The sequence below is a fragment of the Kribbella kalugense genome (assembly GCF_004365875.1).
GTDB lineage: Bacteria > Actinomycetota > Actinomycetes > Propionibacteriales > Kribbellaceae > Kribbella > Kribbella kalugense.
Window position 1 is genome coordinate 742,511 of sequence record NZ_SODF01000003.1, and the last position, 56,761, is coordinate 799,271.

Here is a 56,761-nt window from a genome sequence, read left to right on the forward strand (position 1 = left end):
TCGGCCCCTCATGGGGCAACCGGCTGGAACGAGATTCTCAAACTGATCGGGCCTCCCGTGACAGCCGGCTTCCCCTCCGACCGTCTCTGCCAGAGTAGGAGCCCGCCGCAAACGGCGCAGCCCGACACGCCCGGCCACGGGGTTAACAGGGCGTTACACCTTCAACCACCCGAGGGAGCACGATCACTCCGGCGAGTGATCCGGTACGGCGGTTCGCCCGGCGACGCTCGGTACATGAGGAAGAACTGGCCGTCGTGGACCGGGTACGCAACCGCGATCTGGTCCCTGCTGTACGGCGTACTGGGGCTCTACTGGACCCTCGGCGGCCCGGCGTACCCATTCGCGCACGTACCGAACGATCGCGCTACCGCGTCGATCCTGGAAGGTACGCCGGCGCACGTGGTCGCTCCGATCATGGCCATGCTCGGACTGGGCGGCGCCGTACTCGCCGTCGTGATGACCCGGATGCGGCCACGCGGCTGGGTCCTGCAGACGATCGCCGCCGTACTCGCGGTCTCCCTCGCACTGCTGATCCCTGACTACACGCTGATCGCGGTCGTCGCGCTGGCCCCGGCGATCCTGGTGTTCGCGTTCACCGGCGTACCGGGAGCGCAGGGTGGCGTCGGCGACATCCTGTATTGGCACCGGGTGAACCTGATCATCCTGTTCGTCGGCGGCCTGCTCTGGGCCGCAACAGCGATCGCGTACCACCGTCGCAGCCGGAGCGTCTGCGTGTCGTGCGGTCGGGGATCCTCAGAGCCGACTTCCCAGAGCCCGGCTGCCGCGCTGCGGTGGGGCAAGCGGGCGGTAGCCGTCGCGGTGGTGGCGAACCTTCCGTACGAGTTCACCCGAGTCGCCTGGTACTTCGGCTGGCCGGTCGGCATCAGCAAGGAGTTCCACCAGATGATGTCCGACACGCCCGGAATGCTCGAGATGGGCCTCGGTCTGGCCGTGCTGGGGATCGGTGGCGGCATCCTGACCCACGGCCTGGTGCACCGCTGGGGCGAGGTCTACCCGCGCTGGATCTGGTTCAAGGCCGGCAAACGCGTCCCACCGCTGCTGGCGATCATCCCGGCGTCGATCGTGGCCGTCGTACTCATCCCAGCCGGCCTCATGAACGGCCGCCTCCCCCTCCACGGCGACAACTGGGCCATCAACGCGCCTGGCTTCCTCTGGGTCGTCTGGGGAGCCGCCCTCGGCGCAGCGACGTACGCCTACTACCTACGCCGCCGTACGACGTGTGCCCGGTGCGGACGCGGGGTCACGTACCGAAGCGGCGCTCTCGCTGGGCGTAGCTCCGGATCGCGCGGAGGAAGTCGACGTGCCGGAAGTCCGGCCAAAGCGCTTCGCAGAAGTAGAACTCGCTGAGCGCGCTCTGCCAGAGCAGGAAGCCGCCGAGACGCTGCTCCCCCGACGTCCGGATGACCAGGTCCGGGTCGGGCTGGCCCTTGGTGTAGAGATGCCGGGCGATGTGCTCGACGTCGACCCGGTCGGCCAGTTCCTCGATCGAGATGCCTTGCGCGGCCTCCTCGAGGAGCAGCGAGCGGACGGCGTCGGCGAGCTCGCGGCGGCCGCCGTACCCGACGGCGACGTTGACCAGCATCCCGTCGACGTCGTGAGTGTCCGTCTCTGCAGCCTTCAGCGCCTCGGCCGTGCTCCCGGGCAGTAGGTCGAGCGCACCGACCGGGTGGATCCGCCAGCGGCCGATCGCGGTCAGCTCCTCGACGGTCTGCTCGATGATCCGCAGCAGCGGCTCGAGCTCCTCGGCCGGCCGGGTCAGGTTGTCGGTGGACAGCATCCAGACCGTGACGACCTTGACCCCGACGCCGTCGCACCAGTGCAGGAACTCGGTGATCTTGTTCGCGCCGGCCTCGTGGCCGCGCGAGACCGGGTCGCCGCCCTGCCGGGCCCAGCGCCGGTTGCCGTCGATGATGACGCCGATGTGCCGCGGGATCCGGTCCGGCGACAGCGATCGGGTCAGCCGTCGCTCGTACAGCGCATAGACCGCGTCGCGCAGCTTCTGCTTGCCAGGTGTCCGCATGGGCAGGTTGCTCTCCTCAAAGACTCTCGGTGACGAGGCTAGCCCAGAAACGCACGAGTGCGAGAGGCCTCGGAGTGCCTCACAGAAAGCTGCCAGAAAGGGCGAACTTTCCTCGCAGTTCGTGCATCGTAAACACGGGTGGTGGTGCGCCGACCGGGGGACGTCGCCTACATTTCATCCTTCTGGACCATATAAACCTACGGTTGCGTAGGTTACGGTTGCGTAGGTACGAACCGCCCGGCTACCCCTCGAAAGGACGGCGATGACCGCTACCAGCGCCCAGCCCCAGGAAGCCGGCCACGGCCTGTCCGGCCGACTCGGCCCGCTCAAGCCCAAGCTTCGCGGGTGGCTGCACGCCGGCACGTTCCCGTTCGCCACCGCCGCAGGCATCGTGCTGATCTGCCTGGCACCGCACGCCAACGCGCGCTGGGCGGCCGCGGTCTATACCGCCGGATCGATGCTGCTGTTCGGCATCTCCGCGCTGTACCACCGGTTCTACTGGGGACCGACCGGCGAGGCGATCCTGCGCCGGCTCGACCACAGCAACATCTTCCTGCTGATCGCCGGCACCTACACCCCACTGGGCATGGTGCTGCTGCACGGCAAGGACCGGGTGCTGATGCTCACCCTGGTCTGGGGCGGCGCGGTGGTCGGCATCTTGTTCCGGGTCTTCTGGCTGAGCGCACCGCGCTGGATCTACACCCCGATCTACCTGGCCCTCGGCTGGGTCGCCATCTTCTGGATGGGCGACATCTACCACGCCGGCGGCGCCGCCGTGGTCACCCTGATCGCAGTCGGCGGCGGACTGTACTCGATCGGCGCAGTCGTCTACGGCACCAAGCGTCCGAACCCGTCCCCCCGCTGGTTCGGCTTCCACGAAATCTTCCACGCCTTCACCGTGGCCGCCTTCATCTGCCACTACATAGCCGTAAGCATCGCAACCTACCGAGCCGGCTAACCCCCGCCGGACACGCCTCCGGCGCGGCTGTTTGTTGGCCGGCTTCGCCGGCGCACGGAGGGCCGCGGGGCGGGACGCACCCAGCCGACGGGCCGCGCCGACAAGGCGTCGCACCCAGGGCCGCTCACTCCTCCAGCAACTTTGTGCACCCACGGCGCATGCCAAGCACTCCGAAATACGCCACCGGTGCACAAGGTCCGCCACTCACTTTGCGGAGGAGCGTGGCGCCGCCCGCAATCGCGCGTGGCTCGGTCGAGGTGCCGGGCACGGCGGAGGCCGGCGTACGCGGGAAGTTCTAGCGGCTGTGGCTGAGTGCTGCCAGGAGGACAACGAGCGCGGCCCCGGTGCCTGCGAGAAATGCGGTGCGGGGAGGCGCCTTCAGTACTTCGTGATTGCCGTTGCTGCTCAACAGCGACCAGCGGGATCGAGCTGAGAGTGCTGAACCGAAGGACAGCACCGAGCCTGCCGAGAAGGCGGAGAGAGTCGATCCCACCGACGCGACCGACAGCGCAGAGCCGACCGATCCGATGCTGAGCACCGAGCCGGCCGATCCGATCGACAGGATCGATCCGCGGCTTGCGATCGAAAGAAACGAGTCTTCTGACCGCACCGACAATCCGCCCATGCTCGGCATTCTGACACGAGCCTGAGCCGACGCATATGTGCTGCACACCCGGACTGACATGGCGTCTTGTTGCGTCGTACGGCGGGGCGCCTCGAGGCCTCCAGATCGCGGCGACTTGGCCTATCGAGCGGCAACCCGCGGGGGTGCGATTGCGGCGCATCAGCCGTGGCCGCATCGTGGAGATATGGACTTCAGGGCAGCCGCGGTCGAGCTGTACGGGCTCACGCCCGAGCAGTTCACCGCTGCCCGGAACGACCTCGCGAAGGCAGCCACTGCCGCCGGCGACCCGCAGACCGCCGCCGGACTCAAAGCTCTCCGCAAACCGACACTCGCGGCATGGCTTGCCAACCTCCTCGTCCGCGTCGATCCTGACGGCGTCAACAGCCTCACCGAACTCGGCGAACAACTACGCCAGGCACACCTGTCCGCGGACGGACCTCGTCTGCGCCAACTGACACCGCGCCGCCACAGTCTCGTCGCGCAACTCGTCAAGACAGCGCGAGCACGTGCCCAGCGACTGCATCACCCGGTGAGTGCACAGATCGCCGAGAGGCTCACCGAAACCCTCGACGCAGCCCTGATCGACCCCGGTGCCGCACAACTCCTCCGTACCGGACAACTCACCAGCGCACTGCACCACGTCGGCTTCGGCGTCGTCGACGAAACTGGTCAACCAGCCCAACTCGCCCCCATCAAACCCAGAGTCGTCCGCAGCACCCGCACCAAGCCACCGGCCAAACGCCGACCTCCAGCCGCCGATCCCACGAAACGCCGCCGCGCAGAACTCGAGTCCCATGTCAAAGAGGCGGACGCGGCCTACACCCAAGCCGAAGCCCTACGAGTTCATGCCGAAGCAGAACTCGACGCCCACGAGCACCTTGAAGCCGACCTCAGAACCACCATCGAACGCCTCACCGAAGAACTCGAGCACGCCCAGGACCAGCTGCGCGAGGCCGGCCGCCACACCAGACACCTCCAACGCGAACGCGACCGAACAACCCGCCAAGCAGCCCTGGCCCAACGCCGCCGCGACACCGACCACCAACGCCTAAAAACCCTCGACGCCTAACCGAACCCGACCAGCAACAGTCGTTCCCGGCGTGCCAGGGCGGTTAGCTGCCTAGTTCTCGGAGGGTTTCTCGGAAGGTGGTGTAGCGGTCGGGGCCGAGGTGTTCGGACCAGAGGTGTTCGACGCGTTCGATTGCGGTGCGGCTGTGGACGACGGCTTCCTCGCCCTTCGCGGTACGGCGGACCAGGCGGACCCGGCGATCTTCGCGCAGTCGGTCGGACTCGACGTACCCGAGGCGCTGTAGGTAGTCGACGTGCTGGCCCAGACCTTGTTTCGTCATCAGTGCGACCTCAGCCAGGTCGGTGATCCGCGCGCCGCCGGGCGGGATCATCTCCAGCAGGCGGTAGTGCGAGACCCGCAGCCCGGGGAACTGTTCCTCCGAGTCGGCCAGGATCTCCTCCCGGAGCCGTCTCAAGGCAGCACCGAGCAGTCCGGCCATGTGCTCGGACCACGGTCCCGGCAGCTTGCTCGAAACGTCGTTGACGGAAGTCATAAAGCCACTTTACTATACCGATAGTAAGGTCGCTTTACTTCCTTGGGGGGAATCATGATCACTGCACTCGAACCGCTGGGGCGAGACGCCCTGACCGACGACGACTTCACCGCTCTGGTCCGGACGATCACCGGGGACCCGGCCGCCGTGCCCGAGGCAGTCCGGGTCGAGCCGGTCGACTATCCGATCGGTACGCCGAGCACCGAGTCGCTGAATCGCGTCTTCGGGACCTCCGGCGGTGTCGAGTGGTCCTGTTTTGTGAAGAAGTTCCAGTCGGTCCGGCACTGGCCGATGATCAACATGCTGCCCGCAGAGTTCCGCCCGCTCTTCATCCACAACCTGCCCTGGCAGCTGGAGATCGCGGTCCACCGCAGCGACATCGCCGCTCTGCTCCCCGACGGGATGCGACTGCCGGCGACGTACCGGATCGACGTGTACGACGACGACCGCGCGACCCTGTGGATGGAGAACGTCACGCAGGCGCCGGGTCCGTGGCCGATCGAGCGGTTCGAGCGGGCGGCGTACCTGCTCGGTCGACTGTCGGCGCGCCGCCAACCGCACCTGGTGGAGCCGTTCCTCCCCCGCGAGCACGTGACGACGCCGGGCATCGGGCTGCGCTTCTACTCAGAGGGCCGGGTACTGCGGACTGCCCTGCCGGCACTCGCCGACGCGCAAACGTGGCGGCATCCCCTCCTCAGCGCAGCGGTCTGCAATCTGGGCGACCACAGCCTGCGAGACGACCTACTGACGCTGGGCGAACGCGTTCCCGCCGTACTGGATGCGCTCGAAGCGCTGCCGCAGACCTACCAGCACGGGGATGCCAGCCCGCAGAACCTGCTGGTCCCGCACGACAACCTGGACGAGTTCGTGGTGATCGACTGGGGCTTCGACTGCCCGCAGGCGGTCGGGTTCGACCTCGGGCAGCTGCTGATCGGGCTGGCGCACGCGGGCGAGCTGTCGCCGGAGGCGTTGCCCGTCGTACACAAGGTGATCCTCAGGGCGTTCCAGGAGGGCCTCGCGGTCGAGGGGATGCAGGTGTCCGAGGACGACGTGCTGTACGGGTACCTCGGCTCGCTGCTCGTCCGGGCGGCGTTCACCGCACTGCCGTTGGAGCTGTTCGGCAAGTCCGACGCCTCACTGGCACTGTTCGAGCAGCGGGTCCAGCTGACCCGCGCGATGCTCGACCTGGTGTCACCGGTCGTCTGACGGTCATATTTCAGTCGTGTCACAGCTGCAACGAACGGCATGGCTACGTGTATCCATGATGCGTGAGGAACCTGAGCAGATACGCAGCAGTGGCAGCCATGACAGCAGCGGCCGGACTCGTGCTGACCGGGTGCGGTGACGAGTCCGGCACCGCCGGCAGTCCACCGCCGGCATCGCCGACACCGACCGCGCCCACGATGCCGTCGGTCACGCAGTCCACGCCGGTCGGCGTCGGCCTGCCGTTGACGGTCAGTCGCACCGGTGGGTTCGCGGGCTTCGACGACCAGGTGCTGATCAGCGCCGACGGCGTCGCGACCGTGAGCTCACGCGGCAAGGAGACGATCCGGTGCAAGCTCGACCCGAGCCTGCTGACGACCATCACCTCGGCCGCTCAGCAGGTCGACTGGGCCAGTGTGGTCGCGACCAAGCCGACCACCAAGCACCCCGACGACATGATCCTCGCGGTCACGGCGAACGGGAAGACGGCCAGGATCGAGGACCCGAAGCTCAAGCCGCTGGCGGCCCCGGTGAGCAAACTCCTCACCGAAGCCGCCATCCCACCAGGCAAGCTCTGTACGAAGATCTAGCCGGCGGTCACCGCGACGTCGTCGATCACGAAGCTGGTCTGCAAGGACGAGTCCTCCTGACCGACGAACTTCACCGTGACGGTTTTTCCCTTGTACGGCGAGAGATCCAGCGTCTTCTGCACGTACGACGTGCTCTTGTTCAGATTCGAGTACGTCGCCAAGGTGGTCGTCGTGGATCCGTCGACGACGACCACCTTGATCGTGTCGTACACCGTGGACGACGTGGTCTCCGCGGTGTCGATCCGGACCCACAACGACAGCGCGGCCGCTGTCGCCGAGGCAGGGATCGCCACCGCCTGACCGACGTTCTCGGTGCTGCTCCGGCCGTTCCCCTGCAGCCAGGCCTTCCAGCTGCCGGTGCGAGCCGGTCGACCGGTGTTGCTGGTGATCACGCCGGTCGTCCCCGTCCAGTTCGCCGTACCGGACTCGAACCCTGGGTTCTGCAGGAGGTTGTCACCGGCCGGTGGTGTGCCGCCGCTGTAGTCCTTCTGCGCGTACGTCCAGATCATGTAGCCGATGGCATCGATCTGTCGGTCCAGCGAGGTCAGGTCCAGGTTGCTGATCGTGTCGCAGGACCTGTGGTAGCACGCGTCGAACGCCTGACCGGCAGTACCTCCCCACTTCGCGGCCTGAGCCGAGGACTTGATCTCCTCGGCGCCGGAGAACGTCCCGGCTGTTGGGATCCCCAACGAACGGAACGCCGCGTGATCGGAGCGGCCCTGCACGTCGATGAACTCGGTCTGCACGCTCTTACTGGTGAAATACGACACCAGGTCGTCGCGAGCACCGTCACCGGCCGGGTTGTCGTCGTACACGAAGTACCCCGGGTTCGGCGACGCGATCATGTCGAAGTTCAGGTACAGCTCGATCTTGTCCCGCTCGGCCGCGGGCAGGTTGTTCACGTAGTACTTCGACCCGAGCAGCCCGAGCTCCTCGGATCCCCAGAAGCCGAACCTCAACCGATTCCTGGGGGTTTGGCCGCTGGCAGCGTAAGCGAGGGCGGTTTCTAGTACGCCGGCGCTGCCTGAACCGTTGTCGTTGATCCCTGGACCGGCGCTGACGCTGTCCAAGTGCGAGCCCGTCATCACCACATGGTCCGCGTCACCGTGCGGCCACTCCGCGATCACGTTGTACGACGTACCCGCCGAAGTACTGAACGACTGCAAGGTAGTGGTGTACCCGGCCGCGTCCAGCTTGGCCTTCACGTAGTCGGCTGACGCCTTGTACCCGGGCCGGCCGGTGTACCGGTTACCACCGTTGCTGGTGGCAATCGACTGCAGCTGGTCCAGATGGGCCTTGGTGTTGGTGACGGAGATGTCCGGCGAATCGGCGGCGACCGCAACGTTGCCCGAAGCAAACAATGCTCCGGCGACGAGGACGGCGCCGAGTCCGGAGACGAGGGACTTGTGCATGGTCCGATCTCCTTCGGCCTAAGGGGATCCGGGGCGCGGATCCGGGCGGTGGAGCCGCGCCCCGGACGTTGCGATCAGCTCGCGGTCAGCGAGGTGTCGTCGATGACGAAGCTGGTCTGCGCGGAGGAGTCCTCCTGGCCGACGAACTTCACCGTGACGGTCTTGCCCTTGTAGGCGGAGAGGTTGACCGTCTTCTGCACGTACGACGTGTTCTTGTTCAGGTTCGAGTACGTCGCCAGCGTGCTCGTGGTCGACCCGTCGACGACCTGCACCTTCGCGGTGTCGTACGCCGTCGAGGTGGTGGTCTCGGCGGTGTCGATCCGGATCCAGAACGTCAGAGTGGCGGTCGTCGCCGACGCCGGGATCGCGACCGACTGGCCGACGTTCTCGGTGGTGGCGCGGCCGTTGCCCTGCAGCCACAGCTTCCAGCTACCCGTACGCGCCGGGCGGCCGGTGTCGTTGTTGACCGGGCCGGCGGTGCCGGTCCAGTTCGCCGTACCGGACTCGAAGCCCGGGTTCTGCAGCAGGTTGTCACCGGTCGGGGGCGGCGTGGTGCCACCACCGCAGGCAGCCGCACCGGCCGGGACGGCGATGCCGCTGAACGCGGCCTCGATGCCCTTGCACTCGGCGGAGTCGGCGCCGTACAGCTCCTTGGCCGACGTGATCGCGCCTTCACGGGCGTCCTTGTAGGTGCTGCCCGAGCTGAGCTTGGTGCTCAGCGTCCGGTACCAGACCTTCGACGCCACGTCGCGGCCGACACCACCGAAGGTGGCGCCGTTGCAGGCGGTGCTGTTGTAGGAGACACCGTTGATGATCTTGCTGCCGGTGCCCTCGGAGGCCAGGTAGAACCAGTGGTTCAGCGGGCCGGACGAGTAGTGCGGGTCGAGGCCACCGGTGCTGGTCGACCAGCAGTCCACGCTGGCACCGTCCTTCGACGGCTTGTCCATGTAGCGCAGCGGCGTACCGTCGCCGTTGATGTTGATCTTCTCGCCGATCAGGTAGTCACCCGGGTCGCTCGAGTTGTTCGCGTACCACTCGACCATGGTGCCGAAGATGTCGCTGGTCGCCTCGTTCAGGCCGCCCGCGTCGCCGGAGTAGTCCAGGTTGGCGGTCGCCTCGGTGACACCGTGGCTCATCTCGTGGCCGGCGACGTCGATCGCGGTCAGCGGGTGGGTGTTGCTGATCCCGTCGCCGTACGTCATCTGGGTGCCGTCCCAGAACGCGTTCACGTACGCGTTGCCGTAGTGCACCCGGGAGCGCGCGCCCTGGCCGTTGTTGAAGATGCCGTTCCGGCCGTGGACGTTCTTGTAGTAGTCCCAGGTCAGCTGGGCGCCGTAGTGCGCGTCCACGCCCGCGGTCTGGCGGTTCGACGCGGCACCGGTACCCCAGGTGTCATCGGGGTCGGTGAACGTCGTGCCGTTGCCGGACGTCGAGCCGTTCAGGTCCGTGGTGAAGTTGCCACCGCGGTTCGGGTCGGTCAGCGAGAAGCTCCCGGACGATCCCGACGTACCGATGGTGACCGTGCCGGCGTACATCGAGTTGCCGGTACCGGTCTTGATCTCGTCGTCCTGGTCGAGCACGGCGCCCGTCTTGGCGTCGATGAAGGAGTGCAGCACCGACGGGGTCTGGTCGGGCTTCACGCCGGTGGTGACGACCTCGTACGCGAGCACGGGCTTGGTCGGCGTCACGAAGACGACCAGCGTGCCCTTGTTCGCGGTGGCCTTGAACTTCGCCGCCTGCGCACCCTTCGAGAGCGCCGCCGACTGGGACAGAGTCGGCTTGGTGGCAACCTCGACGGACTTGGCGCCGCGGTTGTACGTGACCTGACCGATCGACTCGCCCTTGCGCTTGACGATCAGGTCACCCCCGACGACCTTGAGGCCGTTGAAGGTGCGGTCGTAACGGACGTACTCCGTACCGTCCGCGTCCTTGACCACGTCGTGCACCTTGAGCTGCTCGCCCTTGCCGAGCCCGAGAGCTGTGGCGGTCTGCGGAGCCAGTGCCTGTTCGGACTGGACGGCGGCGGGCTGGTTGAAACCGGATGCGGGAAGCGGAGCCGCTCGATCGGCGGCACCCGCGGTGGAAGCGGTGATCGTCGTGGCAAGACCCGCTGCCGCGACGAGGGCCACCGCCCCTGCTGATGTCAGTCGTTTCAAGACAACATCTCCTCACGTGTGGTCGCTGTTTGGGCGCAGCGACCGAATTCAGTTGGGGACGCGCCGGATGCTGACCCAGCAGTGCCACTGCCTCATTTGTGACACTGTGTGTCGATGCATGCGATTTCTGTTACATCCGACTGAGGACCGACTGTTGCGGCCCGGTCGCCGTGAGTCAAGGGATTTGGCCGAAACGACAGGGAAAACCCTCACCCGGCAAGCGTCAGTCCGCGGGACGCAACTCGCGGCGAAGGTGTTCCGGCAACGTGACCGGCAGCCGACAGGTAAATTTCTGACATACGTACGCCGCCTGCTGCTGCCGGCCCTCCATCAGCGGTACGGCGAGACCAGGAGCGCCGGTCACGATCGCCGTACCCCAGGGCGCGTCGGTGAACGCGGTCCTGGTCAGCTCCGGCTGATCGCCGACGATCGCGATCTCGAGCGGGCCGCCGGCAATCGTCTCGGCGACCGCGAGGGCCCGGCCGGCGAACCGGGGCGCTCGCTCGGCGATCGCCGCTGATGCCTTCAACGCATCGGCGGCCGCAGTCTCGTACCGGACCGATCCGGTCAGGCTGGCGAGAGTTGTGAACGCCTCCGCGGCGAGGCTGACGCCGGACGGGCTGGCGTTGTCGGTCGGGTCCTGCGGCCGCCAGACCAACTCCTCGGCGTCGGCCGCGGTGTCGAAGTAGGAGCCATCGGCAACGAATTGCTCCAGAGTCCTGTCCAGCAAGGCCTGAGCGGTCTCGAACCACACGATCTCGCCCGTCGCTCCGACCAACGTCAGGCAAGCTTGCGCGAAGGCCGCGTAGTCCTCGAGAACGCCGTGCGCGGTGCCTCGCTTGCCATCGCGGGAGGTGCGGTGCAGCCGGCCGGAGTCAAGATGGACGCTCCGGATCAATTCGGCTGCCGTTCGCGCGGCATCGACGTACGACGGTTTGCCGAGGACGACCCCGGCCCGGGTGAGGGCTGTGATGGCGAGACCGTTCCAGGCGGCGACCACCTTGTCGTCGCGGCCCGGGTAGGTGCGGCTGCTTCTGGCCTGCCGGAGAGTCTCGCGGATGCGGTGCCAGCGGTCGGGGTCGTCCGGGTCCTGCCGGAGCTGGAGGACGGACGACCCATGCTCGAACGTCCCGGTGACGTCGCAGAGCTCGATCACCCAGGCGGCGTCTTCGTTGCCGAGGGCATCGTTGAGTTCAGCCGGCGTCCACGCGTAGTACTTGCCCTCCTCGCCGTCCGTGTCGGCATCGAGGGCGGACGCGAAACCACCTTCCGGAGTGCGGAGCTCGGCCAGCAGGAAGTCCGCGGTCTCCTCGGCGATCCGCCGCGCGAGCGGGTCGGCGCTGATCGTCCACCACTGCGTGTAGACGTCGAGCAGGAGTGCGTTGTCGTACAACATCTTCTCGAAGTGCGGGACGATCCACTGGCCGTCAACGGAGTACCGCGCGAAGCCGCCGGCAAGCTGGTCGTACATGCCACCGCGAGCCATCCGGTCGCACGTGTGGGCGACCATCGCGAGCGCGTCCTGGGACCCGGTACGGCGATGGTGCCGGAGCAAGAAGTCGAGCACCATCGACGGCGGGAACTTCGGCGCCCGCCCGAAGCCGGCGTCGACGGGGTCGAAGTCGGTCTTCAGCAGCTGGACCGCCTGCTCTAGGTCGAGGGCTCCCCCCGCAGGCTGCTGCTGCGCGCCGAGCTGCTCGACGACGCGCTTCCCGATCCCGTCGATCTGCTCGCGCCGGTTCTGCCAGGCGTCGGTGATCGCCTCCAGTACCTGCCGGAACGATCCCATCCCACCGCGCGCATCCTTCGGGAAGTACGTACCGCAGAAGAACGGCTCCCCCGCCGGCGTCAGGAACACCGACATCGGCCACCCGCCCTGCCCGGTCATCGCCACCGTCGCCGCCATGTAAATGGCATCGACGTCCGGCCGCTCCTCCCGATCCACCTTCACACTCACGAAGTGCTCGCTCAGGTAGGCCGCGGTCTCGGGGTCCTCGAACGACTCGTGCGCCATCACGTGACACCAGTGACAAGCGGAGTACCCCACCGACAGGAAGATCGGCACGTCTCGCTCCCGCGCCTCGGCGAACGCCCGCTCCGACCACTCCCGCCACTCGACCGGGTTCCCCGCGTGCTGGCGGAGGTACGGACTGGTCGATCGCCCAAGCTCGTTAGCCACACCCCCACCGTACGGAATGGGCCGCCGCACGCAGCAGTTGCAAGGCCGCCGGCTGCGAAGGGGGTGAGCGGATTGCAGGGTCAGTGTCTGACGTGGGGGGTGTTCTGGACGAAGTCGGCGGTGGCTTGCCACAGTTCACGCTGGATGCTTTCGTCCCGGCCCGCCGGTGGACAGGTGAGGGGCTTGGCTCCCTTGGCGGCGAAGAAGCCGCCGGTGGCTTCGGCGAACGTCGGGTCGGTCGCGAGCTGGACGATGATGTCGGCGCCGTGCTGCGGGTTGCCGATGTTCAGGGCCTTGAGGACCTTCTCCAATGCGCCGGCGACCGCGAGGTCGCGGCCGAGCCCGGTGACGTTGAACCCGGGGCAGCAGCAGGAGACGGCGACCCCGGTGCCCTTCAGTTGACGCCCCAGCTCCTGGGTGAACATGACGTCGAGCAGCTTGGTCCAGCCGTAGAGCCGGGAGGACTCGCGGCGCGAGTAGGGGGCGGTGTCGCCCAGGTACCGCAACGGGTTCCCGTCACCGGCGTGGTTCGCGGCCCGGGAGGCGACGTTGACGATCCGCGCTGGGGCCGACGCCGTAAGACTCCCCCGTAGCAGGTCGGTCAGCAGCCAAGGGGCGAGATAGTTCACGACGGTCATCTCGGGGAGCCCCTCGGAGGTGACGCGCTGCTCGAAGGCGTGCACGCCCGCGTTGTTGATCAGTACGTCGATCCGCGGGACGGAGTCGGCCAGCTGCCGACCGACGCGGCGGACGTCGGCGAGCAGCGACAGGTCCGCCAGGAAGATCTCAACGGTGGTACCCGGAGCCGCCTGCTCGATCTCCCGCTGCAACTCTGCGGCCTTCCGCTCGCTGCGCACGACCAGTGCCAGGTGCGCGCCCTGGCGGGCCAGGTCGAGGACGGCAAGCCTGCCCAGTCCGTTGGTGGCGCCGGTGAGGACGACGACGGGTGGGGTCTGCATGGAACTGCCTCCTCGCAATTTTCAATGAGGTACCTCATCAAAGTATCATCGGTGAGGTACCTCAGCAAGCAAGGGGAGGAGAGTTGACGATGAGCGAGCGCCCGGACCCCGTCGACGTCGGGTTGCACTACCTCGCGGTGGGACACTTCCTTCGCAAGGTGGTCGACGACCACATGACCGCGGGCGGCCTTTCCCTTGCCCGCAGCAAGGTCCTGGAAGTCCTCACCCACCGGAGTCCGCTCCAGCAGTCGGCCCTGGCTGAAGCGCTCGGCCACGCACCCCGCTCGGTCACCCAGGCCGTCGAGGCGCTGGAACGCGAGGGGCTGGTCGAGCGAACCACCTCCGCCGAGGACCGACGCTCCAAACTCGTCACCCTGACCCCACCCGGGGCAACGGCTCTCGCCGCAGGCGCCACGGCGGGTCACGCCGTACTGAGCGAAATCTTCGGTGCCCTGCCGGACGCCGAACTCGTTCGTCTCGACACGTTGCTCGCCGCCATCGATACCGCCATGTCCGCTCAGCCGAAAGGCAAAACGGCCGAGGCACGATGATCGGACCTGGGCTGTTCGAGCTACCGAGCACCCACCCGGACGGAATGGACCACTGCACGGAGCAGTTGGATTGGTGCATGCCCGTGCACCCGTTGCTCGCCAGCCGCTTCAGCCCGATGTGGTTCGACCCCAGCTGGACCGTCAGCGAGGACGACGTTGAACTACTCCTCGACGCGGCCCGCTGGGCACCGTCCGCGGGCAACTCCCAGCCGTGGGCGTACTTCGTCGCCCGCCGCGGCGAACCCGATCACGATCGCCTGGTCAAGCACCTCGCCCGCAGCTCGGCCCGCTGGGCCCCGAGCGCCTCGCTCCTGATCGTGACGATGGCCCATCGCTACATCGAGGACACCGACTGGGCCTACTCCGACTTCGCCGACTACGACCTCGGCCAATCAGTCGCCCACCTGACCCTCCAGGCCCACGCCATGAACCTCGCCTGCCGCCAATTCCGCGCCTTCAACCTCGAAACCCTCACCACCGACCTAAACCCGGGCCCCGGCTGGCACATAATCTCCATGATCGCCATCGGCCACCCCGCCGAAGACCGCCCCGACTCCCGCGAACGCCGCAGCACAACAGAACTCCGCACCGCCCCCTGGGACGCCTAGGCGCGAGAGGTACGTCGGCCGTGTCAGGACCGTTCGTGCTCGCGTTCGCGCGCGAACGCCGGATCGAGTACTGCGGCAACCTTCGCCAGCTGATCGTCAAGGTCAGGTTCGCTGATCTCTTCGAGGTGTTCTTTGCGTCGCCAGGCTGCCCACTTCGCCTGCGCCACGGCGCCGTACCCGACAACCGCCGGGGCAATGGGACCGAGTTCGACCTTGCGGTAGCGGGCGACGGCGGTGACTGCCTGCAAGAGTTGCTGCTCGTTGATGGCATGCCGCTCGGCCAGCTGGACGATGTCGACGTAATCCCGCCAGCGAGTGCTCGTGATGCCGCGTTCCAGGATCGTGATTCCTTTCTCGGCGATCGTCGTCTCCGGCGCGTAGCCGAGCAGCTCGATCTCCCCGCCCGGTCCAGGAACGAGTCGAGCGCGTGCCGCGTAAGGTACTCCGCCGTCGGCGTCGGCCTGCCTTCCTTGGCGCCATCTGAGCGCGCCTTGTTCTGGATCTGCCGGAACACCGCATCGCCATCGGTCACGTGAGCAGCTCCAAAGCTTGTAGAACCGGTCCCTCGGCCCGGGGAAGGCGTGCCGCGATCGCTATCAGCCTGGCCGGTTTGCCGCCCCGGCGAAGCCACTGTCGCAGCGCCTCCCGACCGAGGTCGTATCCGAGGTCGCCACGAAGGCGGAACGTGTCGGCGATGCACCGTTCGGGAGAGTAGAGCCCGATCTGGAGCTCGGAGCCGGGGATCGGGATCTGCGTTCGGCCAAGGTCGAAGGTCGCCTTGGCGAACAAGTGCCAGCTGATTGCAGCCTGCGTCGCCGGAACACGTGCCCCTCGTGGGATTGCGACATCGAGCGCATCGGGAATCGTGTCGGTGAGATCGTGGATCGCGAGCGCTGAGGTCAGACAGATCGTCGCGTCTGTACGACGGGTTGCTGCTTCGATCCAGTCCCAGTCGGCGGCCGGGGCGTCTGCCGGCCGGTAGATGCCCCGGGCGATCCGGTCGTACTCTCCCGCGCGTGCTGCACGGTAGAGAGCGCTCTTGGACAGGCCGGCGTCAGGCGCACCCTTAGGGCGCAGCGCTTCCATGATTCACCTCCGATCCGATTCGTGTACAGATAACTCTACCTGTACACGCTTTCTTCCGTCGGAGGTTCGATCGCAGTCAGGCGGTTCGGGAGAGGGCTACTGAGAGGCCTAGGGCTAGGGCCATGATGACGAGTTCGAAGCCGACTATGCGCCAGAAGGGGCGGCCGGCGTCGAGGAGGTCGCCTTGGGCGCGGGAGCGGTGGAGGGCGGCGAGGATGATGAGGAGCAGGAAGGCGGCGATCTTGACGATCAGCAGGACGCCGTACGCGTCCTGGGTGAGGGCGTCGAAGATCGAGCCCCAGCCGCCGCCCTTCGCGGCCAGTCGGCCGGCGGCGCTGATCAGGCCGCTGACGAGTACGGCGATCGACGAGATGAACGCGACCTGGCCGTAGCGCTCCAGCACGATCGGCAGACCGGTCCGGCTCGCTCGCCCGTAGCGGACGAGTCCCGCGAGCCCACCGACCCAGGTCGTCGCGGCGATCACGTGGATCACGAGTGCCGCGCCGGCCAGGACGACGTACGACTCGTTCCGTGGGTACGCCGTGACCGCGGTCGGGACCAACGCGGCGATCGCGACCAGTACGCCGAGGCCCGCGGCCGACGAGGTCTGCACCCGGCGGATGCCGATCGCCAGCGCGAGGACCAGGATGCCCGTGATCAGCAGCGCCTTGACCTCGGGTACGCCGAGAGCGTCGTCGAATCGCAGTCGAAGCAGTCGAACCGGAGTGTCGAGCAGGATCGCCGCGGTCACGATCGCACCGGCGAACGCGGCCACTGCCCAGATGATCGCCGAATTGCTCGCGTCCCGCACCGCGCGGCGCCCCTGGATCCCGAGCGGCCCGCCCTCGATCCGCAGCAGCACGACCGCGGCAAGCAGCGCGCCGGCGCAGCCGACCGTCGCCAGCGTGGAGATCAGCCGGAGCAGCGGCAGCATCCAGCCGATGAAGACATCGGGACCGCCGACACCGCCGAGATCACGCGGCTGGCTGCCGGCCGCGAACAGCGCGACCACCAACGCCACGGACGCGATGACGACGGCGCCCACCCCGGCTGCGACCAGCCGCCCGGGCATGCGATGCCGGGCGGCACGGGTCGCGCGGGTCGCGCTCACCGAGCGAACCGGATAGGGGCACCATTCAGCACGCGGCTCACTATAGGGTCAGCCGGAATTGGGCTGCCCAGTCCGACACCATCTCGTGACCAGGGTGTTTCCGAGTTCCCAGGAATCGATCAACACACTGGTACGACATCAGTGCTCAGAGTGTTCTTTGGGCTCACTCGGCGTCGGGGTCTGCTCCGAAGTCGTCGGCGCTGCATCGCCAGCCGGGGACTCCGGGCTGTCCGGAGTCGCAGGGTCGCCGGACGGTGCTAGGTCGTCCGCACCATCGCCGTCCACGTTGATCCGCTTCAGCTGCTTGCCCATGTTGCGCCACAGCAGCACCGTGGCGGCACCGAGTGCGAGCACGATCAACAGCGCGACCCAACCGGGCTTCACGGTATTGGGGTCGATCTCGGCCGTCAGAAGGGAGGTCGCTGTCACCTGACCAGTCTCTCACTGTCTGCTCCGCCCGTTACCGCAGCCCCGCGAACAGATCATTTTCAGGCAGCTCGGACTCGACCACGCTCCGGGCCAGCTCATAGTCCTCGGTCGGCCAGGCCGCCTGGTGCACCTCGAGCGGTACGGCGAACCACGGACCGTCCGGATCGATCTGAGTAGCGTGCGCGAGCAGAGCCTGGTCGCGCACACCGAAGTACTCCGCGCACTCGACCCGGGTGGTGATCCGGCGCTCGTGCTCCGGGTCCGGCTTCCAGTCCTTCAGACGTTCGGCGTACGGCGACTCGAGGCCGCGCGCGATCATCGCGTCGTGCAGCGCCTTCATCCGCTCGTAGTGGAACGTGTGGTGGTAATACAGCTTGAGCGGCTGCCACGGCTCACCGAGCTCCGGGTACGCGTCCTTGTCCCCCGCTGCCTCGAACGCGGCCACGCTGATCTGGTGGCACATCACGTGATCCGGGTGCGGGTAGCCGCCGTTCTCGTCGTACGTCGTGACGACCTGCGGACGGAACTCGCGGATCAGCTTCACCAGCGGGGCGGCGGCGTCCTCGACCTTCAGCGCCCCGAAGCAGCCCTCCGGCAGCGGCGGTGGCGGGTCACCCTCCGGGAACCCGGAGTCCACCCAGCCCAGCCACTCCTGCCGGATGCCGAGGATCTCGCGGGCCGCGTCCATCTCCTTGCGGCGGATCTCGGTGATGTTCTCCAGCACCTCAGGGCGATCCATCTTCGGATTCAGGATCGATCCGCGTTCGCCGCCGGTACACGTGGCGACCATCACCTCGACGCCCTCGGCCACGTATCGTGCCGTCGACGCGGCTCCCTTGCTCGACTCGTCATCCGGGTGGGCGTGCACATGCAACAACCGAAGATCTCCACTCACAAGACACAATGGTCCTCCAACCGCAGTCAAAACCCACGACCGACCCCCTGGACGACCTGTGCCCGAGTCATCTGCGTCACCCGCCGCCAACCCGACCGCCGACCTGAACGCGCGGTACGGGAGGGCTGGGCGGTCCCGGCGTCCGCTGGTGATCGGCGGACTGGGAATCGTCGTACTGGCCGGGTTGGTGTGGCTGGTGTGGGCCGCCTGGGTGCAGTCGAATCCGGCCGTGACGTCGCAGTTGCAGGGATACGACATCGTCTCGGCGACGAGCGCGAAGGCGACGATGACGGTGGACCGGACCAAGTCGGTCGAGGCGAGCTGCCGGCTGCAGGCGAAGGCCGCCGACTTCTCCATCGTCGGCGAACTGACGGTGACGGTCCCGGCTGATGCACCCCGCCACCAGGTGCTTCCGGTCGCGCTGACAACGCAACGCTCAGCGACCACCGTCGTACTCGTCGGGTGTACGACGGCCGACCAGCACCGACCGCATTAACCGGCAAACGGCGCTCACCAACCTGACGCGGCAACCGATTACCGCGACCCTGCCCCCAGAGCGGGAAAAACCTTCCGAGCAAACGTTTTCCGAGCGTTTGAGTCGCCCTAGAAACCCTGCGTGATCTGCGGTCTCTTGCTACGCTCGTTTGATTGGTCGCCGTCGACGACGGCGGCCAGCAGTATTTTCCTGCCCATTCCCACCGACACAAGGAGCAGCCCGTGACGCAAAAGATCGATGAGGACAGCGTTGTCTGGCTGACACAGGACGGTTACGACCAGCTGAAGACCGAGCTCGAGCACCTCAAGGGCCCCGCCCGTGCCGAGATCACCCAGCGGATCAGCGAGGCCAGGGACGAGGGCGACCTCAAGGAGAACGGTGGCTACCACGCCGCCAAGGACGAGCAGGGCAAGATGGAGGCCCGGATCCGGCAGCTGGAGGACATGGTCCGTCGCGCCCGGGTCGGCGAGACCCCGAAGAAGGGCGGCAAGGTCGAGCCCGGGATGAAGGTCTCGATCAAGTTCGCCGGCGACGACGACGTCGAGACGTTCCTGCTCGGCTCCCGCGAGCTGCTCGCCCTGGACGCGTCGGTCGACATCGACGTGTACTCGCCGCAGTCTCCCCTCGGCGCCGCGATCCTGGGGAAGAAGAAGGGCGACAAGGCGACCTACGAGGCGCCCAACGGCAAGCCCGTCACGGTCGAGATCGTCGCCGCGGAACCCTTCACCGGCTGACCCACCAAGCTCCCGAAGCGCCCCGGTGGACAACCACCGGGGCGCTTCGCATTGGAGCACCGGGTCAGCGGATCCGGATCCGGTAGGTGCCGGCCGACCCGAGCCCGGTGTACAGCCAGCGGCCGTCGCTGCTGACCGCGAGTGCACGCGCATCCGTGGTCGGCAGGCCGGCGCCGATGCTGTGCCAGCTGCGGCCGTGGTCGGTCGATTCGAGTACGCCTCGACCCGCGACCGGCACGCCCGAGAAGGTGTCGGCGCCGGCGGCGTACCAGGCCTTGCCGGTGACAACGACGTCACCGATCGAGGTCGGTACCCCGCCGAGGTCGGCCGTAGTCCACCGGCCGTTCTTGGTGCTGACGCTGATCGCGTCACCGGCGGCGATCAGGTAGCGGCCGGTACGCCGGATCGCGCTGACCCGGCCGTCCAGGATCTTCGTGGACGTCGCGCCGCCGTCGGTCGAGCGGAACAGACCGCCGGGTCCGCCGAGCAGCAACCGGCCCGCGTCGTCGGTGCCGATCGCCTCGACGTAGAAGGACGTGTAGATGTTCTTCCAGGTCTGGCCGCCGTCCTTGGTGACCCGGATGCCGGTCGCGCCGTCGGTCTGGCGCGCGAACCCGGCGACCACATGAGCCGCGTCGTCCGGGTCGGCCCACAGCGCCGTCGGGAGGTTGTCCGTGGTGCTCTTCCGGGTCCAGGTCGTCCCGCCGTCATCGCTGCGATCGACCAGGCTGCCGCCGAAGGCATCGGCACCGAGCCGCCACAGTACGTCGTGACTCGACGCCAGGTACCGCGTACCGGCGCCGACCATCCCCTCGCCCTCGCCGGCGCCCCACTCCTGGTTGATGGAGTCGACAGGGCTGCCGTAGACGCCGGACTCGGTCGCTGCCAGCATCCGATCACCGACCGCGAGCAGGTCGTTCACCGTGGCGGCGGACAGGCCGATCCGGTGGAATCCGTCGTCGCCGAGGCGGTAGACGCCGGCCGAGTTGGCGATGGTGTCACCTGCGGCCCAGACGTCGAAGTCGGTGACGACCCCGTTCGGGTTCGGCGTCTGTACCTCTCGCCAGGTCGCGCCGCGGTCGTCCGACAGATAGCCGGTGCCGTTGTCGGTCGCGTAGATCGACGTACCGGAGGCATGCACGCTCTCATGGAAGGTGCCCGCGTGCACCGTCTTCCACGTCGTACCGTCGGTGCTCGCCACGGCGCCCTGCAGCCAGACGTTGGCGGCGATCACTCCGTCGCCCGCGGACAGTGAGGTGACAAAGACCGTCGTGGTGGACGAGTACGACAGTGTGGCGGCGCCGGGTGCCCCGCCGGACATCGGCATCGACCAGATCTTCTGGCCGTCGGTGACATAGAGGTTGTCTCCGAGTACGGCGGCGTACTGCACGTCACCGCTGATGCCGGCGGAGTGGGTCGACCAGGTCGTCCCGTTGTCCGTGCTCGACAGCAGCGAGGTCGGGGTGACCGCGACGACGGCTCCGTCGGGCATCGTGAACAGACCGAGGATCTGGGCGTTGTCCAGATGTTGCGGTTTCCAGGTCACACCCTGGTCGTCGGTGCGGACGATGGTGCCGCAGCCGCCGACGCACTCGTTGACGGCGAACCAGAAACGCTTCGATTCCTTGCGATCGAAGGTCACGTAACCGTCGCCGAGGCTCGCGGACAGCGGCGCCCCGGGGCGCGGGGTCCAGGTCTTGCCGGCGTCCGTGCTGACCCAGGGAAGCGTCGAGCCGGGCACCGTCGCGACTGCGACATCGCCCTGTGGTGACGGCGTGACCTCGCCGCCCTGGCTGTTGGGTCCGGTTGCCGACCAGGAGCTCGTCGACGGACTGCCCTGTATCTCGAACGACGTGCTGCCGATTAGATTCACGCCCGCTGCCGTCGTACCGGCCGACGTCACGTGGTAGCGGCCGGGTGCTGTGACCAGGCCTGCGAGGGAGGCGCCGGCCCAGGCGGTACCGCGGCTCTGGAGCGCCACGGCTTTTGTCTTGCCGTCGGGTCCAGTCAGGTTCGCCCGCGGCGTGCCCTGGAACGGCTGCGGCGCGACGACGTCGAGGCTCGGTACGGACCCGAGGGTGACGTAGACGCCCATCGGGCGGGCGGCGAGGAAGTACGGGACGGTCACCGCGCCACCGCTGAACGAGGCGATCAGGTCGCCTTGGATGTCGGTATTCTTCGTCGGCACGTCCGCGGTGACGGTGACCTTGACGGTGCGGGACTCACCGGCCGCGAGTGACACGGTGGCCGGCCGCAGCTTCACGCCCTTGGCGTCGAGGTGTACGACGAGCCGTCCCTTGCCGGTGTTGTGCAGCCTGATCGGCTTCGACGCCGAGATCGCCTTCCCGTCGAGGTCGGCGAGCCCGAAGGAGAGGCTGGTCGGGCTCGTCTCGAGCGGGGACCTCAGCGCCGTCGCGAGATCCATCCGGCCGGCGCCGTCGGTTGTCGGCGGTACGTCGGGCAGCGGGTCGGAGGCCCCGATCAGCGCGGACCGGATCTCGGCGGCCGGCTTGTTCGGATAGTGCTGGCGCATCACGGCCGCCGCACCGGCGACCGCGGGGCTGGCCATCGACGTGCCGGACATGGCGGCGTACCCGGACGGATCGAGCGCGGTGGGGACCGTCGAGACGACGTCGACGCCGGGTGCCGAGACGTCGGGCTTGAGCCGGAAGGTGCCGTCGTTCACCGGTCCGCGCGCGGAGAAGGGCGCGAGCTGGCCGCTGACGTCCTTGCCGACGATGGTGATGGCGCGACCGGCGGCGGTAGCGAGTTCGGCGTACTGGGTGTCGTCCATGCCGAGGACGACCAGCGACTTCATCCGCAGGCTGTCGTCGGCCGAGATGTGGCCGGGCTCGGGGACCGCGCTGATGCTGACGCCGCCGGAGCTCGGTTGACCGATCAGGACCGCGACGGCGCCGGCGTCCTGGATGCGCTGGATCGCTTCCCGATCCATGTAACCGGCGTACTCGGCGGTCGGGCCGGCGAAGCCGTTCATCAGCGCGACCTTGCCGTGCAGGTCTCCGGCCGCGGTCAGCTCTTCGGCTGAGGCGTAGCCGACGTCGACCAGCCGGCCGGTCGCGGGCTTGGCCGGAGCGCCGGCGCTGAGCGGGGTCTCGAAGGTCTGCAGTGGTTCGTTGCCCATCCTCGCCGAACCGACGCGACGGTTGCCTTCGGTCGCACCGACAGCGATGACGCCGGGCGCGACCGCGGGGCTGGCGACCGACGAAGCCGCCGGGCCGGCGTTACCGGCGGAGGCGACCACGATGACCCCGGCGTCCGCGGCTGCCTGCGCCGCCTCGGTCACCGGGTCGTCACCGGATCCGCCGTCCACACCGATACTCAGGTTGATGACGTCCGCCGGGTGCGCGCCGGCCGGATCCACCGCGGCGTCGATAGCGGCAACGATGTCCGAACTCGTACCGGAACCGCTCGCGTCAAGCGCCTTGTAGGCGGCGATGTCCGCCCCCGGCGCAGCACCCGTGACCCCACCCGGCCTGGCGGCCTTCGCGGCGATGATCCCGGCGACGTGCGTCCCGTGCCCGTTGTCATCCATCGGGTCGGAGTCACCGTTGACGAAGTCGTAGCCCCCGACAACCTTGTGCCCCGCCCCGAACCCACCACCGAGATCCGGGTGGCTGTAGTCCACCCCGGTATCGACAATCGCAACAGTCACCCCGGCACCCGCACCATCGGACGCCGCGGCTGACGACGTCGTGGCGGCTTTCGCCATCCGGACCGCATCGGACGCCATGGCGTGGACGGGGAGATCCGGGACGACGCGGGCCACACCGGGGAGGTTCTCGAGAGTGCTGACTTCGGTGGTGGGGACGGTGGCGGCGACGGCGTTCAGGACAGTGCCGAAGCGTTTGTGTACGGCGACCTGCAGGCCTGCCGCGCGGGCCCCGGCAAGGACGCCGTCCTGGCCGGTGCGGACTGCCTGGTGCTTGCCGGAGGCGGCTTGTGCTCCTGCCGCCTTCGCGAGGTCGACGCCGGTCGCGGCGGGGGCGGCGTCGAAGACGATGATGACGTCGCGGCTGCCGGCCTCGCCGGCGGACGGCGCGGCCGTCGCCGGGGCGCCGGCAGCAGCCAGGAGAGTGACCGCGAGACAACCGGCCGTGACGGCTCCGGCCAGGTTCGTGGTACGCGCTGTGAAATGCATATCGGGTATTGAAGCCGGGATTCCTGTGGCAGCGCATCGGTTTCTGCTGGCGCGTAGCGGCCAGTGGCTCATATGCGCCATCATCATCCCGGTGGGCGACGAGAAGCTGAAGGCGGCCGGGATCGGTACGTTCGACGAGCGCGTGTACCGCGTCCTGCTGACCCGTAGGTCGGCCACCGCCGCCGAGCTGACGCCCGACCTCGGCGACTCCCAGGCCCGGGTGACCAAGGCACTCGGCCGGCTCCACGACCTCGGCCTGGTCGGGCAACTCGCCGGCGAGGGCAAGCGCTTCTCCGCGATCGACCCGGCCAGCGGCGTCGAGGCCCTCGTCCGCGACCAGGAACGAGCCCTCGAGCTGGTCCGCGTCGCGGCCCGCGAGCTCGGTGAGCTCTACCGGCACGGCGCAGGCGGACGGCAAGGCGACGAGATCGAGATCGTGCACGGCCCCGAGGCGCTCGGACGACGGTTCGTCCAGCTGCAGCAGGAAACCACCGAGGAGTTCATGGCCCTCGACCGCCCGCCGTACGTGCTGGCCACCGAGAACCCCGTCGAGGAGCGCGCTCTCGACCGCGGCGTCCGCTACCGGGTCGTGTACTCGCCCGAGGCGCTGGCGCACCCGATCGTCGGCAAGGACATCAAGCGCCTCGTCCGGGCCGGCGAGGACGCCCGGATGCTGACCGGCGTACGGGTCAAGCTGGCCATCGCCGACCGATCCACCGCGCTGCTCCCGCTGTCACTCGACGTCGGGGACGGCCTCCGCGCCGCGATCATCCACCAGAGCACCCTTTTGGACGCCCTCGTCGACTATTGGGAGCTCTGCTGGCAGCAAGCGATCCCGTTCGGCGCGGAGGTGTCCGGCGAACTCACCGAGGACGACCGCGCACTGCTCACCCTCCTCGTCGCCGGCCTCAAGGACGACGCGATCGCACGCCAACTCGGCTGGTCTCTTCGCACCATGCGCCGCCGCGTCCACCGGCTGCACGAACTCACCGGCACCTCCAACCGCTTCCAGGCCGGCGCCGTCGCCATGCGGCGCGGCTGGCTCTGAACCTAGTGGCCAGTGGCACTCCGATATTTGCGGACGGCCAGCGGTGCGAAGACGACGATGATGGCGGTGCACCACATCAGCGACAGCCAGACAGGATGCTGGGCCGGGAAGCCGTCGGGGCTGGCGAACGGGGACGGGTTGCCGAACAAGTGACGGCAGGCCGCGACGATCGAGGAGATCGGGTTCCACTCGGCGATCGGCTGTAGGGCCTTGGGCAGCTGCGGAGTCGGGACGAACGCGTTCGACAGGAAGGTCAGCGGGAACAGCCAGATCAGCCCCGCCGACGACGCCACTTCAGGACCACCGACCGACAGCCCGATCAGCGCGCCGACCCAGAGCATCGCGAACGCGAACAGCAGCAGGATCGCGAACGCCGCCAGCGCCTGACCGAACCCGTTGTGCCAGCGCCACCCGACGATGAACCCACAGATCACCATGATCAGCATCACGAACGCGTTGAACACCAGGTCGCCGACCACCCGCCCGGCGATCACCCCGGACCTTGCCATCGGCAACGACCGGAACCGGTCGATCAGCCCCTTCGACATGTCGTCGGCCAGCCCGACACTCGCCGACGCGACCGCGAACGCCATCGTCTGCGCGAAGATCCCGGACATCAGGAACTCCCGGTACGCACGGGGTCCCGGGAAGCCCGGGATCGGGATCGCGTTGCCGAACACGTACGCGAACAACAGCACGAACATGATCGGCTGGATGGTCGCGTAGATCAGCATGTCCGGCGTCCGCGGGATCCGCTTCAGACTCCGCCAGGCCAGGATCCCGGCATCCGACAACGCCCGGCTCAACGGGTTCACCCGGGCCGGCAGCTCGACACTCACAGCGACTCCTTCTGCTCGGCCTCGTGCCCGGTCAGGGTGAGGAACACGTCGTCGAGCGTCGGCCGTCGCAGGCCGATGTCGGCGATCCGGATCTGCGCGGCGTCCAATGTCCGGATCACCTCGACCAACGTGCTCGAACCGCCCGGCGCCGGCACCGTGAGCCGTCGGTTGTGCTCCTCGAGCGAGGTCGATTCCGGATCGGCGATCCCGAGCGCCCCGGTCAGCAACTCCAGCGCCCGGGTCAGGTCGGCCGGGTCGTGGACGACGACCTCGATCCGCTCACCGCCCACCTTCGCCTTCAGCTCGTCCGCAGTACCGCGGGCGATCACCGAGCCGTGGTCGACGACCGCGATGCTGTCGGCCAGCTCGTCGGCCTCCTCGAGGTACTGCGTGGTGAGCAGGATCGTCACGCCCTCGCGGACCCGGTCGCGGATGATCTGCCACAGGTCGAGCCGCGACCGTGGGTCGAGACCCGTGGTCGGCTCGTCCAGGAACAGCACCTTCGGGTGCGCGATCAGCGAACCGGCCAGGTCGAGCCGGCGCCGCATGCCACCCGAGTACGTCTTGAGGATCCGATCTGCCGCCTCGGTCAGGTCGAATGTCGCCAGCAGCTCCTCGGCCCGTTGCTTCGCCTGCTGACTGGGCAGCCGGTACAGCCGGCCGAACATCCACAGGTTCTCCCGGCCGGTGAGCAGCTCGTCAACAGCGGCGTACTGCCCGGAGAGGCCGACGAGTCCGCGGACCGTGTCGGCGTCCTTCACCACGTCGTACCCGAGCACTCGGGCCGTGCCCGCATCCGGCTTCAGCAGCGTGGTGAGCACTCGGACCGCCGTGGTCTTGCCCGCCCCGTTCGGCCCGAGCAGGCCGAGCACCGTCCCCTCCGGCACGTCGAGATCGATCCCGTCGAGCGCTTTGACTGTCGCTTTCCTGCCTTTGAACGTCTTCACGAGGCCGGTCGCCTCGATTGCAGCCATCCGAACGTCCCCCTTCTGGATGTGACGCAGGCCACCATCCTGCCGGAGATCGCCGACAATTTCACCCGTGAATTATATTGAGTCGAGGCGACTCAACTTTGTTGATACTTGAGTCGACAAGACTCAACTCGGCGTTTACGGTCGCGGCATGAGCATCCTTCGCCACCCTGATTTCCGCCGGTTGTGGGCCGCCGACCTGCTCAGTCAGCTCGGGTCGCGCCTGAGCATGGGCGCCATCCCGCTGCTCGCGGTCCTGACCCTGAACGCGTCGACCCTGCAGGTCTCGCTGCTGCGGACCTGCGAGACCGGCGCCTGGCTCGTCCTCGGTCTGTTCGCCGGCGCCTGGGCCGACCGGATCCGCTGCCGCCCGGTCCTGGTGTACGCCGACCTGCTCCGGGCGCTCCTGTTCGCGTCGATCCCGGTCGCCTGGTGGTTCGGCGTACTCACCCTGACGCAGGTGTACGCCGTCCTGGTCCCGGCCGGGATCCTGACCGTACTGTTCGACGTCGCGCACAACTCGTACCTGCCGCGGATGCTCGAACGGGACCGACTGCTGCCGGGCAACGCAAAGCTCGCGGCCAACCACTCGATCGCCGCAGTCATCGGCGCCGGACTGAGCGGCGTCCTCGTTCAGTGGCTGGGCGCAGCGCTGACGATCGGGCTGGACGCGCTCAGCTTCCTGTGGTCAGCCGTGTGGCTGCGCTCGATCCGCACACCGGAAGCCGAGCCGGTGAAGCCCGAACGGCCCGATCTGCGCCGCGAGATCGGGGACGGCCTGCGGTACGTGTTCCATCACCCGCTGCTGCGCCCGCTCGCTCTGAACACGATGGCGACGATGCTCTTCCAGGCGGCGGCCGGCGCGATCATGATCGTCTACCTGGTCCGCGGAGTTCATTTGCAGCCGGCAACCATCGGCGTACTCAGCATGATCGGCCTCGGCGGCGCGATCGTGGCCTCCGTTGTCACCGAGCGACTCAGCATGCGGTACGGCGATGCGCGCACGCTCTTGCTGTCGTCGACGGGCATCGGTGTCGCGTTCACCGTGCAAGCGCTGACCGCACCCGGCTGGCAGGTCAGCTGGTTCGTAGTCGCCACCCTGCTCGCCGGCTTCTGCATCATCGTCAGCTACATCCTGCAGGCGAGCGCGCGGCAGCGACTCTGCCCGCCCGAACTGCAGGGCCGGGTCAGCGCCACCATGAGCTTCGTCAGCTGGGGCGCCGCCCCGATCGGCAGCCTCCTCGGCGGCACCCTCGCCACCGCGTTCGGCCTGCACACCACCCTGTGGATCGCAGGCCTCGGCACCCTGGCCGGCAACGCCTTCCTCTACTTCTCCCCGCTTCGCACGTTACGCACGATCCCGGTCACTCAGTCGGAGACGATCTGAGCGGTGCCGACGAGGACCTCTACATCGAGGGCGGCGCGGCCGCGGCCGATTTCGACGTCTTTGGACTGGCCGGAGACGGCGCCGGCCCAGGTGACGCGGCCGAGTTGGGCCTCGGTGTGGACGTGGACGTCGGAGCCGCGGCGGAGCGAGACCTTCGCCGTACCGGACTCGACGCGGACGCGGGACCTGCCCTTGGTGATCTGGGCGTCCAGGTCGGCCGAGCCGGCTTGGACGAGTACGTCGATCGGGCCGTCGACGTCGGTGACCTTCGCCGTACCGGCGGTGACGCGGACCCGGGTCAGGCCGGGCAGGCGTTCGGCGTTGACGCTGCCGCCGGTCACCTCGACCTCGACCTGGAGGCTCGGGTTGACCCGGATCGAGAGCTCCTTGGCCAGACCGTTCACGTGCGCCTTCAGGTCGGTCGGGTTCCGCAGCATGCTGAAGCCGTCGATCGAGACGCCCATGTCGCCTTCGCTGCTGATGGCGAGGGTGTCGCCGTCGCGCTTGATCACGTGCGGCCCGTCGACGGCGACGCCGTTCACGGCCGGCTCGCCGATCAGCCGCACCCGGCGGCCGATCGCCCGTACCGTCACCCGCTGCACGCCCGCCGGAACCGGCACGTTGCTGTGCTCCTCCTCGACCGGCTCAGCCTCGGCGTCGTCAACCACGTCGTCAACCACACTGTCCTGCACAACCGACGGCTCACCGGCATGCCGGGCCGTTGGCTCGCTCTTCGGCTCGGCTACGGGGTCGCTCTTCGGCTCGGCGGTCGGAGAGTCCACCGCGTCGGCCCACGCGGCCGGGCTCGGCACATCGTCAGCAACCGGCTCCTGCGTGCTCGCTCCGTTGGCGGCACTGGTGTCGCCGGCGTCTGCCGAAGCGGTCGGCTTGATGGCGGCGATCAGGGTGGCGGCCTCCTCGCTCGAGAGGTGGCCCTTGGCGACCCTGTCCAGGATGTCCTTGACCTGCAGGTCGTAGCTCTGGTTGCTCATGCCCCCAGTCCAGCACCCCGCGAGGTCGAAACCAATCGGGGATCGCCCCGAGACCCCACGGAACGCAGCAGTGCGGGCCCTGGGGAGTAGCCCAGGACCCGCAACTGCGTTCTCTATATCCAAACAGCTCCGGTGGAGCTGGTTGTTGTTGTCATGCCGCCGGCGTCATCTCCTCCGACGCCAGCTCGTCCTGTACGGCGACCAACTCGGCCTCCTCCGTCTCCTCAGCGGCCCGGCGAGCACGCAGCCCCCGCAGACCGGTCAGAGCGATCACCAGACCGAGCGCCGCGATCCCCGTCACGACCCCGAGCCCCGACCTGTACGCCGGAAGCACACCGGCCGCCGTGGTCACGCCGACCGACTTGCCGCTGATCACCGCGGTCACGATCGCGAGAACCACCGCGCCGCCGACCTGGTTGGAGGTGTTGAACAGTCCCGACGCGAGCCCCTGCTCGTGGTCCGGGACGCCGGACACCGCCTGGATGTTCAGCGACGGGAACCCGATCGCGAACCCGAGACCGAGCAGCATGATCGTCGGGAACACGGTCGAGAAGTACGCCGACTCCGGCCCGATCCGCAGCGACAGGGCGTACCCGGCGACGAACAGCCCCATCGCGAGGATGATCATCTTCTCGGTGCCGACCCGGTCCACGATCTTGCCGACGTTCGGCGAGAGCGTGGCGACCAGGACGCCGGCCGGCAGGAAGCCGAGCGCGGTCTGGAAGGACGACCAGCCGAGCAGGTTCTGGAAGTACATGGTGCCGATCAGCTGGAAGGCGACGTACGAACCGAAGACGGTCAGGATGGCCAGGTTCGCCCGCCGCAGCGACGGGTTGCGCAGGATGCCGAGGCGGACCAGCGGGTGCTTCGTGCGCAGCTCGATCGCCACGAAGCCGGCCAGCAGGACGATCGCGAGTGCGAACAGCCCGAAGGTCTGCACCGAGACCCAGCCGGCGTGCTCGGCGCCGACGACCGCGTACACCAGAGACAGCATGCCGCCGGTGACGGTGATCGCGCCCGGTACGTCGTACCCGCCGGCGGCGTCGTCGCGCGGGCTGTTCGGGATCAGCTTGAGGCCGAACAGCAGCACGATCAGGGCGACCGGGCCAGGCATCAGGAAGGTCCAGCGCCAGCCGACCTCGGTCAGCGCGCCACCGAGGATCAGGCCCATCGAGAAGCCGCTGGCAGCACACGTGGTGAAGATGCTGAGGGCTCGGTTGCGATCCGGACCCTCGTGGAAGGTGGTGGTGATGATCGAGAGAGCTGCCGGGGCGGTGAACGCCGCGGCGATTCCCTTCACGAACCGCGCCGCAATGAGCAGTTCGGGGTTGCTGGCCAGTGAGCTCAGCATCGAGACGACAGCGAAGACAGCCAGTGCGATCAGGAAGACGCGACGCCGGCCGAGCAGATCGGCGGTCCGGCCGCCGAGCAGCAGCAGGCCGCCGTACCCGAGCACGTAGCCGGTCACGACCCACTGGAGAGAGGACAGAGAGACGCCGAGGTCGGCGCCGATGGACGGCAGGGACATGCCGACCATGGACACGTCCAGGCCGTCGAGGAAGATCACGCCGCAGACCACCAGAAGTGCGCCCCAGAGGCGCGCATCCCAGGTCATGCGTGCTGGTGATGATGTGGTTTGCGTAGTCACGAGGTAGGACTATTCCATGCACATGCATCTAATGTCTAGGCATTAAATGCGTTTGCATTGAATGCGTGTGCATGCTATGGTCACCACCATGACCGCTACGAAGGTCAGCGTTGGGACTGGTGAGACCAACGCCGATGCAAGTGCTGACGTCAGGGGATGGCGCGAGCTTCTCGCTCGCCACGCCGACCTGACCTGCGCCCTCGACCGGGCCTTGCAGGCCGGTCACTCGCTCGGAATGAGTGAGTACGAGGTGCTCGAGCGGCTCGCCGAGCTACCGGAGCAGTCCGCCAAGGTGGCGACAATCGCCAAGTCCGTGCATCTCAGCCAGAGCGCGCTGTCCCGCGTGATCGGCCGCCTGGAAGTTGCCGGTCTGGTCGAGCGTCACATGTGCCCCGAGGACCGCCGCGCGATCAACGTCCGGCTGACCGACGAAGGTCTGGAGCGCCAGACCGAGGCCCGGCCCACTCAGCGCCGTGTCCTCGCCGAGCGCCTGCACGCCCCGCTCGTGAAGTCCTGCGAGCCCGTAGCCTCAGTGGATGACTGAGGAGTACGCCGAAGCCCGCGAGATCATCGCGGACCTGCATCGGATCGTGACGCCCAATGGCGTCCAGGAGAAGTACGAACTCCGCGCCGGCGGCATCGACCACTGCGTCTACGCCCGCGGCAAGGATCGCTCGAACCCCGTCATGCTGTTCGTCCACGGCGGCCCGGCGTCACCACTTGCCCCGGCCGCGTGGGAGTTCCAGCGACCGGTCGAGGAGTACTTCACCGTCGTCACCTACGACCAGCGCGCCGCCGGCCGAACCCTCCGCACGGTCGACCCCGAAACCATCGCGGACACGCTGACAATCGCGCAGTACGTCGAGGATGCGATCGAGCTCGCCGAGCAGATCAGGGAGCGGTACGGCGTCCAGAAGCTGGTCCTCGTCGGCCACAGCTGGGGCACCATCATCGCCATCCAAGCCGCCCTCGACCGGCCCGACCTCTTCCACGCGTACGTCGGCATCGGTCAGGTGATCGACGCCCGCGCGAATGAGGCGCTCTGCTTCGAGTACGCGCTCCAACAGGCGCGCAAGCACAACCACACCGAGGCCCTCGAGCAGCTCGCCTCCATCGCGCCGTACCCCGGTGACGAGCCGCTGACCCGGGAGCGGATCATCATCGCCCGGCAATGGGCGCAGTACCGCGGCGGGCTGTCGGCGTACCGCGAGGACTCGCTGTACTACTTCGAGGCGCCGATGCTGTCGCCGGAGTACACGGTCGAGGAGACCGAGACCATCAACGAGGGCAACCAGTTCACGTTGGGCCGGGTGCTGGACGAGATGCTGGAGGTCGACTACACCGGGGTGACCGAGTTCCCGATTCCGGTGGTGATGTTCCTCGGGCGGCACGACTACACGACTCCGGCTCAGCCGACGGCGGACTGGATGGAGAAGGTACGGGCGCCGTACAAGCAGGCGATCTGGTTCGAGCACTCGGCGCACCTCGCGCCGTGGGAGGAGCCGGGCAAGTTCCTGATCAGTCTGGTGACGTACGTGCGTCAGTTGAGCGTGTAGGTGTAACCGTTCGCGACCAGGCCGGCCAGGACGCGGTCGCGGTGGTCCTCGCCCCGGAGTTCGAGCTGCAGCGCGACCTCGACCTCCTCAAGGCTCAGGGTCTCCGAGATGCGCTCGTGCAGGATCTCGATGATGTTGGCGTCCAGCTCGGCGATCCGGGTGAGCAACGTGGCCAGTCCGCCGGGCGTGTCCGGGATCCGCACCCGCAGCGACAGGTACCGCCCGGCCGCCGCCATACCGCTGCGGATCACTCGCATCAGCAGCAGCGGGTCGATGTTGCCGCCGGAAAGCACTACGACGACCGGCGGCTTGAACCGCGTCGGCTCGTCGAGTACGGCAGCAACCGCGGCGGCACCGGCCGGCTCGACCACCAGCTTCGCGCGCTCGAGCACCAGCAAGAGTGCCTTGGACAACGAATCCTCGCTGACGGTCCGCACCTCACCGACATACCGCTGCACCGTCTCGAACGGCACCTCCCCCGGCAGGCCGACCGCGATCCCGTCCGCCATCGTCGCCATCCGCTCCAGCTGCACCGGCTCCCCCGCCGCCAGCGACGCCGGGAACGCCGCCGCACCAGCTGCCTGTACGCCGACAACCTCGATCGGCATCCCGTCACGCTGCATCGCGGACGCGATCCCGGCGAGCAGACCGCCACCGCCGGTCGGTACGACGACGGTCCGGACCTGCGGGCACTGCTCGACGATCTCAAGACCGGTGGTCGCCTGACCGGCGACGATGTCTGGGTGGTCGAACGGATGGATCAGCACCGCACCCGTCTCGGCCTCGAAGGCGCGGGCCGCGGTCAAGCAGTCGTCGATCGACGTACCGGCGAAGCGGACGTCTGCGCCGTACGCCCGGGTCGCCTTCTCCTTCGGGATCGCGGCGCCGTGCGGCATGAAGACGGTGGCCTTGATACCGAGCAGCTGGGCCGCCAGCGCGACGCCCTGCGCGTGGTTGCCCGCACTCGCCGCGACCACGCCCCGGTTGCGTTCGGCCTTGGACAATCTGGCCATCCGCACGTACGCGCCGCGTAGCTTGAACGATCCGGTCCGCTGCAGGTTCTCGCACTTCAAGAACACGTCCCCGCCGACCAGCTCGCTCAACCACCGCGAGTACTCCAACGGCGTCGGCGCCACCACGTCGTGCAGCAGATCGGCAGCCCGTGCAACATCCCTGGCATCGATCACGGGATCACCCTACGGGTGAAAAACGGTTGCGGCGGACACATACGCTGCAACACATGAGAGCCACGGCTGTCGGGGCGCGCCCGTCGAACCTCGAGCTGGAGGTTCCGGACGGGACCTGGTTCCCGGACGTCGAGCCGACGATCCTCGCGCTGCGCGACCAGGGTGTCGAAGGCGTCGTACTCACGTGCCTGTCCGACGAGCCGCTCACCTACGTGGTCATGGCGGACTCAGGTGAAGCCCCCAGCACTTCGGACCTGCCAGCCTGGACAAAGCCGGAGTGGTACGACGAAGCGCTGCCGTGGATCGCCGAGCACCTCGAAGCCACTGGCCCGTGGACGCAGGTTCGCTCCTGGGGTTTGTCGAACGTACTGCGCTTTCCAACGGCCGACGGCGACGTCTACTTCAAGGCGATCGCGCACTCGACGACCATCACACCGACTCGGCCGGACGCCTTGCCGATGCTGTTCGCCCACGAGCCGTTGTTCCTGCAGAGGATGTCCATCGACCGTCCAGGCGAGGTGCCGGCGCCGATCGCGATCGACGAGAAACGTGCCTGGATGCTGCTGCCCGACGCCGGCTCACCGCTCGCCGACGAGACCGACATCGACGTCTGGATCGACGCGGTACGGCGGCATGCTCGACTGCAACGCAGTTATGCGGATCAGCCCGGGCGACTGCTTGAGTTCAGCTGCGCCGACCGTCGACTCGCCGTACTCGACGCCGAGCTGGATCGGCTGCTCGGACCGAACTCGATCACCGAGCGTCTCGAGCCGGCCGACCGGGATCAGTTGCCGGATCGCGGTAAGCAGTTGCGCGAGGCAATCATCGAGTTGACGGCGATCGGCGTACCGGAGACCTTGTTGCACGGCGATCTGCACCCACGGAACGTTGCTGTCCGCAATGGTATTCCGCTGGCCTTCGACTGGACCGACGCGGCGCTGGCGCATCCGTTCCTGGACCTGGTGACTTTCGTCGAGGAGACGCGGTCGAAGCTCTCGGCCGACCCACGAGTGCTCGATGCGTACCTGAGCGAGTGGGAAGAGTACGCCTCGCCGGCTGACCTCCGGCGCGCGCTCGAGCTCGCTGAGGAACTCGGCGCGCTCTACCAGATCATGACGTACGTACACCTGCCCGATCACCTGGCCGGACCGAGCAAGGAGTCGATGGTGCGCGGCGGTGTGTGGTGGCTGCGGAAGCTGCTAGCGGTGCAGGATCGCTAGCTGGTTGCGCATACCGCGGCGTACCGGCGGATCCAGGTGCCGCTCCCAGGCTGGCCTGCGTTCACCCCGCAACATGGCGTAGTACGCGAGGGCCTCGGACAGCGCGGCCTCGCGGAGGTAGCCGCGGGCCAGCGCCTGCTTGCCTCGCCCGTTCGGCCGGGGACGTCGCTCGTACGCCGCGTTGGCGGTGAAGATCCCGAGTCCGTAGAAGACGGTGATCAGGTCGGTCAGTGGCTCGTGGTCGGGCCGGCCGGTCAGCGAGATCCGGCCGCCGCCGAGCAGCAGTTCGTGCCCGACCTCGTGGGCGTAGATCGCGATCAGCGCGACCGGGTCGGCGGTCAGCGCGGGCGAGAGGTGGATCTCGTTCTGGTCGGTGCCGCGGATCCAGCGCCCGTGCTGCTCCTTCACCACCACGGTTGTGCCGCGGTTGGCGGGACGGCGGACGCCGTTGAGCTCGAAGCTGAGTCCGCACTGGCCGGGCCGAAGATCCATCCGGCCGTCGACCCGGCCGCACAGTTCGGCCGCGGCCGCCCGGCTTCCGTCGTACCCGTCGGGGATGACGTCGTCCGGCAGGGCGATCGGGCGGAGCAGGATGTCGCGGCCGAACTCGGCCACCAGCCAGTCCATCGACGAGCGGATCCAACGGCGGCTGCCGCCAGGCAACCGCTCGCGTGGTGCCTTCAGCTGGGATCGCACCTGCTGACTTCGACGTAGCTGCCCGATCGGATTCCTCACCCGCGGGATCATGCCTGGCCGGCGTCTCGGCAAACCTGCCGGGTCCGCATCAGGCCAGCGGCGCACCTTCCTGGATCGACGCGATCTCGGCTGCCGCGACCATCACTGAGAGCCGGGCGAACGTGCGGGCCTGGACCGGTCGGTCGAGCTCGGTCGGCATCGTCGGCAACGGCGACTCCGGCCACAAGAGGTGCCGACGGAAGCAGTACGCCGCCAACGCTTCCGAGGCGCCGCGCTCACCCAGGTAGCCCAGGCTCTGCAGTGTTTCGCGGCGGCCGCGCACCGGCTCGACCGCCTGGTTCGCGAGGAAGATGCCGAACCCGTGGAACACCGCGAACAGGTCGGTGACCGCCTCGGCGTCCCGCCGTTGCCGGTCCATCAGGTGATATCCCCAGAGCACCTCGTGCCCGAGCTCGTGAGCGATGGCAGCTACCACCGTGGCCGGGTCGGCGAGAACGTCGGCCGACAGCATGACCGCCGTACCCTCGTAGCCGCCGGTGCGCAGATCTACCCAGCAAGCCCGCGAACCGCCGCCTGCCGGTGCCGACCAGATCGCCTCGGCGCGTTCGCAGAGCTCGGCTCGCCGGTCCAGGTTCGTCTCCTGGAGGATCGCCGTACTGCGTTGCAGCTCGGCCCGCAGCTCGCGCTCGGCGAGCACGCTGATTTCGGCCTCGAATCCCGCGGCGGCCAGTGCGGCCACCTCGGCCATCGTCATCGTTGCCCTGAGCCCCGAGACCGCGACTTCGGGGCACTGCTCGGCGTTGAGGCGGTGGACGGCCGCGCTACGGGCAGCGGCTCGGACCTCGTCCATCCGGAAACTGAACCGGATCCGGTCGTCGGGCACCTCCATCCAGGCACAGACCTTCAGGCAGAGTTCGCGGGCCGCCTGCTCCGAGCCGTCGTACCCCCTGGGCACGAAGACGCTTGGCAGCACGGGCGGACGACGCAGTGGCTCGACCCCGAACCGGCCGGTCAACCAGTCCAGCGAGTCCTCCATCCACTGTTCCGGTCCACCGGGCAGCACGACCTTCGGCCCGTACAGGCGCTCCCGGTCCCGCCGCCGGCGCCGCCACGCACCGATCAGATTCATATCGAAACTGACGCGGCTGGCTCGGCGGCCGTTCCACTTCAATGTTGCAGCTGGATCACCAACCCAACGCGGTCGGTGGGCCGCCGATCAGCTCGTCGAGCCGGGCGACGAAGCGGGCTCGTGGTTCGGGGTCGAGGGCCTGGTGCCAGGCCGGGAGCAGCGGGCCGTCACGGACGAGTCGGTGCTGCTGGAAGCGGTAGACGGCGAGTGCTTCGGCGACGGCCGTTTCGCCTAGGTAGCCGAAGGTTTCGACGGTCGGGGTGTCGATCGTGGTCTCGTCGAGGGCGGCGTTCGCGTGCGCGATGCCGAAGCCGTGGAGTACGGCGTACAGGTCGGTCAGCGGCTCCCGCAGTACGCCGGTGGCACCGGGGACGTCCGACGACATCAGGACTTGGTGACCGAGCTCGTGTGATGCTGCGGAGAGGAGGACGGTCGGGTCCGCGAGGATGTCGGAGCCGAGCATGACTGCGGTGTGGCCGGGTAAGAGCTCGACGCCGGGCATGCAGTAGGTCAGGTCGGTCCAGCGTCCGGCAGTCCGCGACTCTGCGGCGGCGGCCTCGGGATCCGGGCGGGCTGGTTGCTGTTCGAGCTCGGCGCGTCGGTCGGGGTTTGGTTCGGCTGCGATGTGGCGGCAGCGGACGAGTTCGGTGAGGAAGTCGAGGAAGGCGAACCGCTGGATCTCCGGCAACAGCCCGTCGCCAACACCGTCAGGCTCCTCCGGCGAAGCATCGTGCACCCCACACTCCACCAACAACTCCGCAAACCGATCCTTCGGCGCGACGCCGAGCAGCCTCGAGTACTTCCGTACAGCGGCAATGTCGCCAGATGCAGCCCCGTGGAAGGCGGGTAGTGATTGCGCGACGAATGCGTTGACGAGGGTTGCCCCGAGCAACTGACCGGCCTCGACCACCTTCTCCAGCCGAAAGCTGAACCGGATCCGCTCAGACGGAATACCCATCCGCTCAGCCACTCTCAGGCACAACTCCCGAGCAGCCTCCTCAGACCCGTCGTACCCGTCCGCGACGAACTCCTTCGGCACGACCGCCGGCCGGCGCAACGGATCTGTCCCGAAGTGGTCGATCAGCAGCCGCAGCGACTCGACGACCCACCGCCGCGGTCCGCCAGGCAGCTCCACCTTCGGCGCCCGCACGAGATCGCGGAAGGACATGTCCGTCATGCCCACTCCGACGGCGCTGCGCCTCAGCGCGTTCCGATCACTTCAGCAGGAGTTTGCCGAGGCGACGGGAAGCGACGTACATGCCGAACGTGCCCATCGCCGCCAGATAGAAGGCGTGGATCAGCAGGAACCAGCTGACGTTGCCGGTGGCGAAGGCGCGTTCGAGGACGACGCCCTGGTAGAGCGGGGTGATCTCGACCAGCCAGCGGATCGCGCCCGGGTACGTCTCGACCGGGTAGAACGTGGCCGAAAACAGGAACATCGGCATGATCGCCAACTGCACGAACTCGAAGTCCTGCCAGCTCCGCATGAACGTGGTCAGCGCCATCCCCGCACCGGCGAACGCGAACCCGATCAGCACCGACGCCGGCAGCGCGAGCAGCGCCCACCACGACGAGATCAGACCCATGATCAGCATCACCAGGACGAACATCGCCGAGTAGATCGCGCCGCGCAGCAGCGCCCACGTCACCTCGCCGGTCGCCACGTCCCACGGCTTCAGCGGGGTCGCGAGCATCGAGTCGTAGAGCTTGGCGTACTTCATCCGGAAGAAGATGTTGTACGTCGAGTCGAAGATCGCACCGTTCATCGCCGAACTGGCCAGCATCGCCGGCGCCACGAATGCGGCGTACGCGATCTTGGTCCCGTCGGCCAACGTGAAGTCGCCGACCAGGTGGGCCACGCCGATGCCGATCGAGAGCAGGTAGAACACCGGCTCGAAGAACCCGGACAGGAAGACGACCCACGACCGTCGGTAGAGCAGGAAGTTCCGCTCGACGATATGTCGCCCACCACCGAGGCGGACCGGAACCGGGACAACCCGGGCTGCAATAGTTGCCATCAGCGGATCAACTTTCGGGTGAAGCCGCGGACGGCGAGCCAAGTGCCGGCGATGAACCAGGCCAGCAGGTAGACGACGTTGACGAGCGCCAGCCACGGGTTGACCGTGCCGAAGCTCAGGTTGCGGGACAGGTCGACCGCGTGCCACAGCGGACTCACGTACGCGAGCCACTCGATCCAGTTCGGCAGCTGCGAGACCGGGAAGAACGCACCGGAGAACAGGAATGCCGGGACCACGCCGAAGCGGAAGATCATCGCGAAGCCGGAGTCGTTCTCCAGGGTCGTCGCGTACGCCGCGATCGGACCGGCGACCGCCATCCCGACGAGCAGCGCGACCGGCAACCCGAGCACGCCGAGCGGCGACCTCAGCCCGCCGAACAACGTGATGATCACCAGGAACACCGCACACGAGCTCAGCACCCGAAACGCGATGAACGCGAGCTGCCCGTAGACAACATCCGCCGGCCGCAGCGGCGTCGCGATCATCGAGTGGTAGAACTTCTGCCACTTCAGCCCGGACATCACCGGGTATGTCGACTCACCGACCGCGATCTGCATAGCGGTCGAGGCCAGCAGCCCAGGCGCGATGAATTGCAGGTAGCTGACCCCACCGAGCGCGCCTGTCCCGTTGCTGTCGACGAACGAGCCGAGCCCGATCCCCATCGCGGCCAGGTAGAGCATCGGCAGCAGGAAGCTGCTGATCATCGTGCCCTTCCAGGTCCGCTTGTAGACGGTCAGCCAGTAGTCGAACATCCGGCGACCGTTCTCAACGGCAAGTGCCATCAGTCCACCAACGTCCGGCCGGTGAGGCGGAGGAACACGTCCTCCAAGGTGGAGCGACGTACCAGCACAGCGGCAGGTTGGAGGCCGCGCTCGTGTACGGCGGCGACCGCGCGCTCGCCGTCGTCGGTGTAGAGCAGCAGACGGTCCGGCAGTACTTCGATGCGCTGGGCAAGATCCTCGACCTTGCCGGCCAGGGCGTCGTGATCGGCAAGCATCACGTCCGGCCCGAACCGCAGCTCGGTCACCTCGCGGGTCGAGTAGTCCCGGATCAGTTCCGCCGGCGAACCCTCGGCCGCGATCAGGCCGCCGTCCATCACCACGAGCCGGTCGCAGAGCTGCTCGGCCTCGTCCATGTAGTGGGTGGTGATGATCAGCGTCACGCCGGCCTGTTTGAGCCGGAACAGCTTGTCCCACAACAGATGCCGGGCCTGCGGGTCGAGACCGGTTGTCGGCTCGTCGAGGAGGAGCAGGTCGGGCTTGCTGACCAGCGACCGCGCGATCGTCAGCCGGCGCTTCATGCCGCCGGACAGCTCGTCGACCTTGACCTTCGCCTTCTCGGTCAGCGCGACGAACTCGAGCAGCTCGTCCGCCCGGAGCCGGCACTCCGCCCGGCTGAGTCCGAAGTACCGTCCGTAGATCGTGAGGTTCTCCCGGACGGTCAGCTCGGTGTCCAGGGTGTCGTCCTGCGGGCAGACACCCAGCCGGGCGCGGATCGACGGGCCGTCGGTGGCCGGGTCCAGGCCGAGGATCCGCAGCGTGCCGCCGCTGGCCGGGGAGACCGCGCCGATCATCCGCATCGTCGACGACTTGCCGGCGCCGTTCGGCCCGAGGAAGCCGAACGCCTCGCCCTTCCATACGTCCAGGTCGATCCCGCGCACCGCCTCGAAGTCGCCGTACGACTTCCGCAGGTCGCGAACATGAACCAGAGACTCCCGCTGCTCACTCACCTGCCCGACACTAGACGGACCTCCGGACAGTTTTCTTGTCGTTTTGGGCGAATCCGAGCCGCTGCACCGCGTACGCCCTGATCGCGACCGCCAGCCACTCGGGCAGTTCCTCGTCCACGGACGCGATGATCGAGCGCTGATCCGCGTTGTCGAGGATCAGATCACCGAGCGCGTAGTACGTCGCGGGAGTCGCCGGCCAGAGCTGCAGTACGCCGTCGTAGTGCTGCTCCGTCAGCTCGAGCGCCTCGGCAGAGTCCGGCCGTACGCCGCGGTCGCGCGCAGCTGCCATCCGCAACAGCAGCCGGCGCCCCTCGTCACCCATCCGCTCGTAGTCCTCCCGCGTCCAGCCGTCCGTCGCCCGGACCGCCTTCTCGAACCCCTCGGCCGCGGCCACACCAAACCGGTCGGCCAGATCGTCCCGCAAGCGAGACCGAGCCTGCGACAGCCCGGCAAAGAACTCGTCGTCGGTCACGGTCTCGTCGCCGGACAGCCCAGCGATCGTTCGGTCGACGGCGCCGAGGATGTCGTCCAGGCGCCGCCGCTCCTGCAGCAACTGCGCGCGATGGTCCTGCAACGCGCTGACCTCGTCGTCCTGCTCGTCCAGGATCCGCGCGATCGCCGGCAGCGGTACGCCGAGCTCGCGAAGCAGCAGAATCCGTTGCAGGCGGAGCAATTCGGGCCGGCCGTAGTACCGGTAGCCGTTCGGGGCGACCCGACCGGGTGGGAGCAGGCCGATCGAGTCGTAGTGGCGCAGGGTCCGCACCGAGACACCGGCGAGCCGGGCGACCTCGCTGACCGTGCGCTCCACGACACCTCCGAATTCGGGTTGGACTATGACGTTACGTCACCCTTTAGCGTCCGCAGCATGTCCTTCACCATCCTTCACACCCAACTGGTCGACCGAGGCAAGGCGCTGACCGCCGACTGCCTGCGGATCGCAGCCGGTCGCATCACGGCGATCGGCGGCCCGGAGATCGCACAGCCGGGTGACCAGCGGATCGACGGGGCGGGCTCCACCGTGCTCCCCGGCCTGATCGACTCGCACGTCCACCTCGCGCCAGGGTCCACCCAGCTGGCAGCGACGTTCGGCGTGACCACGCTGATCGACCAGTTCAGCATGCCTGAGGTGATCGATGCCGAGCGGGCACTCGGATCCGACTTCCGTACGTCGAGCATCGGCGCGACCGCTCCGGGCGGTCACCCGACGATCGCGTTCCCGCCATTCCCTTACGTCACGGGCCCGGACGATGCCAAGCAGTTCGTCGCCGACCGGATCGCTGAGGGCGCGGACCACCTCAAGCTGATCTACGACAACAGTCTGGCACTCCCCACACTGGCCGCCGACACGGTACGGGCGCTGTCCGACGAAGCTCACGCGCACGGGCTCACGGTGGTCGCGCATGTGTCGAGCGCGGCTGCTGCGGTCACGGTCGCCGCCTGCGGGATCGACGTACTCGCGCACGCGCCGTCCGACCTCATGACTGCGCAGGACATAGAAGCCGTCGCCGGCGTGGCGGTGATCGCGACGCTGGACATCGTCGACGGATTCAGCGGGCCGTCCGCGCGGTTGCCGTTGCTGGACGAGGCTGAGTTGATGGCTCGGATGCCTGCACGATGGCGGCGCGTGCTGGACCGGCAGTCGCGTCGTTGGATGCCGCCACAACCACCGGACGGTGCTGCAGCCCGGGCGAACACGCTGGCGTTGCTGCAGGCCGGCGTACCTGTACTGGCAGGGACAGACGCACCAAACCCCGGCCTGGTCTTCGGAGCGTCATTGCACCGAGAGCTGGGTCATTTGGTGCGTGCCGGGTTCACTCCGGCAGAGGCGATCGCGGCTGCGACCAGTGCGCCCGCTGAGGTCTTCAGACTCGCAGACCGCGGTCGGCTCACGGTCGGCGCGCGAGCCGACCTCGTGCTGGTGGACGGCGATCCCCTCGCCGACATCGCCGCCACTCAGCGGGTACGCCGTACGTGGGTCGCCGGCGAAGTCGTCGTACCAGCGGACTACGCAGGCAGCGAGACGGAGCTGGCCGGAGTGCGGTTCCTCGGCGAAACGACCGCCCGGATCGTCGCTGCACTGAAGGAGCAGTGGCCCGACTTCCCAGTGACGTGATCGCCCTCTCGCGTGTCCGGCCAGCCTGATTCCAACCAGCCCCAATCCCGATGCGCGCCTCGATCCATCTGCAGCTCGACAGTACGTATATGCCCACTGCCTCGCGGTTCAGGCAATCCTCAGGCGTGCGGTTGAACGCAGTAGACATATACGTACTGTCGAGCTGCATTGGTCAACCGCGGCCGACGTACGGCATGCCTGCGGCCATCACGGTCATTGTCGGAACCGCGACCGAGGTCGGGAGCTGGGCGATCTGGACGACGAAGTTCGCGACGATCTTCGGGTCGAAGGTCGGCTCGGCGGCGATCGAGCCGTCCGGTTGGAGCACGCCCTGCTCCATCCGGGCGGTCATCGCGGTCGCGGCGTTCCCGATGTCGATCTGGCAGGCGGTGATGCCGTGCGGCCGGCCCTCCAGCTCGAGGCCCTTGGTCAGGCCGCTGATCGCGTGCTTGCTCGCGGTGTACGCGATCCCCTGCGGCCGCGGTACGTGCGCCGAGATCGACCCATTGTTGATGATCCGCCCACCCTTGGGGTCCTGGCGCAGCATCAGGTCGAACGCAGCCTGCGCACACAGGAACGACCCGGTCAGGTTGGTGTCCACCACCCGCCGCCAGTCCTCCTCCCGCACGTCCGGAACGGCCGCGGCCGGCGACCCGGTCCCTGCGTTGTTCACCAGTACGTCGACCCGCTCGAGCCCACCGAAGAACGCCCGTACCGCGGCCCCGTCAGCCACATCCAGTACTGCGAACTGCACTCGACCGCCCCCGAGCTCGACCGTCTCCCGCAGCTTCTCCTCGGTCCGACCAGTCACCCACACGTCGAACCCGGCCGCCGCCAGAGCCAGCGCCATCTCCCGCCCGAGCCCCGACCCACCACCGGTCACCACTGCCAGTTGCGTCATCCCGGCAAAGTACGCCGCACACTCCGCGTCACAAAACACCCCCGTCCGCCGTCGAATGAGTGAAGGCAGTTGCGTTTCGCTGCGGACAGTGACCATTCGGCGACCGAGAGCAAATGAGTGGCGGCTCACTTGAACACCTTGGAAACTCATTTGCGTGTATCACGCAAGCATGTATATGCTTGCAGCATGCAAGTAAACGACGCGTACACACCGCAGACCCCCATCGAGGGCGTCATGCACGCGTTTACCAGGATCGGACGCCGGCTGAAGGCCAAGCAGCCCGGCGACACGATCGACCACAGCGCCCACATCGTGCTGTTCGTGCTGCGGTGCAGTGGCGCATTGCGGCTGTCCGACCTGGCCGCGCGGATGGAGCTCGACGCCTCGACCGCCAGCCGCCATGTCCGGTCCCTGGAGCAACTCGGCCTGGTCCGCCGCTCCCCCGACCCCGACGACGGCCGGGCCTTCCGGGTCGAGCTGACCGACGAGGGCATCGAGCAGTGGGAAGCCAGCGCCCGGCACCGGATGGAGCTGCTGAGCGCGGCGATGGAGGGCTGGAGCGAGGACGACGTGCTGACCTTCGAGCGGCTGATGACCCGGTTCGCCGACGGCGTCGCCGCCCTGACCGACGTCCCGCCGCACGCCGCCTGGGCCGACAAGGGCTGGGCCGCGGTCGCACCGCGACTGCGTCCGGCCGATCGCAGTACCGACAAAGACTCCGCGGCCGGCAGTGATCCTGCCGCCCGCGAGAACACCGACAAGAACCTGGAGAGCACCAGATGAGCACCACAGAGCCTGCCACCGCCGGCGGCGCTGCGCCTGATAGCGGTCCTAGCTACCTGTCCCACAAGCAGATCCTGGTCATCCTCGGCGGCCTGATGGCCGGCATGTTCCTGGCCGCACTGGACCAGAGCATCGTCGGCACGGCGCTGCCTCGGATCGTCAGCGAGTTCAACAGCCTCGACAAGTTGTCCTGGGTGGTCACGGCGTACCTGCTGACCTCGACCGCCTCGACTCCGTTGTGGGGCAAGATTTCCGACCTCTACGGCCGTCGCCCACTGTTCATCGCGGCGATCGTCACCTTCCTCGGCGGCTCGGTGCTGTCCGCGCTGTCGCAGAACATCGAGCAGCTGATCGGCTTCCGCGCCGTCCAGGGTCTGGGCGCCGGCGGTCTGATGTCACTGGCCTTCGCCACCATCGGCGACGTGATCCCGCCGCGCGAGCGCGGTAAGTACATGGGGTACTTCGGCGCCGTCTTCGGCCTGTCCTCGGTGGCCGGCCCGCTGCTCGGCGGTCTGCTCACCGACGGTCCCGGCTGGCGCTGGATCTTCTGGATCAACGTGCCGATCGGCCTGGTTGCCCTGGGCATCGTTGCCGCCGTACTGAAGCTGCCGCACGTGAAGCGTTCGCACAAGATCGACTACCTCGGCGCCTCCACGGTCGCCGCGGCCGTCACCTCGCTGCTGCTGGCCGTCTCCTGGAGCGGCCCGTCCAACGGCTGGGGCAACGGGACCACGCTGGCGCTGCTGATCGGCGCCGTCGTCCTCGCCGTCGCCTTCGTCCTGATCGAGCTGCGGGTGTCCGAGCCGATCATCCCGATGGACCTGTTCAAGGGCCGGATCTTCTCCGGGTACGCCGGGTACGCGTTCCTGCTCGGGTTCGCGATGTTCGGTGCGCTGATCTTCCTCCCGCTGTACCTGCAGGCGGTCAAGGACCTGTCGCCGACCCGCTCCGGCCTGGCGTTGCTGCCGATGATCGTCGGTATCTTCTCCGCGTCGATCCCGAGCGGCCAGATGATGAGCAAGAGCGGCCGGTACAAGCACTTCCCGATCATCTCCGCGGTCCTGGTCGGCGGCGCCATGGTGCTGCTGTCCACGCTGAGCCTGACCACGCCGTACTGGCAGCTGGCGATCTACATGTTCGTGATGGGCGCCGGTCTGGGTCTGTCGATGCAGATCACCGTCACCGCGGCACAGAACAGCGTGCCCCGGCAGCACATGGGCACCGCGACGTCGACGATGACCTTCTTCCGCTCGATGGGTGGCGCGATCGGTACGGCGGTCTACGGCGCCGTACTGACCACCCGGCTGAAGACGCACCTGTCCGACATCGTTCCGAACGCCACGCAGTCGATGGTCGACGGACTGGCCAAGGCGGCGAACAGCGTCCAGGCGCTGCACGGGCTGAAGGAGCCGCTGAAGGGCTTCGCCCTGCACGGGCTGGTCGACGCGATGGACGACGTGTTCCTGGTCTCCCTGCCGTTCCTGGCGATCGCGCTGATCCTGGCGATCATCACGCCGGAGCAGCGGCTGGCCGGCCGCAACGAGGGCCCGAAGGCCGAGGGTGAGGGCGAGGGCGACGAGTCGCTCGAGTCCTCCGCCGCGGCTGCGATGCACTGAGGGTTATCGCACTGAGACCAAACTCCGGTTGACCTACCCGACAGCCGCCCTGGGAAGCTTCCCAGGGCGGCTGTTCTTCTGTCATACCCGAGACGAACGCGCCGCCTGACCCCACCGGGGCCGTAGCTTCGACTGCAGAGTGTGACTACCGCGAGGACAGGACAGCTTTCACGGATGAAGACTCTTGATCGGCCGTTGGACGACGACGACCACGCGATGGCGGACCTCGCCGAGGTCCGCGACTGGCGACGCCTCGGTGGCCCGCAGACGGGCAGCACCGGTCCGGTGCCGGTTCGCCGGCTGATCCGCCGGGTCAAGTCGGCGACCAACTGGAAGCCGTGGCCGATCAACCGCCGAACGGTGATCGACGAGCAGCTGGACGGCTGGGGCTTCCTGACCCGGCGCAACACCGAGCTCGCGGTGTACGACGACCAGGTGCTGCCGCACAGCCCGTTCAGCGGCTGGGTCGCGTTCGCGATCGAGCCGGTGGACATCGAGGCCGCGGCCGCCGGACTCGACGAGCACTGGCCGGAAAAATTTGACCTGGCCTGCCGGCACTGGGGACAGCCGGCGTACGTCGGAGTAGAGAGCAAGACCGGATTCGTCGACGACTGGGCCCCCGGTGCCGGAGTCGATCGACGCCATCTGGCTGTGTGGACACCGCCCGGTGCGGAGATCCACCTGTACAGCAACAAGCCGACCCGGAAGCCGCTCTCCGTCTCGGTAGGAATCAACTACACGGTCTACCTCAACGAGGAGGGGACATGAGGACACCACAACACGCCGCCCGCGAACAGCAACGGGACTCGATGTTCGCCAACGCAGGAACCCCGGCGCCCACCGGAGCCGTTAGCAGCACCGTGTCGGACGCATCGCTCACTGCGCTCCGGCACGACCGCCTCGCAGCAGCCGGTGGACCGGCTGCGACCCAGTCGCCGCAGCTGGACCCGAGCCTCCGGGCCGGACTGCTGCCGCCGGGCGAACCTCGCGCAGCCGGCGACGCCGGTGCGCGACGACAAACCGGAGGCGCAACGCCGACCCAGCGCGGCACCGACCGGGGACCGGGTGGTCGGTAGACAGGTCCACGCAGTACGCCGGCACGCACGGAGAACGTGCCGCCGGCGGAGACCAATTCGGTCTCCGAGCAACTTATCCACAGGCGGCCGAACGGCCGTTGTTGATGACCCTGACGGCAATCTACGCTGACCGGCGACGGCTTGAGCAGCGATGGAAGGAACGAGCCCCGAATGAAGACGCAGGACAGGCCGCTCCAGGAGGATGACGTGGCGCTGGCGGACCTCGCCGCGATCACCGACTGGACACCGATCGCCGGTCCGGACTCGGACAACACCGGTCTGGCCACCATCAAGGGCATCGTCGAGCGGGTCACCGCTGTGACCGACTGGACGCCTTGGCCGCTCAGGACGCCCGACGACGTCGGCCCGCACAGTGCCGGCTGGGGCTTCACCACGCCGCGCGGCAGCACGATCGTCGTGTACGACGCGATGGCGTTCGCCGATGCCCGCAACTCCGGCTGGTCGGCGTTCGAGATCGGTCCGGACGACCTTGCCGAGGCCGAGGCCGGCCTGGACGCGCACTGGCCGGAGCACCTGGAGCTCACCCGCAAGCACTTCGGTGAGCCCACCTACGTGGGCGACCACAACGACCCGGACTTCGAAGACGCCTGGGCCCCCGGAGCAGCAGCCGACAAGCGCCACCTGGCCGTGTGGGTGCGGCCTGGCGCGGAGCTCCGTCTCTTCAGCGACAGGCCGACAGCGGAGCCGCTGACCGAGGCCGTCTGTGTCAACTACGCGGTTTACATCAACTAGGAGTTCAGATATGGCAGAGCCATCCGCCACGCCGAACCTGGACCGGCTGAGGAACGAGATGAACCCTCAGCAGCGGGCCAACTTCGACAAGATGCTCAATCATCAGCCGCGGCTGAAGAAGATGTTCAACGCGACGATGAGGACGGCCACGCAGGCATGGGAATCCCAGCCCAGCATCCGTGTCCGACTCGCCGCCATGGCCGTCGGCGACGTGACCCGGACCGGCGCGGGCGCCGTCGGGACCGCGGCCCGTGCCACCCAGACCGCCGTGATGAACCCTGGCCAGACGTACAACAATGCTAGGGACGCCGGCGGTCGCGCGGTCAACGCATCGCTGGACGCCGGCGGCAGGGCGCTCACGGCAACCGGCCGTGGAATCGCAGCCGGCACCGCTGCAACCGGGCGTGGCATTGCAGCAGGCACCGCCGCAACCGGGCGCGGCATCGCGGCCGGAGCCGCGGCAACTGGGCGCGGCATCGCGAATTCCAGGGCCGGCCGCTGGGTCTCCGACACCTGGAGCCGGGGCACCGCGGCAGCCGAGGCCGGTCGGCGGGCCTTCAACGAAGGCCGCGCGAACCCGGCCACACCGAGCGTGTCGGCCCAGGACCGGCTCGATCTTTCGGACCGCGCGGTGGCCGTCGTCACGGCACAGACGCCGGAAGACCGGCTGGCCGCCACCCAGGCCCTGATCACCCAGCTTCAGGCGCAGATCGACAAGAGCAACAACGCCGGGTTCGGCAACGCGCAGGCGCCGGCCGCCCAGGCTGTTCAGGCATCGGCGGCCACCACCGGTCCGCAACAGGGCACCCAGCAGGGCGCACAGCAGGGCGAGCGCGCCCAGCAGCCCGACAACAAGAAGGGCGTCAACGGCGGCGTCCAGCGCTGACCCTCGCCGTGGTGTGGTGAGACACCTTGCGGCGTCCTGGGACCTGGTAGCTCAGGTCTCAGGGCGCCGTTTCTTGTCTCCGGTCCCCGCTTCTCAGTCCTCCGTTGGGACTGGGCGGGGGCGGCGTCTGGGGAGGGGGCGTGGGGGTTCGGGGTCTGGGTCGTTGCCGGCCAGGTGGTTGACGACGGCATTGAGTACGGCGGCGGTGGGGACGGCTACCAGGGCGCCGACGATGCCGGCGATGACCACGCCGGTGGCGATGGAGAGGATGACGGCCAGCGGGTGCACGCTGACCGCGCGGCCGAGGAGGAACGGCTGCAGGACGTGGGCCTCCAGTTGCTGTACGCCGATCACGACCGCGAGCATGACGATCGCGACAATGGGGCCCTTGGCAACCAACGCGACGAGGACGGCGACCACGCCGCTGACCAGGGCGCCGACGACCGGGATGAACGCGCCGACGAAGACCAGGATGCCGATCGCGCTGACCAGCGGCAGGCCGAGGATCGCGGCGCCCAGAGAGATACCGATCGCATCCACGGCGGCGACCATGATCGTCGCGCGGACGAACGCGGTCAGCGAGACCCAGGCCCTCCGCCCGGACGAGTCTGCCTTGCCCCGCGCCCGGCGGGGGAACAAGCGAACCAGCCACGCCCAGATCTGCTCGCCCTGGTAGAGGAAGAAGAACAAGCAGAACAACGAGATGAACAGGCCCGCGACGACGTGCGTCGCCGTCGTACCGACTGCTGCCGCCTGCTGACCGAGCGCCCCGCCGGAGGTGATCTGCTTGCGCAGGGTGTTGATGGCGTTGGTGACATCCTGGTCGGTGAGGCCGAAGTTGATCCGGCCCAGCTCGCGCAGCTTCTGCACACCTTCGCCGACCTGGGTCGACAGGCTGTCGAACTGACCGGCGATCTGGGTGCCGACCAGCGTGAGTAGGCCTGCCACCACCACAACGGTGGCGAACACGGTGATGCCGGCCGCGGCACCACGTGGCAGGCGAAGCTTCTGCAGGCCGTTGGTGATCGGCACGAGCAAGGCAGTGAGCAAGATGCCGACAGTCACCGGTATGACGACTTCGGACAGGTACTGCATCGCGAAGCCGATCACGACCACAGCGCCCACGACCACCAGGAACCGCCAGGCCCACGAGCTGGCGATGTACATCCCCTTGGTCACGCCGGCGTCGTCGACCGGCGCCGATCCCGAGTCCTGGTCCGATCCCGAGGTCTCCTCGAGCACCTGGTTGTCCGCCACCGGACTCTCGGCGTTGTCCCCCTCCGATTGAGAGACCTCAGTGCCGTCCCGCCCCGCCTCGCTCATCACACCTCCGCAGCTAGTGTCCCGTAAGCGATGTGGCTTGAACGATAGCGGTGTTCAGGTGCGTGCATCGCGGTGCTTGGTCAGTGGCCTCGATGCGGAGCATCGTGGGCGCTGGGCAAGTGCCGCGAGGTGCGTGCCTGGGCGCCGATAGCGTCAAGCCACATCGCTTACGGGACACTAGGCTTGCTGCTGAGACTAGTGCCCGGAGATCCCGGTTCCATGAATGTGAGCGGCCAACCCCTCGGCCGTCTTCGGCTCGTCGTCGGCCAGCAGACCGACGGCGGCCAGCACGTAGTCCGCGTCCACGCACACTTCCGCGCGCTGCGGGACGAGCCAGCCCTCCTCCTGCGCGTTCGTGCCGATCGAGCCGAGGATCCGGGCGGCGACCTCCGGCGGGTTGTGCCGCAGCACTCCCCCGGACCCGACCAGCAGGTCGACCTCGCGCAGGTCCTTGCCCGATCGCTCGATCACCCGGCCGCCAGGTCCGAACACGATCCGCTGCCGGCCAGCATGCCGTCTGAGCGCAACCGTCGCCGCCACACTCGCCAACGTCTCGTCGTACGCCTTCTCCCTGTCGCTGTCGGGCAGGTACGCCGGATCGTCGCGCCGGCGGACCGCTGCCGCACGCAACCCGTCCCCGTCCCCGACCAAGCCCGCCTCGATGCCCGCGGCGACGACCGGTACGGCGCTCCAGCGCATGCCGAGATCGCCTTCGACGGTGCGGGTGACCGGGTGGGTGGCGACGACCTCGCGGCCGAGGTTCGCGTCCTCTGGGTCGAGTTCGATCACCGAGTGGACGTCGGTGGTCGCGCCACCGATGTCCACGACCGCCACGTCCCCGTGCAACCCGGCCAGCACCTCGACACCCCGCAGTACGACGTCCGGCGTCGCGGCGCGGACCATGCTGGCGAACGACGGGTCGCGGGACAGGTTCTTGCCGCCGATCACGTGGGACAGGAACATCTCGCGGATCGCGGCCCGGGCACTGTCCGGGGCGAACACGCCGATCTCGGGGACGACGTTGTCCGCCAGCACATGCGGTACGCCGGCGTCGGTCAAGGTGGCTGTGATCTCGGCCTGCGCGTCGATGTTGCCCGCGACAACGACCGGTTTCCGCCACTGGTACTTCGCCAGTGTGATGGCGGCCTTCAGGAGAACCGCGGAGTTGCCGCCGTCCGTCCCGCCGAGCAGGAGGACGACATCAGGGCGATCCTTGCGGAGCTCCTTCTGACTGGTTGCCGTCAGCCCACCGTTGACGACGGCAACCACCCGTCCGCCGCTGGACAACGCGACCCGCTTCCCGGCCTCCGCGGTCACGAGCTCTTCGTTGCCCACGACACCGATCCGCAGCCCGCCGCCCGCACTCGAACAGGCCAACACCTCAGCGTTCTTCACACCACGATCGGCGTCTTCGAGTACGACGCGACAGGCATGCCACCCATCCATCACGTCGGTGTCGATCGTCGTACGGTGCTCGGCCCGGGCAACCAGGTCACCCGAGCCGATATCAACCGCCACTGCCTTCGTGAACGTCGACCCGAAGTCAACGGCGACCACCAGGCTCACAAGCACTCCCCGCTCAGGACAGTGCGTGGTCCAGGTCTTCGAGGAGGTCGTCCGCGGTCTCGATGCCGACGCTGAGCCGGATGAGGTCGGCGGGGACCTCGAGCGGGGTGCCGGCGACCGAGGCGTGGGTCATCTTGCCGGGGTGCTCGATCAGGGACTCGACGCCGCCGAGGGACTCGCCGAGGGTGAAGACCTCGGCCTTGTTGCAGATGTCCACGGCGTGCTGCTCGCCGCCGGTGACGCGGAAGCTGACAATCCCGCCGTACCGCTTCATCTGCTTGGCGGCGGTCTCGTGACCGGGGTGCCCGTCGAGGCCCGGGTACAGCACCTGGTTGACGGACTTGTGCCGCTGGAGGAACTCGACGACCTTCTCGGCGTTGTCGCTGTGCCGGTCCATCCGGACGCCGAGCGTCTTGATGCCGCGCAGTACCAGCCAGGCGTCGAACGGGCCGGCGACCGCGCCGATCGCGTTCTGGTGGAAGGCGATCGTCTCGGCCAGCTCGGCGTCGCGGACGATGAGCGCGCCACCGACCACGTCCGAGTGCCCACCCATGTACTTCGTGGTTGAGTGCACGACCACGTCCGCGCCGAGCTCCAGCGGCTGCTGCAGGTACGGCGAGGCGAACGTGTTGTCGACCACCAGCAGGGCGCCGGCGTCGTGCGCGAGCTGGGCGATGATGGCGATATCCGCGACGTTCAGCAGCGGGTTGGTCGGGGTCTCCAGCCAGACGACCTTGGTCTTGCCCGGGCGGATCGCGGCCCGGATCGCCTCCGGGTGGGTGACGGCGGCCGGCGTCATGTCGACGCCCCAGGTGCCGAGCACCTTGGAGAACAGCCGGAAGGTGCCGCCGTACGCGTCGTCGGGGAACACCACGTGGTCACCCGGCACGCACAGCGAGCGGATCAGGGTGTCCTCGGCCGCGAGGCCGCTGGCGAACGCGAACCCGCGGTTGCCCGCCTCGATCGCGGCCAGGCACTCCTCCAAGGCGGTCCGGGTCGGGTTCGCCGAACGGGAGTACTCGTACCCGTTGCGCAGCCCGCCGACGCCGTCCTGCTTATAGGTGCTCGTGGCATAGATCGGCGGGACCACCGAACCGGTGGTCGGGTCGGGCTCGTTTCCGGCGTGGATGGCGAGCGTCTCGAAGCCGTAGTGGTGTTCCGTGTTCACCGGACCAGCGTACGGCCTGGTCTGATCCGGCCGTGCAGGCCGTCCACAGCTGAGACGATCCGATGGATCCAAGTTGTCCACAGGCGCGTCGAACCGGCTGGCGAATGACCCACTTCGCCGCCTACGGTTGCGGTCAGTGGTTACCGCCGGGGACAAGCAGGCGAGCAGGAAGGACGACGGCGCCGGATGAAGACGCAGGAAAGGCCGCTTCACCAGGACGACCTGGCGATGGCGGACCTCGCCGAGATCCCGGACTGGGGCGTGATTGCAGGCCCGGACGGCGACGAGGCCGGTCCGGAGGTCGTACGCGCCCTGGTGCACCGGGTGATGCGTCAGACGTCCTGGCAGCCGTGGCCGCTACGGGCCGGCGAGCTGATCGGCGCGGAGATGGTCTCGTGGGGTTTCATCACCCGGCGCGGGACGACCATGATCGTGTTCGACGGGCTCGCGTTCCCGGACTGCCCGGACAGCGGCTGGTCGGCGTACGAGATCGGTCCGGACGACGTCGCCGCCGCCGAGGCCGGGCTGGACGAGCACTGGCCGGACCACCTCTCGCTCGCGACCAGGCACTGGGGTCGGCCGGACTACCTCGGTGACGAGGGCAGCCCGACGTTCGCCGACGAGTGGGAGCCCGGCGCAGGTATCGGCCGCCGGCACCTGGCCGTCTGGCTGCGCCCGGGCGCCCAGATCCATCTGTACAGCACCAAGCCCACCAAGGACCCGCTGACGACCGCGGTCGGGGTCAACTACGCCGTGTACATCGACTAGGAGACCCCATGAGCGAAACCTCTTCCGAAGGTCGCGGCGGCCGGTTCTCCCGCTGGCGCAGCAGGTCCCGCGGCACGAACACCATGAAGGCCGGGTTCACGCTGGCCAAGCACAACGCCGGGAACCTGAACAAGGCCACCCTGGAGGGCATCAGCCGCGCCAAGGTGACCCCGGCCGACCTGCAGCAGACGGCGCAGGCGGCCGTCAATGCGGAGGCTCGCGGCGGTGCGTACATCGCCCAGTCGCAGCGACTGGGCCAGGTCCTGACCGATCGGATGCAGGCGAACCGAGCCCCGCAGGGCCGGACCATCAACCCGATCCGTCGCGCAGTCAGAGGGATCTCCCGCTGGCACCACCAGCGGAACGGAGCCAAGATCGTCAAGGCCGGCATGGTGATGGCGGCGAAACAGGCGAAGAACGCGGACCCGGGTGTTAAGTATGCCCTGGACCCGCGCGCGGGCGGAAAGCTGAACCCGGCGAATATCGCGGCCTTGGTCGAGGGCCGGTTGGATCAGGTCTTCGGGCCGCAGGCGATGAACGCTCAGCAGCAACAGGCGCAGCAGGGGCCGGGTCAACAAGTCCAGGGGCCGGGTCAGCAGGTGCCTCAGCAAGGGGCACAGCAGGCGCCGTCGCTGATGGATCAGCTGCAGATGGGCGAGCAGCGGCAGATCGCGCTGATGGCAGAGATGCAGCAGCTGCAGGTCCAGATGCAGCAGCTGGTGCAGGAGCGGATGGCGCAGCTCGAGCAAGAGGTCGCCAACCTGTCCGCGATGCAGGGTCGGATGGCGCAGATGAACCAGCAGTTCAACCAGCAGGTCAACCAGCAGGTGGGTCAGCCGCAGGCGCAGGTTCAGCAAGACCCGGACGCCAGGTTCAACGTCGGCCAGCACGCGATCATCCAGACCGGCGAACCGGCTCAGACCGGCGAAGCGGCTCAGCCCGGCGAACCGGCCGTTACCGGCGAACCGGCCCCGACCGCGGAAACCGCTCAGCTGTCGGCCGAAGGCGACCCACAGCAAGTCCCGGCCCCGGCCAACCAGCAAGCAGCCGAGGGCGACGGTCCGCAGCTCGGCGGCGGGGACGACGGTCAACAGCTCGGCGGCGGGGACGACGCCCAGCAGGTCGAGGGCGGTGAGCCGCCAGTCGTCGCCGCTCAGCCGGAAGTCGAGGGTGACGCCCAGCAGCTCGGTGACGGTGCTGACGGCGCTCAGCCGCAGGTTGCTCCGAGCGGTGCCCAGCAGGCGGTCCAAGGCGGGCCGGCGAGCGGCCAGCAGGTCGAGGGTGACGGGCGGGCGGCTGAGGAGCTGCCTCTGGGTGAGGTATGGAGCAGGATCGCCGAGCGCCAGGACGCGCCGGAAGCCCAGAAAACGGGCCCCGAGAACGATGCCGCGAAGGTGTCGGCGGCGACCGACCCGGCCATCCGCGCCGGCCTCAACGAGATCAAGCCACGCCCGTCGACCGCAGCGCAAGCCACGAAGACCGCCCAGTCCTCGAGAGAAGACACCACCGGAGCACAGCGCGCCGGCTCAGCCGCGAGCAAGAACACGCAGCAGACCGGCCCCCGCACCTGATCACCAGCCGGTCGAACTGATCACCACCCCGAACGCCGCCGCTCACCCGGCGGCGTTCGTCGTACCCGGCCGAACCTCAGGACTTCAGGCGCACCGTGAAGATCGGCAGCAGGATGTGGACCAGCGGACCGATCGACAAGGCGTAGACGACGGTGCCGACGCCGATCGAGCCGCCCATAAGGAATCCGGTGGCGAGGACCGCGAGTTCGATCGACGTACGGACCAGGCGGACGCTCAGGCCGGTACGGCGTACCAGGCCGGTCATCAGGCCGTCGCGGGGACCGGGGCCGAACTGCGCGCCGATGTAGAGCGCGCCGGCCAGTGCGTTGACGACCACGCCCGCGAGCATGAAGACGATCCGGAGCCAGAGCGCGTCCGGCCGGTCGACCGTGGCCAGCGTCAGGTCGGTGACCAGCCCGATCACGATGGCGTTGCTGATGGTGCCGAGGCCGGGCCACTGACGCAGCGGGATCCAAGCGAGCAGTACGACGAAACTGACCGCGATCACGATCGTGCCGAAGCTGAGCGGGACGTGCTTGGTGATGCCGGAGTGGAACACGTCCCACGGGTCCAGGCCGAGATTGCCCTGAATCATCAGGCCCATCGACGCGCCGTACAGGGTCAGGCCGACGTACAGCTGCACGAGGCGGCGCGGCAGGTGGCCTGCTTTCAGCTGCTGAAGAGGGCTGATGGCGGCGAGCTGACGCGGCGGCGCGGCGGAAGTGGCGGTCACGTTCTCTAGTATCCGAGTCAAGTGGCCTGGTATTCGATAGCCAATTAGGCGATAGTGGACTGCATGCGTGAACGCTATCTTCCGGCCAGCACGTTGTCCGGCCTGCTCGGCGAGTGGGCCGACGGGACCGGTCCGGCGTACCGCGTCCTGGCCGAGCGGCTGCGGCTGCTGATCGCGGACGGCCGGATCATGCCCGGGTCGCGGCTGCCGAGCGAGCGGGAGCTGACGGACGCACTGGGAGTCAGTCGTACGACGGTGGCGTCGGCGTACCGGGAGCTGCGGGACAGCGGGTATCTGATGAGCCGGCGTGGTTCGGGCAGTGTCACGGCACTGCCGTCGAAGGTCATGCCGGAGCTCGGGCGGCACCACGCGCCGGGGATCGACGCCGAGGGGCTGTACGACTTCACCTGCGCGGCGCCGTCCGCCATACCGGGGATCAGTACGGCGGTGGCGTCGGCGGCTGCCGAGTTGCCGGTGCACCTGACGACGCCGGGGTACCACCCGCAGGGGTTGCCGGTGCTGCGGGAGGAGATCGCTGCGGCGTACGAGGAGCGCGGGCTGCCGACGTCGCCGGACCAGATCATCGTGACCGCGGGTGCGTTGGCCGCGACCTCGATCGCGGTGCGGGCGATCACGCAGATCGGCGATCGGGTCCTCACGGAGAGCCCGACGCATCCGAACTCGGTGGATGCGATCCGGCGGAGCGGTTGCCGGGTCGTCGCCGTACCGATGTCGCCGGGTGGCTGGGACCTGCCATTGCTGGAGGCAACCATTCGGCAGACGGCGCCGCGGGCAGCGTGGATGGTGGTCGACTTCCAGAATCCGACCGGCTGGTTGATGTCTGCCGCGGATCGGCAGCGGTTGGCGCTGGCCTTCGCGCGGAGCCGGACGACCGCGATCGTGGACGAGACACTGTTCGAGCTGTCACTGGACGGGCAGGAGATGCCGCCGCCGTTCGCGTCGTACGACCCCGACGGCGTGATCACGGTCGGGTCGGTGAGCAAGTCGTTCTGGGGCGGGCTGCGGGTCGGGTGGATGCGCGTGCCGGAGGCGCTGGTCGCGCGGGTGCTGGACGCGCGGGCGTCGATGGACCTCGGTACGCCGGTACTGGAGCAACTGGTCGTCGCCGGGCTGCTCAGGCAGCGTTCGACGTTGCTGCCGGAGCGTCGGGCCGAACTCGCCCGCCGCCGCGACGCCCTGGCCGATGCGGTCTCGCTGGAGCTCCCCTCGTGGCGATTCCGGCTCCCGTCCGGCGGACTCTCGCTGTGGTGCGAGCTGCCCGAACCGGTCGGATCGAGTCTGGTCGGCGTCGCCCAGCGCAACGGCGTAC

Annotated in this window: 54 protein-coding genes (1 of these 54 only partly in view); 25 read left to right on the plus strand and 29 right to left on the minus strand. The window is 68.2% G+C overall.

Annotated elements, in window-relative coordinates; genetic code table 11:
- Window positions 1-234 precede the first annotated feature (234 nt).
- A complete protein-coding gene (locus EV650_RS34910; RefSeq protein WP_134123416.1) occupies window positions 235-1,368 on the plus strand; it encodes an NYN domain-containing protein in 1,134 nt (377 codons plus the stop codon).
- Here the strand turns inward: EV650_RS34910 and EV650_RS34915 are convergent.
- Window positions 1,262-2,041: an isoprenyl transferase gene (locus EV650_RS34915; RefSeq protein WP_134123417.1), complete on the minus strand. Its 780-nt coding sequence runs from the start codon at window positions 2,039-2,041 to the stop codon at window positions 1,262-1,264. The two genes, EV650_RS34910 and EV650_RS34915, sit on opposite strands and share 107 nt — an antisense overlap.
- Window positions 2,042-2,303: 262 nt before the next feature.
- On the opposite strand from EV650_RS34915, the gene trhA reads away from it, so the two are divergent.
- The 3 genes from trhA to EV650_RS34930 all read left to right on the plus strand — a co-directional run bounded on the left by trhA (window position 2,304) and on the right by EV650_RS34930 (window position 4,693).
- A complete protein-coding gene (gene trhA / locus EV650_RS34920; RefSeq protein WP_134123418.1) occupies window positions 2,304-2,999 on the plus strand; it encodes a PAQR family membrane homeostasis protein TrhA in 696 nt (231 codons plus the stop codon).
- 392 nt (window positions 3,000-3,391) lie between these two features.
- Window positions 3,392-3,649, plus strand: a complete 258-nt coding sequence (locus EV650_RS40545) for a hypothetical protein (RefSeq protein ID WP_166678382.1) — start codon at window positions 3,392-3,394, stop codon at window positions 3,647-3,649.
- Between the two features lie 159 nt (window positions 3,650-3,808).
- Window positions 3,809-4,693, plus strand: a complete 885-nt coding sequence (locus EV650_RS34930) for a hypothetical protein (RefSeq protein WP_134123420.1) — start codon at window positions 3,809-3,811, stop codon at window positions 4,691-4,693.
- Window positions 4,694-4,736: 43 nt separating this feature from the next.
- Here the strand turns inward: EV650_RS34930 and EV650_RS34935 are convergent, their stop codons facing one another.
- Window positions 4,737-5,186 (minus strand): MarR family winged helix-turn-helix transcriptional regulator, encoded by a 450-nt coding sequence (locus EV650_RS34935; RefSeq protein ID WP_134123421.1) that lies wholly within the window; start codon window positions 5,184-5,186, stop codon window positions 4,737-4,739.
- A gap of 54 nt (window positions 5,187-5,240) precedes the next feature.
- On the opposite strand from EV650_RS34935, the gene EV650_RS34940 reads away from it, so the two are divergent.
- A complete protein-coding gene (locus EV650_RS34940; RefSeq protein WP_238174674.1) occupies window positions 5,241-6,392 on the plus strand; it encodes a phosphotransferase in 1,152 nt (383 codons plus the stop codon).
- Between the two features lie 98 nt (window positions 6,393-6,490).
- A complete protein-coding gene (locus EV650_RS34945; protein WP_134123422.1) occupies window positions 6,491-6,979 on the plus strand; it encodes a hypothetical protein in 489 nt (162 codons plus the stop codon).
- Here the strand turns inward: EV650_RS34945 and EV650_RS34950 are convergent.
- From EV650_RS34950 to EV650_RS34965, 4 genes are all read right to left on the minus strand, one after another.
- Window positions 6,976-8,391 carry a M28 family metallopeptidase gene (locus EV650_RS34950; protein ID WP_134123423.1) on the minus strand — a complete coding sequence of 472 codons (1,416 nt, stop codon included), beginning with the start codon at window positions 8,389-8,391 and terminating at the stop codon, window positions 6,976-6,978. The two genes, EV650_RS34945 and EV650_RS34950, sit on opposite strands and share 4 nt — an antisense overlap.
- Window positions 8,392-8,465: 74 nt before the next feature.
- Window positions 8,466-10,547: a M4 family metallopeptidase gene (locus tag EV650_RS34955; RefSeq protein ID WP_238174675.1), complete on the minus strand. Its 2,082-nt coding sequence runs from the start codon at window positions 10,545-10,547 to the stop codon at window positions 8,466-8,468.
- Between the two features lie 223 nt (window positions 10,548-10,770).
- Entirely contained in the window at window positions 10,771-12,726 is a 1,956-nt protein-coding gene (locus EV650_RS34960; RefSeq protein WP_134123424.1) for a thioredoxin domain-containing protein, read from the minus strand.
- Window positions 12,727-12,806: 80 nt separating this feature from the next.
- Entirely contained in the window at window positions 12,807-13,685 is an 879-nt protein-coding gene (locus EV650_RS34965) for an SDR family NAD(P)-dependent oxidoreductase (protein ID WP_134123425.1), read from the minus strand.
- 89 nt (window positions 13,686-13,774) lie between these two features.
- Here EV650_RS34965 and EV650_RS34970 point away from each other — a divergent pair, with 89 nt between their 5' ends.
- Window positions 13,775-14,236: a MarR family winged helix-turn-helix transcriptional regulator gene (locus EV650_RS34970; RefSeq protein WP_134123426.1), complete on the plus strand. Its 462-nt coding sequence runs from the start codon at window positions 13,775-13,777 to the stop codon at window positions 14,234-14,236.
- Complete coding sequence (locus EV650_RS34975) at window positions 14,233-14,844, plus strand: nitroreductase family protein (protein WP_238174676.1); 612 nt, start codon at window positions 14,233-14,235, stop codon at window positions 14,842-14,844. Before EV650_RS34970 ends, EV650_RS34975 begins: the two co-directional genes overlap by 4 nt.
- A 23-nt stretch (window positions 14,845-14,867) precedes the next feature.
- On the opposite strand, the gene EV650_RS34980 is transcribed toward EV650_RS34975, so the two are convergent.
- The 5 genes from EV650_RS34980 to mca all read right to left on the minus strand — a co-directional run bounded on the left by EV650_RS34980 (window position 14,868) and on the right by mca (window position 18,365).
- Window positions 14,868-15,239, minus strand: a complete 372-nt coding sequence (locus tag EV650_RS34980) for a nucleotidyl transferase AbiEii/AbiGii toxin family protein (RefSeq protein WP_134123925.1) — start codon at window positions 15,237-15,239, stop codon at window positions 14,868-14,870.
- Between the two features lie 133 nt (window positions 15,240-15,372).
- The gene (locus EV650_RS34985) at window positions 15,373-15,930 is read right to left on the minus strand and encodes a type IV toxin-antitoxin system AbiEi family antitoxin domain-containing protein (RefSeq protein ID WP_134123427.1); all 558 of its coding nucleotides are present in this window, start codon (window positions 15,928-15,930) and stop codon (window positions 15,373-15,375) included.
- 76 nt (window positions 15,931-16,006) lie between these two features.
- Window positions 16,007-17,041, minus strand: a complete 1,035-nt coding sequence (locus EV650_RS34990; protein ID WP_238174677.1) for a CopD family protein — start codon at window positions 17,039-17,041, stop codon at window positions 16,007-16,009.
- 138 nt (window positions 17,042-17,179) lie between these two features.
- Window positions 17,180-17,470 (minus strand): hypothetical protein, encoded by a 291-nt coding sequence (locus EV650_RS34995; RefSeq protein ID WP_134123428.1) that lies wholly within the window; start codon window positions 17,468-17,470, stop codon window positions 17,180-17,182.
- A 31-nt stretch (window positions 17,471-17,501) separates the two neighbouring features.
- Complete coding sequence (mca, locus tag EV650_RS35000) at window positions 17,502-18,365, minus strand: mycothiol conjugate amidase Mca (RefSeq protein ID WP_134123429.1); 864 nt, start codon at window positions 18,363-18,365, stop codon at window positions 17,502-17,504.
- A 58-nt stretch (window positions 18,366-18,423) separates the two neighbouring features.
- Here mca and EV650_RS35005 point away from each other — a divergent pair, with 58 nt between their 5' ends.
- Together EV650_RS35005 and greA are read left to right on the plus strand one after the other, a co-directional pair.
- Window positions 18,424-18,861 carry a DUF4307 domain-containing protein gene (locus EV650_RS35005; protein WP_134123430.1) on the plus strand — a complete coding sequence of 146 codons (438 nt, stop codon included), beginning with the start codon at window positions 18,424-18,426 and terminating at the stop codon, window positions 18,859-18,861.
- Window positions 18,862-19,082: 221 nt separating this feature from the next.
- Window positions 19,083-19,595 carry a transcription elongation factor GreA gene (gene greA, locus EV650_RS35010; protein WP_134123431.1) on the plus strand — a complete coding sequence of 171 codons (513 nt, stop codon included), beginning with the start codon at window positions 19,083-19,085 and terminating at the stop codon, window positions 19,593-19,595.
- A gap of 64 nt (window positions 19,596-19,659) precedes the next feature.
- Here greA and EV650_RS40790 read toward each other — a convergent pair whose 3' ends face one another.
- Window positions 19,660-23,754, minus strand: a complete 4,095-nt coding sequence (locus tag EV650_RS40790; RefSeq protein WP_202875194.1) for a S8 family serine peptidase — start codon at window positions 23,752-23,754, stop codon at window positions 19,660-19,662.
- 91 nt (window positions 23,755-23,845) lie between these two features.
- Here EV650_RS40790 and EV650_RS35020 point away from each other — a divergent pair, with 91 nt between their 5' ends.
- On the plus strand, window positions 23,846-24,802 hold the full coding sequence (locus EV650_RS35020) for a helix-turn-helix domain-containing protein (protein WP_202875196.1): 957 nt from the start codon (window positions 23,846-23,848) through the stop codon (window positions 24,800-24,802).
- A 2-nt stretch (window positions 24,803-24,804) separates the two neighbouring features.
- Here EV650_RS35020 and EV650_RS35025 read toward each other — a convergent pair whose 3' ends face one another.
- Both EV650_RS35025 and EV650_RS35030 read right to left on the minus strand, forming a co-directional pair.
- Window positions 24,805-25,641 (minus strand): ABC transporter permease, encoded by an 837-nt coding sequence (locus tag EV650_RS35025; protein WP_134123434.1) that lies wholly within the window; start codon window positions 25,639-25,641, stop codon window positions 24,805-24,807.
- The gene (locus EV650_RS35030; RefSeq protein WP_134123435.1) at window positions 25,638-26,615 is read right to left on the minus strand and encodes an ATP-binding cassette domain-containing protein; all 978 of its coding nucleotides are present in this window, start codon (window positions 26,613-26,615) and stop codon (window positions 25,638-25,640) included. Before EV650_RS35030 ends, EV650_RS35025 begins: the two co-directional genes overlap by 4 nt.
- A 148-nt stretch (window positions 26,616-26,763) precedes the next feature.
- Between EV650_RS35030 and EV650_RS35035 the strand changes: the two genes are divergently transcribed.
- Window positions 26,764-27,999, plus strand: a complete 1,236-nt coding sequence (locus tag EV650_RS35035; RefSeq protein WP_134123436.1) for an MFS transporter — start codon at window positions 26,764-26,766, stop codon at window positions 27,997-27,999.
- On the opposite strand, the gene EV650_RS35040 is transcribed toward EV650_RS35035, so the two are convergent.
- Window positions 27,981-28,991, minus strand: coding sequence for a hypothetical protein (locus tag EV650_RS35040; protein WP_134123437.1), 1,011 nt, complete (start codon window positions 28,989-28,991; stop codon window positions 27,981-27,983). The two genes, EV650_RS35035 and EV650_RS35040, sit on opposite strands and share 19 nt — an antisense overlap.
- A gap of 151 nt (window positions 28,992-29,142) precedes the next feature.
- Window positions 29,143-30,606: an MFS transporter gene (locus EV650_RS35045; RefSeq protein WP_134123438.1), complete on the minus strand. Its 1,464-nt coding sequence runs from the start codon at window positions 30,604-30,606 to the stop codon at window positions 29,143-29,145.
- Window positions 30,607-30,727: 121 nt separating this feature from the next.
- On the opposite strand from EV650_RS35045, the gene EV650_RS35050 reads away from it, so the two are divergent.
- Window positions 30,728-31,183, plus strand: coding sequence for a MarR family winged helix-turn-helix transcriptional regulator (locus tag EV650_RS35050; protein ID WP_134123439.1), 456 nt, complete (start codon window positions 30,728-30,730; stop codon window positions 31,181-31,183).
- Window positions 31,176-32,195, plus strand: a complete 1,020-nt coding sequence (locus EV650_RS35055) for an alpha/beta hydrolase (RefSeq protein ID WP_134123440.1) — start codon at window positions 31,176-31,178, stop codon at window positions 32,193-32,195. The genes EV650_RS35050 and EV650_RS35055 overlap by 8 nt, the downstream gene beginning before the upstream one ends.
- Here the strand turns inward: EV650_RS35055 and ilvA are convergent.
- Entirely contained in the window at window positions 32,180-33,382 is a 1,203-nt protein-coding gene (gene ilvA / locus EV650_RS35060; protein ID WP_134123441.1) for a threonine ammonia-lyase, read from the minus strand. The two genes, EV650_RS35055 and ilvA, sit on opposite strands and share 16 nt — an antisense overlap.
- A gap of 53 nt (window positions 33,383-33,435) precedes the next feature.
- Here ilvA and EV650_RS35065 point away from each other — a divergent pair, with 53 nt between their 5' ends.
- A complete protein-coding gene (locus EV650_RS35065; RefSeq protein ID WP_134123442.1) occupies window positions 33,436-34,602 on the plus strand; it encodes an aminoglycoside phosphotransferase family protein in 1,167 nt (388 codons plus the stop codon).
- On the opposite strand, the gene EV650_RS35070 is transcribed toward EV650_RS35065, so the two are convergent.
- From EV650_RS35070 to EV650_RS35100, 7 genes are read right to left on the minus strand one after another with little or no spacing between them, the layout of a single operon-like run.
- Entirely contained in the window at window positions 34,582-35,337 is a 756-nt protein-coding gene (locus EV650_RS35070; RefSeq protein ID WP_134123443.1) for a hypothetical protein, read from the minus strand. The two genes, EV650_RS35065 and EV650_RS35070, sit on opposite strands and share 21 nt — an antisense overlap.
- 49 nt (window positions 35,338-35,386) lie before the next feature.
- Window positions 35,387-36,427, minus strand: coding sequence for a hypothetical protein (locus EV650_RS35075; RefSeq protein WP_134123444.1), 1,041 nt, complete (start codon window positions 36,425-36,427; stop codon window positions 35,387-35,389).
- A gap of 55 nt (window positions 36,428-36,482) precedes the next feature.
- Window positions 36,483-37,604 (minus strand): hypothetical protein, encoded by a 1,122-nt coding sequence (locus EV650_RS35080; RefSeq protein WP_134123445.1) that lies wholly within the window; start codon window positions 37,602-37,604, stop codon window positions 36,483-36,485.
- 37 nt (window positions 37,605-37,641) lie between these two features.
- Window positions 37,642-38,445: an ABC transporter permease gene (locus tag EV650_RS35085; protein WP_134123446.1), complete on the minus strand. Its 804-nt coding sequence runs from the start codon at window positions 38,443-38,445 to the stop codon at window positions 37,642-37,644.
- Window positions 38,445-39,227 (minus strand): ABC transporter permease, encoded by a 783-nt coding sequence (locus EV650_RS35090; RefSeq protein ID WP_134123447.1) that lies wholly within the window; start codon window positions 39,225-39,227, stop codon window positions 38,445-38,447. The genes EV650_RS35085 and EV650_RS35090 overlap by 1 nt, the downstream gene beginning before the upstream one ends.
- Entirely contained in the window at window positions 39,227-40,174 is a 948-nt protein-coding gene (locus EV650_RS35095; RefSeq protein WP_134123448.1) for an ABC transporter ATP-binding protein, read from the minus strand. The genes EV650_RS35090 and EV650_RS35095 overlap by 1 nt, the downstream gene beginning before the upstream one ends.
- Window positions 40,175-40,184: 10 nt before the next feature.
- Window positions 40,185-40,982 (minus strand): MerR family transcriptional regulator, encoded by a 798-nt coding sequence (locus EV650_RS35100; protein ID WP_134123449.1) that lies wholly within the window; start codon window positions 40,980-40,982, stop codon window positions 40,185-40,187.
- Window positions 40,983-41,039: 57 nt separating this feature from the next.
- Here EV650_RS35100 and EV650_RS35105 point away from each other — a divergent pair, with 57 nt between their 5' ends.
- Complete coding sequence (locus EV650_RS35105) at window positions 41,040-42,287, plus strand: amidohydrolase family protein (protein WP_134123450.1); 1,248 nt, start codon at window positions 41,040-41,042, stop codon at window positions 42,285-42,287.
- Between the two features lie 172 nt (window positions 42,288-42,459).
- On the opposite strand, the gene EV650_RS35110 is transcribed toward EV650_RS35105, so the two are convergent.
- Window positions 42,460-43,188 carry an SDR family oxidoreductase gene (locus EV650_RS35110; protein WP_134123451.1) on the minus strand — a complete coding sequence of 243 codons (729 nt, stop codon included), beginning with the start codon at window positions 43,186-43,188 and terminating at the stop codon, window positions 42,460-42,462.
- A gap of 186 nt (window positions 43,189-43,374) precedes the next feature.
- Here EV650_RS35110 and EV650_RS35115 point away from each other — a divergent pair, with 186 nt between their 5' ends.
- The 6 genes from EV650_RS35115 to EV650_RS35140 all read left to right on the plus strand — a co-directional run bounded on the left by EV650_RS35115 (window position 43,375) and on the right by EV650_RS35140 (window position 48,302).
- Window positions 43,375-43,971: a MarR family winged helix-turn-helix transcriptional regulator gene (locus EV650_RS35115; RefSeq protein ID WP_134123452.1), complete on the plus strand. Its 597-nt coding sequence runs from the start codon at window positions 43,375-43,377 to the stop codon at window positions 43,969-43,971.
- Entirely contained in the window at window positions 43,968-45,587 is a 1,620-nt protein-coding gene (locus EV650_RS35120) for an MDR family MFS transporter (protein WP_134123453.1), read from the plus strand. Before EV650_RS35115 ends, EV650_RS35120 begins: the two co-directional genes overlap by 4 nt.
- A gap of 174 nt (window positions 45,588-45,761) precedes the next feature.
- The gene (locus EV650_RS35125) at window positions 45,762-46,355 is read left to right on the plus strand and encodes a hypothetical protein (protein ID WP_134123454.1); all 594 of its coding nucleotides are present in this window, start codon (window positions 45,762-45,764) and stop codon (window positions 46,353-46,355) included.
- The gene (locus EV650_RS35130) at window positions 46,352-46,663 is read left to right on the plus strand and encodes a hypothetical protein (protein WP_134123455.1); all 312 of its coding nucleotides are present in this window, start codon (window positions 46,352-46,354) and stop codon (window positions 46,661-46,663) included. Before EV650_RS35125 ends, EV650_RS35130 begins: the two co-directional genes overlap by 4 nt.
- A 171-nt stretch (window positions 46,664-46,834) precedes the next feature.
- Window positions 46,835-47,416 (plus strand): hypothetical protein, encoded by a 582-nt coding sequence (locus EV650_RS35135; RefSeq protein ID WP_134123456.1) that lies wholly within the window; start codon window positions 46,835-46,837, stop codon window positions 47,414-47,416.
- Window positions 47,417-47,426: 10 nt separating this feature from the next.
- Window positions 47,427-48,302, plus strand: a complete 876-nt coding sequence (locus EV650_RS35140; RefSeq protein ID WP_134123457.1) for a hypothetical protein — start codon at window positions 47,427-47,429, stop codon at window positions 48,300-48,302.
- Between the two features lie 93 nt (window positions 48,303-48,395).
- Here the strand turns inward: EV650_RS35140 and EV650_RS35145 are convergent, their stop codons facing one another.
- The 3 genes from EV650_RS35145 to EV650_RS35155 all read right to left on the minus strand — a co-directional run bounded on the left by EV650_RS35145 (window position 48,396) and on the right by EV650_RS35155 (window position 52,359).
- Entirely contained in the window at window positions 48,396-49,625 is a 1,230-nt protein-coding gene (locus tag EV650_RS35145) for an AI-2E family transporter (RefSeq protein ID WP_238174678.1), read from the minus strand.
- Window positions 49,626-49,820: 195 nt separating this feature from the next.
- A complete protein-coding gene (locus EV650_RS35150) occupies window positions 49,821-51,191 on the minus strand; it encodes a glutamate mutase L (RefSeq protein WP_134123458.1) in 1,371 nt (456 codons plus the stop codon).
- Window positions 51,192-51,204: 13 nt separating this feature from the next.
- Window positions 51,205-52,359, minus strand: coding sequence for a cystathionine gamma-synthase (locus tag EV650_RS35155; protein ID WP_134123459.1), 1,155 nt, complete (start codon window positions 52,357-52,359; stop codon window positions 51,205-51,207).
- 186 nt (window positions 52,360-52,545) lie between these two features.
- On the opposite strand from EV650_RS35155, the gene EV650_RS35160 reads away from it, so the two are divergent.
- Entirely contained in the window at window positions 52,546-53,127 is a 582-nt protein-coding gene (locus EV650_RS35160) for a hypothetical protein (RefSeq protein WP_134123460.1), read from the plus strand.
- A gap of 8 nt (window positions 53,128-53,135) precedes the next feature.
- Window positions 53,136-54,698: a hypothetical protein gene (locus EV650_RS35165; protein WP_134123461.1), complete on the plus strand. Its 1,563-nt coding sequence runs from the start codon at window positions 53,136-53,138 to the stop codon at window positions 54,696-54,698.
- A 76-nt stretch (window positions 54,699-54,774) separates the two neighbouring features.
- Here the strand turns inward: EV650_RS35165 and yczE are convergent, their stop codons facing one another.
- Window positions 54,775-55,431 carry a membrane protein YczE gene (gene yczE / locus EV650_RS35170; protein WP_134123462.1) on the minus strand — a complete coding sequence of 219 codons (657 nt, stop codon included), beginning with the start codon at window positions 55,429-55,431 and terminating at the stop codon, window positions 54,775-54,777.
- Between the two features lie 63 nt (window positions 55,432-55,494).
- On the opposite strand from yczE, the gene yczR reads away from it, so the two are divergent.
- Window positions 55,495-56,761, plus strand: the 5' portion of a protein-coding gene (gene yczR / locus EV650_RS35175; RefSeq protein WP_134123463.1) for a MocR-like transcription factor YczR. The gene runs 167 nt beyond the window's last position; 1,267 of the gene's 1,434 nt are visible here — the first part of the coding sequence; the start codon lies at window positions 55,495-55,497; the stop codon falls past the right edge of the window.

Bases quoted from the DNA above. Each gene is read 5' to 3' on its own strand.
- EV650_RS35115 (WP_134123452.1), top strand. From the start codon at position 43,375: ATGCAAGTAAACGACGCGTACACACCGCAGACCCCCATCGAGGGCGTC.
- EV650_RS35140 (WP_134123457.1), top strand. From the start codon at position 47,427: ATGGCAGAGCCATCCGCCACGCCGAACCTGGACCGGCTGAGGAACGAG.
- EV650_RS35085 (WP_134123446.1), bottom strand. From the start codon at position 38,445: ATGGCAACTATTGCAGCCCGGGTTGTCCCGGTTCCGGTCCGCCTCGGT.
- EV650_RS34965 (WP_134123425.1), bottom strand. From the start codon at position 13,685: ATGCAGACCCCACCCGTCGTCGTCCTCACCGGCGCCACCAACGGACTG.
- EV650_RS34975 (WP_238174676.1), top strand. From the start codon at position 14,233: ATGATCGGACCTGGGCTGTTCGAGCTACCGAGCACCCACCCGGACGGA.
- EV650_RS35075 (WP_134123444.1), bottom strand. From the start codon at position 36,427: ATGAATCTGATCGGTGCGTGGCGGCGCCGGCGGCGGGACCGGGAGCGC.
- EV650_RS40790 (WP_202875194.1), bottom strand. From the start codon at position 23,754: ATGCATTTCACAGCGCGTACCACGAACCTGGCCGGAGCCGTCACGGCC.
- trhA (WP_134123418.1), top strand. From the start codon at position 2,304: ATGACCGCTACCAGCGCCCAGCCCCAGGAAGCCGGCCACGGCCTGTCC.
- EV650_RS35080 (WP_134123445.1), bottom strand. From the start codon at position 37,604: ATGACGGACATGTCCTTCCGCGATCTCGTGCGGGCGCCGAAGGTGGAG.
- EV650_RS35090 (WP_134123447.1), bottom strand. From the start codon at position 39,227: ATGGCACTTGCCGTTGAGAACGGTCGCCGGATGTTCGACTACTGGCTG.
- EV650_RS35030 (WP_134123435.1), bottom strand. From the start codon at position 26,615: ATGGCTGCAATCGAGGCGACCGGCCTCGTGAAGACGTTCAAAGGCAGG.
- EV650_RS35160 (WP_134123460.1), top strand. From the start codon at position 52,546: ATGAAGACGCAGGAAAGGCCGCTTCACCAGGACGACCTGGCGATGGCG.
- EV650_RS34970 (WP_134123426.1), top strand. From the start codon at position 13,775: ATGAGCGAGCGCCCGGACCCCGTCGACGTCGGGTTGCACTACCTCGCG.
- EV650_RS35130 (WP_134123455.1), top strand. From the start codon at position 46,352: ATGAGGACACCACAACACGCCGCCCGCGAACAGCAACGGGACTCGATG.
- EV650_RS35165 (WP_134123461.1), top strand. From the start codon at position 53,136: ATGAGCGAAACCTCTTCCGAAGGTCGCGGCGGCCGGTTCTCCCGCTGG.
- EV650_RS34930 (WP_134123420.1), top strand. From the start codon at position 3,809: ATGGACTTCAGGGCAGCCGCGGTCGAGCTGTACGGGCTCACGCCCGAG.
- EV650_RS35145 (WP_238174678.1), bottom strand. From the start codon at position 49,625: ATGAGCGAGGCGGGGCGGGACGGCACTGAGGTCTCTCAATCGGAGGGG.
- EV650_RS34940 (WP_238174674.1), top strand. From the start codon at position 5,241: ATGATCACTGCACTCGAACCGCTGGGGCGAGACGCCCTGACCGACGAC.
- EV650_RS34935 (WP_134123421.1), bottom strand. From the start codon at position 5,186: ATGACTTCCGTCAACGACGTTTCGAGCAAGCTGCCGGGACCGTGGTCC.
- EV650_RS35135 (WP_134123456.1), top strand. From the start codon at position 46,835: ATGAAGACGCAGGACAGGCCGCTCCAGGAGGATGACGTGGCGCTGGCG.
- EV650_RS35120 (WP_134123453.1), top strand. From the start codon at position 43,968: ATGAGCACCACAGAGCCTGCCACCGCCGGCGGCGCTGCGCCTGATAGC.
- EV650_RS35035 (WP_134123436.1), top strand. From the start codon at position 26,764: ATGAGCATCCTTCGCCACCCTGATTTCCGCCGGTTGTGGGCCGCCGAC.
- EV650_RS34910 (WP_134123416.1), top strand. From the start codon at position 235: ATGAGGAAGAACTGGCCGTCGTGGACCGGGTACGCAACCGCGATCTGG.
- EV650_RS35055 (WP_134123440.1), top strand. From the start codon at position 31,176: ATGACTGAGGAGTACGCCGAAGCCCGCGAGATCATCGCGGACCTGCAT.
- EV650_RS35065 (WP_134123442.1), top strand. From the start codon at position 33,436: ATGAGAGCCACGGCTGTCGGGGCGCGCCCGTCGAACCTCGAGCTGGAG.
- EV650_RS34950 (WP_134123423.1), bottom strand. From the start codon at position 8,391: ATGCACAAGTCCCTCGTCTCCGGACTCGGCGCCGTCCTCGTCGCCGGA.
- EV650_RS34915 (WP_134123417.1), bottom strand. From the start codon at position 2,041: ATGCGGACACCTGGCAAGCAGAAGCTGCGCGACGCGGTCTATGCGCTG.
- EV650_RS35045 (WP_134123438.1), bottom strand. From the start codon at position 30,606: ATGACCTGGGATGCGCGCCTCTGGGGCGCACTTCTGGTGGTCTGCGGC.
- EV650_RS35110 (WP_134123451.1), bottom strand. From the start codon at position 43,188: ATGACGCAACTGGCAGTGGTGACCGGTGGTGGGTCGGGGCTCGGGCGG.
- EV650_RS35105 (WP_134123450.1), top strand. From the start codon at position 41,040: ATGTCCTTCACCATCCTTCACACCCAACTGGTCGACCGAGGCAAGGCG.
- EV650_RS34985 (WP_134123427.1), bottom strand. From the start codon at position 15,930: ATGGAAGCGCTGCGCCCTAAGGGTGCGCCTGACGCCGGCCTGTCCAAG.
- EV650_RS34945 (WP_134123422.1), top strand. From the start codon at position 6,491: ATGACAGCAGCGGCCGGACTCGTGCTGACCGGGTGCGGTGACGAGTCC.
- EV650_RS35050 (WP_134123439.1), top strand. From the start codon at position 30,728: ATGACCGCTACGAAGGTCAGCGTTGGGACTGGTGAGACCAACGCCGAT.
- EV650_RS35125 (WP_134123454.1), top strand. From the start codon at position 45,762: ATGAAGACTCTTGATCGGCCGTTGGACGACGACGACCACGCGATGGCG.
- EV650_RS35040 (WP_134123437.1), bottom strand. From the start codon at position 28,991: ATGAGCAACCAGAGCTACGACCTGCAGGTCAAGGACATCCTGGACAGG.